The sequence below is a fragment of the Streptomyces mayteni genome (assembly GCF_054783955.1).
This window is the reverse complement of sequence record NZ_BAAGPR010000014.1, coordinates 1-57671: the sequence shown is the minus strand read 5'-3', so window position 1 is coordinate 57671 and position 57671 is coordinate 1. Positions and strand designations below refer to the sequence as shown.

Genomic DNA, 57671 nt, shown 5'->3' with positions numbered 1-57671 from the left:
AGTGCCTCAGGGCCGAGCCACCCTCCCTGGTCCGCGAACCAGGCCGGGAGCGTGAAGTGGTGCAGTGTCACGAACGACCGGAGGCCGCGCTCGCGCAGCGCCTCGAGCACGCGGCGGTAGTGGGCCAGCGCCGCGGCGCTGAACTCACCGGGCGCCGGCTCGATGCGCGCCCACTCCACCGAGAGCCGGTGCGCGGTGTGCCCGAGCGACGCCAGCAGGTCGAAGTCCTCGCGGTACCGGTGCAGATGGTCGATGCCGTCGCCGGACGAGACGTGTATCCCGGAGGCCGGCTCATGCTCGAAGCGCCACCAGTCCGAGTTGACGTTGCCGCCCTCCACCTGGTGCGCCGACGTCGCGGCTCCCCAGAGGAAGTCGGGAGGGAAGAGGGGATTCACGGTCCTCCTTCGTCGGCGTTCCGGACTCGACGCCCTGGACGGGCACGTCGCGGCACCTCGACCAGCCAATGGCAGTCAATGACTGGTTTTACGATAGCCTATGGTGCCGCCGTTCGAGGAGTCCTCGGCATGCCATGTGTGACCCCAGCATGCGATCTCTCCACGATCACCCCATCAACCCTGGAGCTAGCATGTCCCGCATGGCAGCTCGCAGACCGTACGCGAAGGGCGAAGCCAAACGCGCCGAGATCGTCGACGTCGCGCTCGAGCTGTTCAGCCGGAAGGGTTACGACCGCACCTCCTTCCGCGAGGTCGCTCGTCTCGCCGGCCTGAGCCAGGCCGGCCTCCTCCATTACTTCCGCACCAAGGAGGAGCTCTTCGTCGAGGTGCTGCGTCGTCGCGACGAACGCAACACCCGCTTCTACGACCAGACGGTCGAACGCGATGTCACCATCGAGGGTCTGATCGAGATCATCAAGCACAACGCCGTGGAACCGGGCCTGGTACGGCTGTATGTCGCGATGTCGGCCGAGAGCACGGACGCGGCGAGCGCGGCACGACAGTTCTTCGTCAACCGCTACGAGATGCTCCGCGCGAACATCGCGGCGGACATCCGCCGCAAGCAGGCAGCGGGCGAGTTCTCGGACACGCTGGATCCAGAGGCCGCGGCCAGCCTGGTCATGGCCGCCGCCGACGGGCTCCAGTTGCAGTGGCTGCTCGCTCCGGAGCAGGTGGACATGGGGGCCATGTTCGAGCAGTTGACCGCCCTCCTGCGTGGCGCACGGCCGGGGCCCGTTGCCGCGGGCCCCGGCCGGCGGCAGACCGGACCGGCGTCCGGCTGATCCGGACGAACCGCCTCCCGGGGCTCTGCTCTCGGTGTGGATCTCAGGCGAAGGTCTTCGCGTCGATCACGAACCGGTACCGCACGTCCGAGGACAGGACACGCTCGTAAGCGTCGTTGATCTGCGATGCCGCGATCAGCTCCGTCTCGGGCAGGATGCCGTGCTCGGCGCAGAAGTCGAGCATCTCCTGTGTCTCGGGGATACCGCCGTTGGCGGAACCGGCGATGCCGCGCCGGGACGCGATGAGCGACATGGCGTCGACCGAGATCGGCTCGGTCCATAGCCGCTGTCGCGCTCATCACACTCGCTGGCATGGCGGGATTCGCCGTCAATCCCGCGGTCATTGCCCTGGCCGTCCGCTTCGCGGAGAGGGCGCCGACCCTCGCCGCCGCGCTCAGTAACTCGTTCTTCAACCTCGGCATCGCCACCGGCTCATGGGTCGCGGGGATCGCCCTCGATCGAATCGTCTCTCGGTTTCGAGGGCCCGCCTCTCACCGGAGCGGTATTCGCCGCTTGGACCCTGGTCCCCGTACTCACTCTGGTGCTCCAGGAGCGCCGGGATCGCGGCCACGGTTCCCGGGCCGAAAGCCCCGCCCCGACGAAGACCACACGATCTACCCTGGAGGAGATATGAGCGGGAAAGACCACATTCGCGAATTCCTGATCGCCCGGCGTGCCAGTATCACGCCGGAGCAGGCGGGGCTGCGCACCGGAGACACGGAGCGGCGGGTGCCGGGCTGCGTCGCGAGGAGGTCGCGGGGCTGGCCGATGTCAGCCCCGACTACTACACCAAGCTCAAGCGCGGCAGGGCGAAACTACGCAACGCGTCCGACAGCGTACTCAACGCGATCGCCCGCGCGCTGCAACTCGACGATATCGAGCGGGAGCACCTGTTCTTCCTCGCCCGCGGCACCTCGACGCCCCGGCAACCGCAACCGGTGCGGACCCGCCTACGGGGATCGGTACGGCGTGTGCTCGACAGCATGACCGTGCCCGCGCTCGTCTACAACACCCGCCAGGACGTCATCGCCGCGAACCTGCTGGGCAGGGCCATGTTCGCGCCGCTCCACGACTGCGAGCCACCCAACCTCGCCCGCTTCACCTGGATCTGCCAAGGAAGCCCAGGGCTTCAGCCCTGGGAGGAATTGGCTCATTGGAGCGGAGCCGCGCAGCGGCGGAGTGCTCTTCGTTATGCCTGGACGGCAAGTTGACCTCTGATCCTCGGTCGTATTAGCGTGATCTGCGTGAAGATCGTCGCGCAGGTGAAGTTGGTGCCGGAGTCCGCGTATGACGCGGATGCCCTGACCGCGACTCTGCGTGCCTGCAACCGGGCCGCGAACCGGGCGTCTGAGGTGGCGTTCGCCAAGGACCTGAAGCGGCGGAACCTGTTGCAGAAGGATGTGTACTTCGCGCTCAAGGCCGACTACGACCTGGGGGCCCAGCCCGCTGTGCGGGTGGTGAAGAAGGTGTGCGACGCCTACGCCACACTGACGGCGAACATCAAGGCCGGGAATCTCGGCCCCAAAGGATCCAAGCGCCGCCACCGGGCCCAGTCGAAGCCGATCGTCTTCCGTGCCGACGCCGCCCAGCCCTTCGACGACCGCATCCTGACGTGGAACCTGGACACCCGTACGGTGTCGATCTGGACCGTGGCCGGGCGTATCAAGGGCATCCCGTTCGTCTGCTCCGACGAGGCGATGAAGCTGCTGGCCTCCCGCAAGGGAGAATCCGATCTGGTGCTGCGGGACGGCGTGTTCTTCCTCGTCGCCACCATCGACATCCCCGAGCCCGAGCCCTATGAGCCGGGCGGGTTCCTCGGCGTGGACCTCGGGATCGTCAACGTCGCTACCACCAGCGACGGCGAGATCATGGCCGGGCGCCGCCTGAACCGTTACCGGCAGCGGCACCGCGACCTTCGCGCCAAGCTGCAGAAGAAACGCACCAAAAGCGCGAAGCGCGCGCTCAAGCGCGTGCGCCGTCGCGAGGCGCGGCACGCCACCAACACCAACCACGTCATCGCCAAGAAGCTCGTAGCCACCGCTGAACGCACCTCGCGCGGGATCGCCCTGGAAGACCTTTCGGGGATCCGGCAGAGGGTCACGGCCAGGAAAGACCAGCGGGCACGACTGCACTCGTGGGCCTTCGCCCAACTCGGCGCGTTCGTCGAGTACAAAGCACGGCGGGCAGGTGTCCCGGTCGTCCACGTGGACCCCCGTAACACCTCCCGCCAGTGCTCGAAGTGCTGGCACACCCACCGCTCGAACCGAGTGGACCAAGCACGGTTCGCGTGCCGCTCCTGCGGAGTCGTACTGCACGCGGACCGCAACGGCTCCCGCAACATCGCCCACCGAGGCGAAGCTGTGTGGCAGCGGGGCGCGGTCAATCGCCCCAGTACGGCCTAGTCGTACCGGACGCAGGGGACCACGCGGCAGCCAGTCACGCTCCACTTGCAATCAACGCCCTTCCGACCGAGCCAACAAGCTCGGTCCTTTTGGGCCGAGAAGTTGACGTTCCTCGACTCCCGGGCGCGGGACTTCTACGCCGACTGGCCGCTCGCCTGCAGCCTGACCGCCGCGATGCTGCGGTTCGAGGCCGGTCGCGATCCCCTGAGCGCAGACCTGACGGCGCTCATCGGTGAGCTGTCGACCCGCAGCCCGCAGTTCCGCCGGGACTGGGCCGAGCAGGACGTGCACGAACACCGCACCGGGCAGAAGACCTACCGGCATCCGGAGGTCGGCGACCTCCACGTCTCCTACGACGTCCTGGAGCTGCCCGGTGAGCCCGGCCTGTCCATCACGACCTACAGCGCGGAAGAGGGCGACCCCACTGCGGAGAAGTTCAGGCTCCTGGCGAGCTGGGCCGCCAGCCAGGAGTCCGACACCGCTCGCGTCCCCCGCTCGGTGGAGTAGCCCGGTGCCGAACGCCACCGGGCGCTCTCCTCAGCCCTTGATCGCCCCCTCGGACAGCCCCTGGACAAGGCGTCGTTGCACGAACAGGTAGACGAGCACGATGGGGAGACTCGTCAGGACGACGTGAGCGAAGACGAGGTCCCAGCGGAAAGCGACGACCTCCGACGAGGCCGAGGCGAACCGGAAGAGACCCAGCGGAAGCGTCGCGCTCTCCTCACCTCGCAGCAGGAACAGCGCGAAGAGGAACTCGTTCCAGATCGTGATGATCAGGATGACGCCGCCGACCAGGAGGACGGGCAGCAGCGACGGGATGATCAGGAGCCGGAAGATCTGCGGTTTCGAGGCCCCGTCGATCGCCGCCGCTTCCTCGATCTCCATGGGCATCGTCCGCACGAACCCGGTGGCGAGAAAGACCACGACCCCCAGCCGGGTTCCCACCATGACGAGGAAGTAGCCGAGCCGGGTCCCGTCGATCCCCAGTACCTGAAGCTCGTAGATGGTGGGCAGGACCGCCGCCGGCAGAAGAACCGAGAGCACGCAGAGGTTGTAGGCGACCTTCATCGAGACACGCTGTGACCGTGCGAAGGCCCAGGCGGCCATCGACCCGAACAGCAGCACGCATGCGAGGGTCGGCACCGCGATCGCGAGGCTGTTGAGCAGCGCCGTGGGGTAGTTGCCCTCCTCGAAGACGACAGCGAAGTTGTCCCACCGCCATTCCCTCGGCAGATCGAGGTCGAGCCTGCTCGCTTCGCTGTAGGGCTTCACCGAGTTGACCAGAAGCAGCCACATCGGGACCAGCACCCAGGGCAGCGCGACGGCCCCAAGGACCACGACGCGCAGCAGTTCCGAGCGCCGCATCGGCGGCCGGCGCCGTCGAGCGATCGTTCCGTGTGCGGTCATGCTTCCACCTCCCGTCGACGCAGGAACGCGATCAGTGGCACGCCCAGCACGACCACCAGGATCGTGACGGTGAGGCTGATCGAACTGGCCATGCCGAAGAACCCGCCGTTGTACTGCCGGTACATGGCGATGTTGAGGACCGACGTCGCGTCTCCCGGCCCGCCACGGGTCGTCGCCTGGACGATGTCGAACGCGTTGAGCGCGCCGAGGAAGCTCACGACGACGCTGAACGTGAACGCCGGCGCGAGCAGCGGGAACTTCACGGACCAGAAGGCCCGCCACGCGTTCGCGCCGTCGATCTTCGCCGCCTCGACGAGCGACCGCGGTATGGCGTTGAGCCCCGCGATGTACACCAGGGTCACGATGCCGCTCCACTTCCAGACGTCGATGAACGCGACGGCGACGAGCGCGGACGTCCCGTCGCCCAGCCAGGCGTGGTCGAAGTCCGGCGCCAGGAGCCCGATCGCCTGGTTCAGCGGGCCCCGGGGCTCGAGGATGGCGCTCCAGATGTAGCCCGCCGCGAGCGGGGAGATCAGCACCGGGAGGAAGTAGAGGGCCCGGAAGAGGGAGTTGACCCGGTTCGAGCGCTGCATGAGCAGGGCGAGCCCGAGGCTGATGACGTTCTGCATGAGCATCGCGATGACCGCGTAGGTGACGGTGACGCGGATCGCGATCGGCAGGACCCCGGAGTCGATGAGGTTCACGAAGTTGTCGACGCCGTTGACGGAGATCCTCGAGGAGAACCCGGTCCACTGGGTGAACGCGAAATAGACGTTGAGGAGGAAAGGAAGCAGGAAGAAGGCCACCGTCAGGACGAGCGTCGGCACGACGAACGGCCACCAGCGCGCCTGCGTACTCCGCCGGACCGGCTTCGCCGAGTGCCGCTCGGCGCGGCTCCGAGTCCCGCGCCTCGCGGTTTCGGTATCCGTGGTGTTCGGCATGGCCGCGACCGCCTATTCCCAGCCGGGCAGGCCTGCGGCCCGCGCGGCCTGCTCGAACACCGTCTGCGAGCGGCTCGCGGCCGACTCCGGGGTTTCGCTGCCGCTGAGCAGGCCGGTCATGTAGTTCGCGAACTCCGAGTTGAAGCCGGAGAGGTTGCTGTTGAACGCCAACGCCGTGCTGTCCTCATAGGCCGCCCGCAGCTCCTCGCGCACCCCCGTGTACCCGCCGGCGGGCGGCTCGGCGCCTTCCAGCACCGGGAACGTGCCCGACTCGTCAACGAAGTCCTGATATCCCTCGTCGGTGGCCCACTGGATGAACGCGAGCGCCGTGCTCTCGCGCTCCGCGTCGCCGGTCCTCGGGACGTACCAGGTGCCGGCCACGTTGGGCGCCCAGGCCGAGACGGCGCCCTCCGCGGCGGGATAGGCGAAGCCGATCGTCTCCGCCGTGAGCGCGTCGTCGCCGCCGAGCTGTTCGGTGAACATGTCCAGCAGACCTGACGGAAGGGCCACCATCGCGGCCTCCCCCGCGCTGACCGCCGCGATCGAGTCCTCGAACTTGGCGGTCGTCGCGTCGGAGTTGAAGCAACCGGACTCCTGAAGGTCCCGGTACGCCTCAAGGCCGGCGATGAACGGGCTCCCCTCGGCGTCGAAGGTCGTCTCCCGGTCGAGCACCCGCTGCGCCCAGTCCTCGGACTGTTGCGCGGACCCCATGTACATGAGCCCGCCCAGGATCTGGGTCGGCCAGGTCGACCCGCCACTCTCGAAGATCGGCGCGATGTCCGGCGCCTCCGCCCGCAGGGTGTCGCAGATGGCGGCCAGGTCGTCATAGGTCTCGGGGATGTCGAGCCCGTACTGGGCGAACACCTCCCGGTTGTAGAACAGGCCGAAGAGCGAGGGCGAGTCGGTGATCGCGGCGTACACCTTCCCGTTGAAGGTGCCAGCGCTCCGGAGGATCTCCCGCTCTCGTTCGACATAGGGCATGGCGGAGAGGTCGTAGAGGTTCTGCTCGGGGTTCAGCTGCCAGAATCCGGACGTCGCGTGGTATTCGAGGAGGTCGGGTCGTTCGCCGGAGGCCCATCGGGTCTGGACACCGGACTCGAACTGGTCCGAGGGCATCTCGACGATCTCGAACTCGACGCCCGTCTCCGCCGTGAAGCGTTCGTAGACGTTCATGACCGCGTCGGGATCGGACGGGTTGACCCACACGGTGAGCTGCTCGGCCTGGACCTCGGCCGTGCCGTCCGCCGGGACGCCGCCACCGGAGCCGCCTCCTCCGGGGGTGCTGCACGCGGGTAGGACGGCCAGGACGGCGATGCCCACGCCGATCGACACTGATCGCTTCATAGAGGACTCCCTCGGCTTTCTGAACAGCGGGATCGACATCGAGACCGCGATCGCCGGATGCGATGGGCGGCGAGCCTACAAAACCAGTCATTGACAGGCAAGGGTCTCGACGTCCAGGGTGCATCGGGACATCTCCGCCAGCTCCAAGCCCCCGCGGTGCTCGTCACCGGACCAAGGAGAGAGCGCCATGACGAACGTGACACCGCCGGCCGCGTCGTTCCCCGAGGGGTTCGTCTTCGGCACGGCCACCAGCGCCTTCCAGATCGAGGGCGCGTGGAACGAGGACGGGAAGGGCCCCTCGATCTGGGACACCTTCGGACACACCCCCGGCAGGGTGCACCGCGACATCCCCGGCGACATCGCCGTCGACCACTACCACCGGCACCGGGAGGACATCGCGCTGATGCGCGACCTCGGCGTCGACTCCTACCGCTTCTCCCTCAGCTGGCCGCGGATCCTCCCGACCGGCACCGGGCAGGTCAACCGCGCCGGCCTCGACTTCTACCACCGGCTCGTCGACGACCTCCTCGAAGCCGGCATCAGCCCCAACGTCACCCTCTACCACTGGGACCTGCCGCAGGCGTTGGAGGACCGCGGCGGTTGGGCCAACCGGGACGTCGCCCTCTGGTTCCGCGACTACGCCGCGCTGGTGTTCCAGGAGTTCGCCGGCCTGGTGCCACGCTGGGCGACACTCAACGAACCGATCGCCATCTGGGTCGGCTACGGCATGGGGCTTTTCGCCCCCGGACACCAGGACCCCCGACTCGGCAAGCAGGCGATGCACCACGCGCTCCTCGCCCACGGCGAGGCCGTGCGCGCCTTCCGCGCCCAGGCCGATCCGGGCGCCGAGATCGGCATCGTCGTCGACATCTGGAAGCGGCATCCCGCGACCGCCGACCCCGCCGACGCCGCCATCGCCGCACGCGACGAGGACGACTCCTTCCGCTTCTTCCTCGACCCCCTCCTCACCGGCCGCCACAGCCAGCGCAACACCGAACGACTCACGCGCGACGGCACCATGCCCGAGATCCGTGCCGGAGACCTCGAACTCATCGCCTCCCCCGTCGACTTCCTCGGCCTCAACGTCTACTCCCGCGTCGTCGTCAGCGCCAAGGACGACAACGTCCCCTGGTGGGAGACCAGCGAGCACCACCCCGGCGGCAACTTCCTCGACAACGGCACGGAGTTCTACCCCAAGGCCGTCTACGACGCGATCCGCATGGTGCACGACGAGTACGGCTGGCGCGGGCCGGTCTACATCACCGAGAACGGCATGACCGACGCCGAAGACGCCGACCCCCTCCACGACCCCGAACGCATCCGCTACGTCCACGGCTTCCTCGAATGGATCGCCAAGGCCATCGCCGAAGGCGCCGACGTACGCGGCTACTACCTCTGGTCACTCCTCGACAACTACGAATGGACCGCCGGCTTCAGCAAACGCTTCGGCCTCGTACACGTCGACCCCAACACCCTCGCCCGCACGCCCAAGGCCTCGTTCGACTGGTACCGCGACGTCATCGCCCGACGGACGCCGACGGGGGCGCCGTAGGGCACGATCTCGGCGCGGTGGGTCACGAGGTGCCGTAGCGCTCGGCGAGGTCCGCTCGCAGGGCGGCGTCGAACTCGGCGATGCGGGCGCTGAGCCCCTCGACGAGTTCGGGGTGGCGCTGGGAGAGGTCGTAGTTCTCCCCCGGGTCGAGGGCGAGATCGAACAACTGCGGAAGCTCCTCCGTGGGTGAGAACGCGCGGCCCGTGAAGCAGGGCCCCGGTGCCCGGCGCACATGCAGCTTCCAGTCGCCGCGGCGCACGGCGTTGCAGTTGCCCACCAACGGCGTTCGCTGGTCGTCGTAGGAGAAGATGTCGCCGCGGTCCACCCGCCGGCCGGTCGTGAGGGCCGGCAGAATGCTGCGCCCGTCGATGGGGCGGTGCGGATCGGGCTCGTCCTGCCCGACGGCGCCAGCCAGGACCACGAGGTCATGACCGCGATCCGAGCGGTGAAGTCCGGCGCCCTCGACGGCAGGACGACCGCACTCCTCTCCCGGGCCGCACAGCGCCTCATCGAACAGGGCGCACAGGCCGTGATCGCCGGCTGCACCGAGATTCCGCTCGGTCTCCCCGCGAACGCACTGCGGGTCCCCCTCATCGACCCGGCTCTGCTACGTCGGCGTCGCACACGACGTGCGACTGGACGGACAAGAGCTCGTCCACGACGGGCGCTTCCCCCGCTCGCCGTGCCGTCCGCCGAGGCGAGCCGTGAGCCGGCACCGGTAGTCGTCCGGGACCGATACCTAGCCGGTGATGATCTCCTGTTGGATTTCGGGGGTCGGCGCGTACTCGCCGCGCAGGACGAGGCGTAGGTATCTCGCCGCCCTGGGAACGTACTCGTCGTCCGCGGTGATCGCGATGTCGAGAGCGCCCAGCGCGTCCTTCGCGTACTCGGCCGGGAGGTACGTGAGCGCGTTCACGGCCTGGAGTCGCGTGCGGGCGTCGGTGCTCGTGGTGAGGGTGTCCGACAGGTAGCGGATCGCGTTGTCCGGGTGGTCGAGGCGGGCGAGGAGTTCCGCTGCCGGGATCTTCACGCGCGGGGTCTCGTCGGGGTCGGCGAGGGTCCGTTCCAGCGCTTCGGGGACGTGCCTGCGTCTCAGGTCGCGGGCGGCGGGGGTGTGGAGCATGAGCAGGCCCTGGACGCCCCAGTACCTGATCACCTCGTTGGCCTCGGTGAGGGCGTGCAGGAAGGTGGCGATGTGTGCCTTCTCGCGGCGGATGGCGAGATCGGCGAGCCGCTTGACGCGGCGGATCGGGAAGGAGCCGGGGACCCGGGAGGCGGCGTGCCCCTCGGCCGCCGAGCCCTCCGGGATGAATCCGTTGTCGTGGATCGCCAGGAGGTGCTCGTCCAACGCCCGGGACAGCCGCTCGCGCACGGCCGCGTACCGCGGGTCGTCGGCGAGGTCGCGCACCTCGTCGGGGTCGGTGTGCAGGTCGTACAGTTCCTCGGCGGGTTTCTCGCCCCACCAGCGTTCCTGGACCTCTGTCAGCGTGCCGGCCAGGTGTGCCCGTTCCCAGTCCAGGTAGCCGGGCTGCTGGAACATGTAGGCGACGTGCTGGTTGGGGATGCGGTGCGGGGCGTAGTTGCGGACGTACCGGTAGCGGGTGTCCCGGACGGTGCGGACGAAGTCGTAGCGATCGTCCATCCGGTCGCGGGAGCCGAAGGCGTACCGGGGACGGCGGTGGGCCTTCAGGAGCGAGGTGCCCTCCAGGTACGCGGGCACGTCGACTCCGGCCAGGTCGAGGACGGTTGGCGCGTAGTCGAGCGAGGTGACCGGGGAGTCGACCACAGAGCCGGGCGGGGCCGGCGCCAGATGCCGCCAGCGTTCCGGGAACCTCACGACGAGAGCGGTGCGAAGGCCGCTGTCGTAGGCGTACCGCTTGGAGCGTGGGAGGACGCCGCCGTTGTCCGAGTAGTGGAAGACGATGGTGTCCTCGGCGAGTCCTGAGGATTCCAGGGTGGCCAGCAGTGAGGCGAGTTGGCCGTCGAGCCGGGTGATGTTGTCGAAGTAGTGGGCGCGGTCGGCGCGGATGTTCGCCGTGTCCGGGAGGTAGGCGGGCACGGTGACGTCGGCCGGGTCGTGCACGCCGCTCGGCTCGGTGGTCCACAGCGACGACTCGTGCGTGACCATCAGGTTGACGACGGAGAAGAACGGCTGGCCGGGGGCGCGCCCGGTCCAGGAGGCGGTGGGGCCGTTCGCGTCCCACAGTTCGGCGAGGTCGAACTCGGCGTTGTAGTCGGTCTTGTTGTTGTTCGACGTGTAGTAGCCGGCCTCCCTGAGGTGGGTCGGGAAGCCCGTCAGCCAGTCGGGGAGCCGGCCCGAGGCGCGCATGTGGTGGGCCGGGCCGAAGGTCGCGGGGGACATGCCGGTGATGAGGGAGAAGCGGGTGGGCGCGCACACCGGGTAGGTGGAGAAGGAGTTCTCGTAGCGGACGCCCTCCGCCGCGAGCGCGTCGATGGTCGGGGTGACGGCCTGTTCGTCGCCGTACGCGCCGAGGAAGGGGTTGTTGTCCTCGCTGACCAGCCACAGGATGTTGGGCCGCTCGGCGTCGGTCGCCCGCGCGGCCGGGGCGACGCCCATGCCGACGGCGACGGCACCCGCGGCGGAGGCGGTGAGAAGACTTCTGCGGGACGGATGCGTGTTCACGGGATCGGAACCTCTCGTTCAGGCTCACGCAGCGTCCAGGCTCACGCGGCGACGCGGAAGCCGATGTTGCCCGCGGAGCTGTCGGGGGTGTTGGAGGACCGGGCCGCGACCCGGTAGCGCTTGCAGTAGGAGTCGTGGCACAGGTACGAGCCGCCCCGCATGGCACGGGCCAGCCCCTCCGGCGGGCCTGTGGGATCCGCGCGTGGGCCGGTGAGGTGGAAGTCGCGGCTGAACCAGTCCGCCGTCCACTCCCACACGTTGCCCACCGTGTTGTAGAGGCCGAAGCCGTTCGGGCGGAACGCTTTCACGGGCGCCGTGGAACGGTGGCCGTCCTCGGCGGTGTTGACGGTGGGGAAGGTGCCGCGCCAGATGTTGCACAGATGCCGGCCGTCCGGGGCGAGTTCGTCGCCCCACGGATAGCGCTTCCGCTCCAGGCCGCCGCGGGCCGCGTACTCCCACTCGGCCTCCGTCGGCAACCTGGTCCCCGACCAGGCGCAGAAGGCGACCGCGTCGTTCCAGGAGACGTGCACGACGGGGTGGTTCTGGCACGAGTCGATCGAGGAACCAGGACCCTCCGGGTACCGCCAGGTGGCCCGCTGAACGCCCCGCCACCAGGGAGTTCCCGGCACCCGCGGGGACGCGGCGCGCACCTCCCGGGGCAGGAAGCCCTCGAAGACATAGGAGAACCCGAAACGCTCAGCGTCGGTGACGTACCCGGTGGCCTTCACGAAGGTCGCGAACTGCGCGTTGGTGACGGTGGTCGGCGCGATCCGGAACGGGCTCAAGCCGACCTCGCGGACCGGGCCTTCGCCGTCCCCCGGGTGGCCGATCCCATCGTCGGCGCCCATCAGGAAGCGGCCACCGGGCAGGGACAGGAGCCGCTTGGCGACACGACTGTCGGCGACCGCCCGCAGGGTGGCGGCGGTAGGTGCGAGCGTCACCGGCTCGCGCCCGGGCGCACAGCGGGACATCGGCTCCTGGTGCCTCATCAGGAGCGTCTCGTGGGCAGGGGGGGTGTGTGACATCGCGAGATCCTTCACGGTGCGCGGCGGGGTGCCGTCGGCAGGCACGACGCCGTGGCGGCTGAAGAGGGCACGGCAGGAGGCCCTGGACGACGGGGCTCCGGGACGACGAGTGGTCCCCGGGCGCGGGCGTCAGCCTCGTGGCGCGGGGCGACAGAGAGCACTCGCCAGCCGTCCGAAGTCGACGTGCGGGCGAGCGGTGAGGATCTGGTTCGGCACCACGCCGGTACCGTACGCGGGGTGCCTGGCCCGGGCAATGGCCCCAGGGCGGTGTCTCGCATGGCGGACCCCGCAGACAGAATCTCGCGCGTCGCTGCCCCTGGTCCAGCGGCCGCCGGCCACGGGCTCCCTCCTAGCCGCCCTGGATATCGGCGACCTTGCTGTCGCAGAGGAACGCGATCTCGAGGTCGGCGAAGGCACGCTCCTGCATGGCCTCATAAACGCGCAGGGGTCCCATGGCACACAATGGTGACCGTGCGGGCGAACCGGCTGAGGAAGGTAGCCACCTCCATGGTGGTGTCGCCGCCGAACGAAGCGTCGCCGGACGCCCCGCAGGACCTCGGTGGCCACCTGCTCCTGCTCCTGCCCATGAGTCCGGCCATCTCCACCTCAACTGAGCCGTGTTGGCATCCGCCCTGCCCATGCCCCGTACGGAAGCCCGGTGCGCCTCGGACCTGGGCCTGCCAGAAGCCAGATCACCCATCGAACTCGTCATCGATTTGAATCTTCTTGATCCACGGATCGAGACAAGACGTTTCACCCCCATCAGCGACAACCCCTTCCCCCCTCCGGAGGCCATTCACGATGGAAAACAACCTCTAGCCAGGAACCCTCCCTCGCCGGAACCGGTCGGCCGACTCAACCACGCCGACTACCCTGTGCACCCGCATCAGCCCCTGTCGCCTTACCCAAGTGAACACATCACCCCGCCGCCGGCGCCCCTGGCGGCCCGTGTGCCAGAACACTGAGCACGATTCACCCCCGCCTTCGCGGGACCACTGCCACGGTGGCTACGCGCCAAGCAGTCGGTTCTTTGCAGGGCTCGAAGTCCTGGTCGGTGAGGACACCTTGGTCGCGGAGAGCGGCCAGCTTGGTGAGTTCATCGGCGATCGAGGGAGCGGCAGTGGGTGGGGTGGGGTGGGCGGTGGGCTGTGGTGCGTGCTGGGCGGTGATGGCCTGCTGGATAGCGTCGCGGACCTGCTCGAAGGCGGCCTGTCGCTTTGCCTGAAAGGTCACCGAGTACTCGTCGAGGAGCGCGTCACGGCGGCTCTTGCCTGAGCGTGCGCGGAAGTCGCTGCCGCCGCTGATGGTGAGCTGGATGAACCCGGCGATGAAGCTGGCGTTCTTCCACTGCACTGCGGTGACGCTGGTGATGGGGATCACGGCTACAGTGGCACCGCATGGCCACAAGAGTGGAGGACCCTGCGGTGCCCCTGATCGGTCGGTGGCGGATCGTCGAGATGGACGTGTGGGACCGCGATGCCATTGACCTCGTCGGTCCAGGCTTCATCGAGTTCGCCGATGACGGGACCGGCCAGTTCGGCTTCATCGCCGTTCGTGGCTGGATGGACTGCCGGACTGCCGAACGCGACGGCCGGAACCGCGTGGAGTTCAGCTGGGAAGGCGAGGACGAAGGCGACCAGGTCGTCGGGCGCGGCTGGGCCGTCCTCATCGATGACACGACGCTCAAGGGGCACTTCTTCTTCCACATGGGAGATGACTCAGCTTTTCGGGCGGAGCCCTTCGCCCGCGCCGATCAGCGGAGATGAGCGATGAGCGAGTACCAGTACTACGAGTTCCTCGCCGTCGACCGGCCGCTCAACGATCGCCAGCGGGACGAGGTGCGTTCGCTGTCCACCCGCGCGCGGATCACCGCCACCAGCTTCGTCAACGAGTACGAGTGGGGCAACTTCCGGGGCGATCCGAACCGGATGATGGAGCGGTACTACGACGCGCACCTATATGTGACCAACTGGGGCACGCGCCGGGTCATGTTCCGCCTGCCGCGCCGTCTTCTCGACATCAATGTCGCCGAGGACTACTGCGTGGTCGACCAGGCGGTCGCCTGGACCGCGGGCGATTTCCTCCTGCTCGATCTGACCAGCGAGGACGAGTCCGGGGAGTGGGACGAGACGGCTGAGACGACGCTGTCGGCCGTGGTCGGGGTCCGTACCGAGCTCGCGGCAGGCGATCTCCGACCGCTCTATCTTGCCTGGCTGGCCGGATACGGCGTCTGGGTGCGGGACGAGGACGCGTTCGACCTTGACGTGGACGACGACCTTGAGCCGCCCGTGCCGCCTGGACTGGCCACGCTCACTGCGGCGCAGCGATCGCTGGCCGACTTCCTGCGGCTCGACGACTGCCTGCTCTCGATCGCGGCACAGGCAAGCCCGCCGCTCGACGAGACCTCTGATGATCCCGGCCAACTCGCCGCCTGGGTGACTGGTCTTCCTCTCGCGGAGAAGAACCGCCTCCTCCTGAGGGTCGTCGAGGATGACGCCGTGGCCGTGCGGATGGAGATGCTCCATCGATACCGCGACGAACATGCCACGAGCGTCCCCGTCCCATCGCGCCGGACCGTGGGAGAGCTCCTCAACGCCACAGCCCAACGGCGGGCCGGCCGTGAGCACCAGGCGGCTGCCGAGCGCGCCGCCGAGGAAGCCCGCCGCGAGAAGGCACGTGCCTTCGCCCGGGAACGTCGGTTGAACGAGTTGGCCGGTGACGAGGACGCCGCGTGGTCGCGCATAGACGAGATGATCGCCACCCGGAAGCCCGGCGAGTACGACACCGCCGTCGCGCTGCTCACCGATCTGAAGGCACTTGCCGAACGCGACGGCCATCATGGCTCCTTCATCCGGCGCAGCACGGCCTTACGACAAACGCACGCCCGAAAACCCAGCCTTATCGCACGCCTCAACCGGGCAGGGGTCTGAACCGTCGTACCCGGGGAGACCGGCGATGGTCCAGACCCAACGCATGGGCTGCCATCGAGCGCACCGCGCAGACGCGCTGGGCCGCGATCGTCACGAGATCTGAGGCGTCCGCGAACCACCGCATGGGGTTGTCGGTTCCACGGCAGAGCGGGCGTGCCCCCGCGACTCCTGTGACAGAGAGCCGTTCGGCGCGCGGACGCGGCTACCTCGCGACCGGCCCCACGTCCGTCCTTCCGCAACTCGCCACGACTGCCGCCTGACCCGCCAAGGTCTCAACCACATCGCACAGTCGACGCGATGCCATGCGGGCGCACGACGCGACGAACCACTCCCGTCCACAAAGACCGCGCCCACCTCACCCAGCCACCTGCTCCAGCGAGCAAATGATCGCCAAGCACCCCGATCCCGGAGACACTCAGGAGGACCGCAGGCGGACAAAAAGAGACGAAACTTCTCCCGCACGGCGTACACGCCACTTTGTCCGCACCGGCTGGGACCGCGCGCCGACACTCCCGCCCTCCGCCCCAGGCTCGTCGCCACCACGTCCACGCAGCGCACGGCAACTAGTCCCAGCTATCCGGGATCTGGTCTCGAACCTCGTGCCGGGGCCGCGCTGCCCGAGAGGCATCGCCCAGAAGGCTGAAGACCGCAGGCGAGGACTCCTTCCGAGGGCCAGGCCAGCCTCAGCGGGCCGCAAAAACGCCCCCGATTCGACCCGGCGCCCGGAATCGCCCCCAAAGAACCCCTCTGACCTGCGGAAACACAGGGGCGACGGACGAGTCGGCCTGTACGCCGGGTTCTGTCTCCCGTGGGCCTCGCGGCCCGCGGGGAGGCGGTCATCCATCTGGGGCCGGTGTCGCCACCGGCCTCAAGCGGTCTACCCGCGGACTCGGGCGGGCAGCCCTCGGTCGTCCGCGCAGGAGCACGCCGTGCTCCCTCTTGACCTTGCTCCGGGTGGGGTTTACCGAGCCGCCCAGGTCACCCTGGGCGCTGGTGGTCTCTTACACCACCGTTTCACCCTTACCGGGTGCCGCTCGCGCGGCCCAGGCGGTTTGCTTTCTGTGGCACTTTCCCGTGGGTCGCCCCAGGTAGGCGTTACCTACCACCCTGCCCTGTGGAGCCCGGACGTTCCTCGACGAGATCCGTTGGGATCCCGCCGCGACCGCCCGGCCGGCTCGTCCGCCGTGCCGGCCATCCTACCCGCGCCGCCGGGTACGCTGGGCCGATGCTCGTGCTGCTGCCGCCCTCCGAGGGCAAGGCCGGGGACGGCGCGGGGGCGCCGCTGGATCCGGGTTCGCTGTCGTTGCCGGCGCTCGCCGAGGCGCGGGACGCGGTGCTGACGGAGTTGGTCGAGCTGTGCGCGGGCGACGAGGTGAAGGCGCGCGAGGTGCTGGGCCTCACCGAGCGGCAGCGGGCCGAGGTGGGGCGCAACGCGGCGCTGCGGAGCGCGCCTGCGCGGCCGGCCGGTGAGCTCTACACGGGGGTGTTGTACGACGCGCTCGGCCTGGCCTCGTTGGACGCGGCGGCCAGGCGGCGGGCGCGCGCCTCGCTGCTGGTGTTCTCGGGGCTGTGGGGCGCGGTGCGGATCACCGACCGGATCCCCGCCTACCGCTGCTCGGGCGGGGTGCGGCTGCCGGGGATCGGGGCGCTCGCCGCGCACTGGCGCGAGCCGCTGGCGGCGGCGCTGCCCGCCGAGGCGGGCGGCGGTCCGGTGCTCGACCTGCGGTCGTCCGCGTACGCGGCGATGTGGCGGCCGACCGGCGAGTTGGCGGCGCGCACGGTGACGGTGCGGGTGTTGCAGTCGCGGATCGTGGACGGCGTCGAACGGCGGTCCGTAGTCAGTCACTTCAACAAGGCCACCAAGGGTCGGCTGCTGCGCGACCTGTTGACGGCCGGGGCGCTGCCGCGGGCCCCCCGCCGGCTGGCGGAGGCGCTGCGCGACCTCGGCTACCTGGTGGAGCCCCAGGGGCCCGGCCGTCTCGACGTGGTGGTCGACGAGTTGTAGCCGGCGGGCCCCGGCCGGCGTCAACGGTCGCTGAGGCTCCGCCGGAACGCGGCGCACCGCCCGTACTCGGGCAGCAGCCCCCGCCGTTCCGCCTCCGCGAGCGAGGGGGCGGCGGCGTCCTTCGGGGAGAGCAGCGGTTCGACGTCGTCGGGCCAGGCGATGCCGAGCCCGGGGTCGAGCGGGTGGATGCCGTGTTCGCGGCGCGGCGCGTAGCCCTCGGAGCACAGGTAGACGACGGTGGCGTCGTCGGTGAGGGCGAGGAAGGCGTGGCCGAGCCCCTCGGAGAGGAAGACCGCGTCCCTGGTCAGGTCGTCGAGCCTGACCGCCTCCCAGTGTCCGAAGGTCGGGGAGCCGGTCCTGACGTCGACGACGACGTCGAGCACGGCGCCGCGCACGCAGGTGACGTACTTGGCCTGGCCGGGCGGCACGTCGGCGAAGTGGACGCCGCGCAGCGTGCCGCGGCGGGAGACCGAGCAGTTGGCCTGGGCCAGGCCGAGGTCGTGGCCGGTCGCCCCGCGGAAGTCGGGGCCCCTGAACCACTCGTGGAACGAGCCGCGGTCGTCGGGGAAGACCCGTGGTCGGGTCGCCCAGGCGCCCTCGATGGTCAGCGGTCGCATGGTTCTCGTCCTCCTCGGCTCGCGGGTGGTCCTGGCCTCGTCGTGGTTCCGAGCAGGGCGGGGAAGGCGGCGGCGAGCGCCTCCCGCCAGGGGCGGATCGCCTCGATCCGGGCGGCGCGCCAGCGGGCGTGTCCGAGCACGCTGTAGGCGGGCCGCGGCGCCGGGCGGGCGTGGGCGGCGCTGGTGGTGGGCCTGACCCGGTCGGGCGCGGCGCCGAGCAGCCGGAAGATCTCCCTGGCGAAGTCGTACCAGGTGGTCTCGCCCGCGCTGGTGCCGTGGTAGACGCCGGCGGGCGCCGTGCCGGCGAGGGCGGCGTCCCCGAGCCGGGTCAGGCGGTCGGCGAGGTCCACGGTCCAGGTGGGCTGGCCGCGCTGGTCGTCGACCACGTCGAGGGTCTCCCTCGACGCCTCGAGGCCGATCATGGTCCGGACGAAGTTGCCGCCGCCCGCCCCGTAGAGCCAGGCCGTGCGGACCACGAACCCGGTGTCCGGCAGCGTCTCCAGGACGGCGAGCTCGCCGGCGAGCTTGGTGCGGCCGTAGGCGCCGCGCGGCGCGGGCGGGGCGTCCTCGGCGTAGGGGGCGGTGGCGTCGCCCGCGAACACGTAGTCGGTCGAGGGGTGGAGCAGCACCGCTCCGTGCGCGCGGCACGCCTCGGCGAGGTGGCGCGGGCCCTCGGCGTTGATCCGCGCGGCCGCCGGCTCGTGGCGTTCGGCGTCGTCCACCGCGGTCCAGGCGGCGCAGTTGACGACGACGGCCGGCCGGTGCCGGCGCAGCGCGGCGTGGACCGCGGCGCGGTCGGTGATGTCGAGGGCCCGCCGGTCGAGCCCGGTGGCGTCGCGTCCCTCGGCGGCGAGGCGGGCGACGACGTCCCGCCCGAGCATGCCGCCGGCTCCGGTGATCAGCCAGCCGCCTGTCATGTCGCCCTCGCCTCCGCGACCTCGAGGATGGCCTCGGCGGCGCGCGGCGCCCCCGGGTGGCGCGCGTACGCCTCCCGCAGCCTGGTGGCGGCGGCGCGGTAGCGGGGTTCGCGCAGCACCTCGGTGACGGCGGCGCGGAGCGGGCCAGGCTCCGGTTTCCAGGTGCGCAGGAAGACGCCGGCGCCCGACCAGCGGACCCGGTTGTTGGACTCCAGCCGGTTGTCGCTGACGCCGGCCGTCACCAGCGGCACCCCGTGGGCGAGCGCCAGTTGGACGCTGTCGTATCCGCCGTTGGTCACCACCAGGTCGGTCGCCGGCAGCAGTTCGGTGGGCGGCAGGAGCCGGGCCAGCAGCAGGTTGGCCGGCCGCCGGTCGGCTGGCAGCACGTCCTCGGGGTCGTGGTCCCCGGTGGCCGCCACCACCAGCACGTCCTCGTCGGCGAGCGCGGTGGCGGCGGGGACGACCAGCTGCGCCGGGTCGGCGGTGGGGGCGCCCTGGGTCACCAGCACCACCGGGACGCCGGCCGCGCGCGCCCGCTCGACGTCCGGCCACCAGGGTGGCGGCGTCCAGCCGGCCGGTGGTTCCGGCGGCGTCGGGCCGACGAACTCGACGACCGGCGGCAGGTCGTCGCGCGGGTACTCGAACTCCGGGACGGTGAGCACCAGATAGCGGTCGGCGAACTGGACCACCCAGTCCGTGAAGAACCGGTCGGGCCTCGGCATCCCGAGGTCGGCGGCCGCCCGGCGCAGGGCGCGTTGCACGTCCCGGAACAGGGCGTGCCGCACAAGACAGCGCAGGCCCAGGTCGCGGAGCCGGCCGAGCGGCGAGGTCGCGGGGAGCAGGCCGGCGCCCGGCTGCGGGGCGCCCCGCCCGGAGACGGGCAGCGGGCCGCCCACGTACAGCACGGTCCTGACGCCTCGCCGTCCGGCCACCACCGGGGCGGCCAGCACGCTGTGGTCCGAGAACACGATCTCCGGCCGGAAGGCGTCGAAGGCCGGCTCGATATCGGCCACATGGCCCGGCAGGGATTCGACGAACAGGGGAAGGACGACCTTCTTGAACCCTGGTATTCCGGGTTTTCGGTCGTCGAGGGTCCGCAGGGCCGCGGACTCCTCGTCGAAGTCGAGGTGCGGGGCGACGGGTCGGAAGGCGGCGCCGGTCGCCACAATCTGCTTCTCGAACTTCCGGCCACACCGCCAAAGGACCTCGTGCCCTTTGGCGACCAGTTCTCTGGCGATCGGGAGCGCGGGGGCGACATGGCTGGTGATGGGCATGGCCACCAGGAGGATCCGGGTCATTGACGGGGCCCTTCCAACGTTTTCGGGTTACGGTTTCGGGGCGCTTCGTACGCGCTCGATGCTAGCGATCGGAGTGCGCGCGCAAATCCCCTAGCTTTTCGTTGGCGCCCCTACTCGCCGTGCAGGGGCCGGCTAGGGGTTGCTCCCGCCGGCCCGGTCGGCAGGATGGAAATGCGGCGCCGTTTTCCCGCCAGACCCGGCGCCGGAGCGGCGACCAGCGACGCGGCTGGTCTCCGCGGGCCCACGCCATCGAGGGGGGGAGCGCTCCAGGACCGACGACTCGGGGCGCGGCACGGGCCGTTGGCCCGCGCCTGCCGGCTGTCCTCGCCCGACGCGTGCGTCGCTCCCGTCTCCCGTGACCCGACCGCCCCGCGGACGACCGCCGTCGTCTCGTCCGCCTGTGGGGACGACCACCCCGGAACGCAGAGGAAGGTGAATCGTATGACGGTGGACACGGATATTCCCCAACTACCGTTCTCCCGATCCAACGTACTGGAAATCGCTCCCGAGTATCGGATTCTCCGGGAGCGCGGACCACTGGTCAGAGTCCGCACGCCCGCGGGGGATTTCGCCTGGCTGGCAACGCGTTATCACACGGCCAAGCAGTTGTTCGCCGACGACCGTCTCGGGCGTTCGCACCCGGATCCGGAGAACGCGCCGCGTATTCGTGACTCCATGATGTTCGGCGGCCCGGAGGGTGATTTCGACACCGAGCCAGAGCTGCACCGGCTGCACCGCCGGGTGTTGGCCCCGGCGTTCTCCGCGCGGCGCATGCGGCTGATCGCCGACCACGTCACGGAACTCGCCACGAACACCCTCGACCGAATGGCCGAGCTCACGCCGCCGGTCGATCTCCACGAACACCTGTCGTTTCCGCTGCCCATCGTGGTGATCTGCGAGTTGCTCGGTGTTCCGGTGAGCGACCGGGATCGGATCCGCGAATGGTCGTGGCGGTTCTCCAGCCTCGTCGACCAGGCGGGCGCCGTCCAGTCGGCGATGGAGATGCACCACTACATGCGGGGCCTGGTCACCGAGAAGCGGAAGAACGCGGGCGACGACCTGCTCACCGATCTGGTCGCCGCGGCGACCGGCCACGACCTGCTCACCGACGACGAGATCGCGGACATCGGCGTCCATCTGCTGTTCGGCGGGCACGAGACGACCGTCTCCAGGATCGACTACGGCACGCTCCTGCTGCTGCGGAACCCGACGCAGCGCAAGGTGCTCCAGGCGGATCCCTCGCTGGTCGAGGTGGCCGTCGAGGAGATCCTGCGGGTGAGCATCCCGGTGGAGGACCTGTTCCCGCGCTACGCCAGGGCCGACATCGAGGTGGCGGGGGTCACGATCCGGGCCGGCGAGGCCGTGCTCCTCTCGCCGAGCGTCGCCAACATGGACGAGAGCGTGTTCCCCGCTCCCGACCGCTTCGACATCTTCCGCAAGTCGGAGTTCCCGCACGTCGGTTTCGGCCACGGCCTGCACTTCTGTGTCGGGTCCGCGCTGGCCAGAACGGAGCTGCGGACCGTGTTCCGGCTGCTGTTCGAGCACTTCCCCACGCTCGAACTCGCCGTGCCCTTCGAGGAGTTGCGCTGCAACGAGGACCACTGGACCGGCGGCCTCGTGAGCCTGCCGGTGACCTGGTGACGTCCCCGCCCTCCCACGTCCCGTCGTCGTGACGCCCGACGTCCCACCGCGGACGTCCGCCGGTGGTCGGCACCCGAACGCGACCCGATTTCCCTCAGGTGGAGGTATGAGTCTTTCGCAGGAGAACGCGCCCCCCGTCGACTCGGTCGCCGTGGTGGGCATGGGCTGTCGCCTTCCCGGCGGCGCCGTCGACGTGGAGGCGTTCTGGGACCTGTTGGTGTCCGGGCGTTCCGGCGTGGTGGAGGTGCCGGCGGACCGCTGGGGCCTGGACGGCTTCTTCGACCCCGACCCGGAGGCCGCCGGGCGCAGCTACTCCCGGCACGGCGGATTCGTGCGGGGGGTACGGGAGTTCGACGCCGCTCTGTTCGGCGTGCCGGCCGAGGAGGCGGTGGGCGTCGACCCGCAGCACCGGTTCGTGCTCGAGGTGGCCTGGGAGGCGTTGGAGCACGCGGGCATCGCCCCCGACTCGCTGCGCGGCTCGCGCACCGGCGTGTTCGTCGGCATGGGCGGCAGCGACTTCGAACGGCTGCGGATCGCCTCCGGGGGCGCGTCGGCCGTCGACGCCTACTTCGCCACCGGCTCCGCGCAGAACATGGCGGCCAACCGGCTGTCGTTCGTGCTGGGGTTGGAGGGCCCGAGCCTGGTGGTGGACACGGCCTGCTCCTCTTCGCTGGTCGCGGTCCATCTGGCCTGCCAGGCGCTGCGGTCGGGCGAGTGCGACACCGCGCTGGTGGCCGGCGTGAACCTGATGCTCTCCCCCGGGACGACCGTCGCGCTCTCGCAGGGCCGGTTCCTCTCCCCCGACGGCCGCTGCAAGACGTTCGACGCGGCGGCCGACGGCTATGTGCGCGGCGAGGGCTGCGGCGTGGTCGTGCTGCGCCGGGTCGACGCCGCCCGGGAGGCCGGGCAGCGGATCTGGTCGGTGATCCGGGGCACCGCCACCAACCAGGACGGCCGCAGCAACGGGCTGACGGCGCCGCGCGGCAGCGCCCAGGAGGACGTGATCCGGCGGGCGTTGGCGGTCGGCGGGGTGCGCCCGGCCGACGTCGGCTACGTCGAGACGCACGGCACCGGGACCGCGCTCGGCGACCCGATCGAGGTCAGGGCGCTCGCCGGCGTCCTCGGGGTCGGCCGCGCCGAGGCCGGCACCGGGCCCGTCGCGCTCGGCTCGGTGAAGACCAACATCGGCCACCTGGAGGCGGGAGCGGGCATCGCGGGGCTGATCAAGGCCGTGCTGACCGTGGAGCGGGGCGTCGTGCCGCCGCACCCGCACCTCACCAGGCCCAATCCGTACATCCCCTGGGACGAGCTGCCGGTGACGGTGCCGACCGAGCCCACGCCGTGGCCCGGGGCGCGCCGGGTCGCCGGCGTCTCCTCCTTCGGCTTCGGCGGCACCAACGCCCACGTGGTGCTGGAGTCCCCACCCCCGCACCGGACGTCGGCCGAACCGGAGCCGGAGCCGGAGCCGGCGCGTCCGTCCTGGCCGGTGCTACTCAAGGTGAGCGGCCGCGGATCGGCCGCGGTGGAGGCGGGCGCGGGACGGCTGGCCGACTGGACCCGGGAGGCCGCGGTCGACCTCGGCCAGCTGGCCTGGGCCGCCGGCACCGGCCGCGCCGACCTCCCCGACCGGGCCGCCGTGGTCGCCGGGACCCTGGCCGAGGCCGAGGAGCAACTCCGGGTGGTGGCCGAAGGGTTCACCGCGCCCGGCGTCGTCCGGGGCCGGCGGGGCACGGGCGGCGCGCCGCGCGTCGGCTTCGTCGTCCCCGGCCAGGGTCCACGGCTCGCCGGCGCGCTCGCCGGGTTGTACGGCACGGTGCCCGAGGTGACCGAGGTCGTCGACGAGGTCGCCAAGTCGGTCGGCCCGGTGACCGGGTTGCCGCTCTCGGTGCTGCTCGACGACAGCGACGAGTCGGCCGCGGCCCTCGCGGACACGGCGGTGGTGCAGCCGGCGCTCTTCACCGTCGCCGTGGCGCTCGGCCGCTGGTGGCGGTCGATCGGCGTGCGGCCCGCCATGGTGCTCGGGCACAGCGCCGGTGCCTACGCCGCCGCGGTACTGGCCGGGGTGTTCTCGCTGGAGGACGGCATCCGGCTGATCTGCGCCAGGGCCCGGCTGATGGGCGATCTGCCGCCGGTCGGCGCGATGGCCGCCGTGTTCTGCGCGGCCGAGGAGCTGGCCGACGTCGAGGTGATCCGCAGCGGCGAGGTGGTGATCGCCTCCTACAACGGGCCCCGGGAGACCGTGGTTTCCGGGCCGACCAGGGCCGTGCTCGCGCTGCTCGACGAGATGGCGGAGCGCGAGGTGCGCAGCGTGCGGCTGCGGGTCTCGTACGCCTCGCACGGGCCGCTGATGGAGCCCGTGCTCGGGCCGCTCGGCGCCGCCTTCGAACAGGTGACGCTCCAGCGGCCGACGACCGAGTTCGTCTCCGACTCCACCGGCGAGCTCGCCGGTCCTGAGGTCGCCACCGTCGACTACTGGGTGCGGCACACGCGCCGTCCGGTGCGGTTCTCCCAGGCCATGCGGACGATGCTCGACCGCCGGATCGGCGTGGTGATCGAACTCGGCCCCGGCGGGCTGCTCCCACTGTTCCTCAGCGTGGCCGGGGAGCGGGCGCCGGTGTGCGCGCCCTCGGTGGTGATCGAGGGCGGCGTGCCGCGCGGGCTGCTGGAGTCGGCGGGCCGGGTGTGGGCGGCCGGCGTGGACATCGACTGGGCCAGGGTCAACGGGCCCCGGCCGGCCGGTCCTTCGCCGCTGCTGCCCGGCTATCCGTTCCAGCGGCAGGCGTACTGGCCCGAGTTGGCCGACGCGGTGACGGCCGGGCGGCCGGCGGCCGGGCCCGCCCCCGAGCCGGCCGGCACGCCGCCGCCCGCGCCCGACCGTCCCGCGCTCCAGGAACGCGGCAGACGGGACGAGCGGGACGACGCACGGCGGGTCGCCGCCCTGGTGGCCTACCTGCGCGGCGGGCTCGCGGACGTGATGGAGCTGGGCGAGGGCGACGAACTCGACGCCGACTCCGGCCTGTTCGACCTGGGCCTGACCTCGGCCATGGTCGTGAAGCTGCGGGCGCGCTTCGAGCGCGACCTCGGCCGGCGGGTGCCCACCACGGCCGTGTTCGAGCATCCGACGATCAAGCGGCTCGCCCGCTACCTGGCCGACATGGGCGCGGCCCCCGCGGAAGCGCCGGAGACGAGCACCGCGCCGGGCGTGGCGGCCGAGCCCACGCCGGCCCCGCCCGCCGACACCGCCGAGGCCACGGACGCCGCAGAGCCGATCGCGATCATCGGCATGGCCTGCCGGTTCCCCGGCGGCGCCAACGACCTCGACGGGTACTGGCGGGTGCTGCGGGAGGGCCTGGACACCACCTCGACCGTGCCGGCCGGCCGCTGGGACGGCTACCGCGACGCCACCTCGGGCCCCGCGCTCGACGGCTTCCGCGGCGGCTTCCTCGACGTGCCGGTCGACGCGTTCGACGCCGAGGCGTTCGGCATCACCCCGCGCGAGGCCCGCGGCATGGACCCGCAGCAGCGGCTGATGCTGGAGGTGGCCTGGGAGGCGCTGGAGGACGCCGGGTACCGGGCGACGGACCTCGAAGGCTCGACGGCCTCGGTGTTCGTCGGCATGACCACCCTCGACTACCTGCAACTGCTCTCCGCCGACCCGACGTCGGAGGCCGACGCCTACCACGCGACCGGCAACACGTTCAGCGTCGCGGCCGGCCGCCTCTCCTACTTCCTCGGCGCCCAGGGCCCGAGCATGGCGGTCGACACCGCCTGCTCCTCGTCGCTCGTCACCACCCACCTCGCCATCCGCAGCCTGCGTGCCGGCGAGTCCGACCTGTCGATCGTGGCCGGCGTGAACCTGATGCTCTCGCCGACCACCACCGCCAGCCTGGCCAACCTCGGCGCGCTCTCCTCCGACGGCCGGTGCAGGACCTTCGACGCGGCCGCCGACGGCTACGCGCGCGGCGAGGGGGCGGGCGTGGTGATCCTGAAGCGGCTGCGGGACGCGGAGGCCGACGGCGACCACGTCTGGGCCGTGCTGCGCGGCTCGGCCGTCAACCAGGACGGCCGCAGCGCCGGCCTCACGGTCCCCAACGGGCAGGCGCAGCAGCGCGTGATCCGCGAGGCGCTGCGCGACGCGCGGACCGAGGCCGGCTCGGTGAGCTACGTCGAGGCGCACGGCACCGGGACCGCGCTCGGCGACCCGATCGAGATCGACGCGCTGATGGAGGTGATGCGCCCGAGCGACGGCGCCCGGGCGGCGGCGCTGCGCGTCGGCTCGGTGAAGACCAACCTGGGGCACCTGGAGGCGGCGGCCGGCGTGGCCGGGCTGATCAAGGTCGCGCTGGCGCTGCACCACGGCGAGATCCCGGCGCACCTGCACCTCGACGAGCCGAGCCCGCACATCGCGTGGGACGAGCTGCCGCTGGAGATCCCCACCGAGTCGGCGGCCTGGCACAGCGAGGGGCCCAGGATCGCCGGGCTGAGCGCTTTCGGCTTCGGCGGCACCAACGCCCATGTGGTGCTCACGGAGGCACCACGCGCCGCGGAGACGACGGCGGAGCCGGCCGCCGACCGGCCCTCGCTGCTGGTGCTCTCGGCCCGGTCGCGCCCCGCCGCGACCGCGCTCGCCGAGCGCTACCGCGAACTGCTCGCCCCTGGACGGCCGGCGGGCGAGGCGGTCGGCTGGCCCACCGTCGCGTTTCACGCCGCGACCCGCCGGACGCACCTGCCGGAGCGGATCGCGGTCACGGCGTCCTCGGCGGCTGAGGCCGCCGAGCTGCTGGCCGTCGCCGCGCGCGGCGAGGAGCGGCGCGGCGTCTCGGCCGGCCGGGTGGTGCCGGAGGACCGGCGGCGGCTCGTCCTCGCGTTCAGCGGGCAGGGCAGCCAGTGGGCCGGCATGGGCGTCGACCTGCTCGACGAGCCCACCGCCGGCGCGGTGCTCCGGCGCTGCGACGAGCTGGTCCGCGAGCTCGCCGGCTGGTCGCTGCTCGACGAACTCCGGGCGCCCGCCGGGTCGTCCAGGCTCGACGACACGGTGATCGCGCAGCCCGGGATCTTCGCGGTCCAGGCGGCGCTCACCGACCTGTGGCGGAGCTGGGGCGTCGTCCCCGACGTGCTCGTCGGCCACAGCGTCGGCGAGGTCGCGGCCGCCTACGCGGCGGGCGCGCTCGATCTGGCGGGGGCCGTCGAGGTCGTGGTGCGCCGGGGCGAGGTGATGGCCTCGACCCGCGGCTCAGGCGCCATGGTCGCGATGGGCCTGTCGGAGGCGGCGGCCGCCGAGCTGATCGAGCCCTACGCCGACGCGCTGTCCCTGGCGGCGGTCAACGGCCCCGAGAGCGTGGTGGTGGCCGGCGACCCGGCGGCGCTCGCCGAACTCGAACCGGTGGTGCGCGGCCGGCGCGCCCACTGGGCGCGGATCCAGGCGGAGTACGCCTTCCACAGCCCGCGGATGCTGCCGGCCAGATCGGAGCTGCTGCGGGCGCTCGACGGGCTCACCCCGGCGCCGTCCACCACTCCGGTCTGCTCCACGGTCACCGGCGAACCGGCCGGCCCCGGCGCCTTCGACGCCGGCTACTGGGCCGAGAACCTGGTACGCCCCGTCCGGTTCGCCGACGCCCTGCGGGCGGCCGCCGTCCCCGGGGCGCACCACGTCGTCCTGGAGGTCGGGCCGCACGCCGTGCTCGGCTCGGCCGCCCTCCAGACCCTGGGCGACCGCGACGCCGCGGTGACCGCCGTGGCCTCGCAGCGGGCGCGGCGCGACGGCCGAGCCACCCTGCTCGCGGCCGCCGGCCGACTGCACGTGCTGGGCTACGAACTCGACCACCGCGCGCTGCATGCGGCGGAGAGCGCGGGGCCGCCGGCCGGCGGCCGGCGGGTGGCGCTGCCCGGCTACCCGTGGCAGCGCCGGAGCTACTGGCTGCCCCGGCCTCCCGCGCCGGTGGCCGCGCCGGGACCGGCCGGGGTCGTCGACGTCGAGGACGAACTCGCCGACGCCGGCTACGCGTTCCGGTGGCAGGCGGCCGCGGGCCAGGACGCCGGGGCGGTGGCGAGCGCGGCGGGCGACTGGCTGCTGGTCGCCGACCGGGGCGGCGTCGCCCAGCGGATCGCGGCACGGCTGACGGCCGGCGGCGGGCGCTGCGTGGTGGTCGCCCCGGAGAAGCTGGATCCCACGGCCCCGGACACCGCGAGGGAGTTGCTGTCCGGCACCGACGCCCTCCGCGGCATCGTCCACTGCGGGGCGCTCGACGCCGACCGGCCGACCGCGCCCGGCCCGGAGACCGAGGCGGCGCTGGCGCTCTCCTGCGGGCCGCTGCTGACCGCAGCCCGGGTGCTGCGCGGCGCCGGTTCCACCCCCCGCGTCTGGGTGGTGACCAGGGGCGCGACGGGCGCCGGTGGCGGCGCGGTGGCGCCGCTCCAGAGCCCGGTCTGGGGGCTCGGCCGGGTGGTCGCCCTGGAACAGCCGGAGCTCTGGGGCGGTCTGATCGACCTGGACCCGGCCGGGGACGACCGGGCGGCGGAGGCCGACGCGGTGGTGGCCGAGGTGCTCGGCTCGCCCGGCGCCGAGGGCGAGGACCAGATCGCCCACCGGGCCGGCGGCCGGCTGGTCGCCCGCCTCGGCCGCGCCGAACGGCTCGCGCCCGCCGCGTCCTCGCCGGTCGGCGGGTCCGCCACCTATCTGATCACCGGCGGCCGGGGCGCGCTCGGGCTGCGGGTGGCCGAGTGGCTTGTCGGCCGCGGCGCCCGCCACCTGGTGCTGACGGGTCGCCGCCCGCTCCCCGAGGACGGGAACGACCCGGTGGTCGCGGCCGTCAGGAGGCTGCGGGAGGCCGGCGCCACCGTGCACACCCCGGCGGTCGACGTGGCCGACCCGGAGGGGATGGCGGCGCTCTTCGCCCCGGAGGCGCCCTGGCCCGCGATCCGCGGCGTGGTGCACGCCGCCGGCACCTTCAACCCGTGTGCCACCGCCGAGTTGGACTGGGACCGGTTCCGCGCCATGACCCGCGCCAAGGTCGACGGCACCCTGGTGCTCGACGCCCTCACCCGCGACGTCGACCTGGACTTCCTCGTGATGTTCGGCTCGGCCTCCGCCGTCTGGGGCTCGGCGCTCGCCGGTCACTACGCGGCCGCCAACGGCTTCCTCGACGCCATGGCGCACCACCGCGCCGCCCAGGGCCTCCCCGGGCTCGCCGTGGACTGGGGCTGGTGGGCGGGCAGCGACCTGGTCGCCGGCGAACACCTGGACCACTTCGAGGCGATGGGCCTGCACGTGCTGCCCGACCGGGTCGGCTTCGCCGCCCTGGAGCGGCTGCTCGGCTCCGAGGTGCGCCAGCTCACGGTGGCGCCGGTCGACTGGGCGCGGTTCCGGCCCGTCCTGGAGGCCAGGCGGCGCCGGCCGCTGCTCGAACTGCTCGGCGGCACACGGGAGTCGGCCACCGCGGACGAGGCGCTGCTGCGCCGGCTGCGCGAGGCCGGCGGCGCCGCCAGAACGCGGCTGTTGGAGGAACGGCTGCGCGTCGAGGTGTCGGCGGTCCTCGGCCTGGACGACGAACAGCCGCGCCTTGACCGGGAGTCCGGCTTCTCGGACGCCGGCATGGACTCCGTGATGAGCGTGGAGCTGAAGAACCGGCTCGACCGGATCCTCGGCCTCGCCCTGCCGGCCACCGCCGCGTTCGAGCACCCCAGCATCGCCGCGCTGGCGGAGCACCTGCTCACGGTGCTGCCGCTGGCCGGCGACGCCGACCCGCCGCCCCCCGAGGAGGCCGGTGTCGAAGGCGACGACGGCATCGAAGGCGTCGAAGGCGACCTGGCGGCCGAGCTCGACGGCCTGTCGGAGGCCGAACTCCTCGAACTGCTCGGCCAGGAGCTCGAGCAGCCCCCGTCATCCACCGATAGTCCCCTGGAGGCGTCATGACGCATCTGGCCGCGCCCGACGCGGATCAACGCTCGAACGTGCTGCGCCGCGCGCTGGTCGAGCTGAAGGCCGCCCGCGCCGAGGCCGCCGAGGCCCGGCGGCTGGTGAACGAGCCCGTCGCCGTGGTGGGCATGGGGTGCCGGTTCCCCGGCGGCGCCAGCGGTGTCGAGGCGTTCTGGGAGCTGCTGGCGTCCGGGCGTTCCGGCGTGGCCGAGGTGCCGGCGGACCGCTGGGACCTGAACGACTTCTTCGACCCCGACCCGGACGCCGTGGGGCGCACCTACGCGCGGCACGGCGGATTCGTCGAGGGGATCAGGGAGTTCGACGCCGGCCTGTTCGGCATCCCGCCCCGGGAGGCGGTGGGCGTCGACCCGCAGCACCGGTTCGTCCTCGAGGTGGCCTGGGAGGCGTTGGAGCACGCGGGCATCGCCCCCGACTCGCTGCGCGGCTCCCGCACCGGCGTGTTCGTCGGCATGGGCGGCAGCGACTTCGAGCGCCTCAAGCTCTCGACCGGCGACGTGTCGACGGTGGACGGCTACTCGGCGACCGGCGGGGCCCTCAACATGGCGGCCAACCGGCTGTCGTTCGTGCTGGGGTTGGAGGGCCCGAGCCTGGTGGTGGACACCGCGTGCTCCTCGTCGCTGGTCGCCCTGCACCTGGCCTGCCAGGCGCTGCGGTCGGGCGAGTGCGACACCGCCCTGGTGGCCGGCGTGAACACGCTGCTCTCACCGGGCACCACGGTGGCCCTGTCCAAGGGCCGGATGCTCTCCCCCGAGGGCCGGTGCAAGACGTTCGACGCGACGGCCGACGGCTATGTGCGCGGCGAGGGCTGCGGCGTGGTCGTGCTGCGCCGCGTGGACACGGCGCGGGAGGCCGGGCAGCGGATCTGGTCGGTGATCCGGGGCACCGCCACCAACCAGGACGGCCGCAGCTCGGGCCTCACCGTGCCCCGGGCGGCGGCCCAACAGGACGTGATCCGGCGGGCGTTGGCGGTCGGCGGGGTGCGCCCGGCCGACGTCGGCTACGTCGAGGCACACGGCACCGGCACCGCGCTCGGCGACCCGATCGAGGTCAGGGCACTCGCCGGCGTCCTCGGGGTCGGCCGCGCCGAGGCCGGCACCGGGCCCGTCGCGCTCGGCTCGGTGAAGACCAACATCGGCCACCTGGAGGCGGCGGCCGGCATCGCGGGGCTGATCAAGACGGTGCTGGTGCTCGACCGGGGGGTGATCCCGCCGCACCTCAACATCACCCGCCCCAGCCCGTACATTCCCTGGGACGAGCTGCCGGTGACGGTGCCGACCGAGCCCACGCCGTGGCCCGGGGCGCGCCGGGTCGCCGGCGTCTCCTCCTTCGGCTTCGGCGGCACCAACGCCCACGTGGTGCTGGAGTCCCCACCGCCGCACGGGACTTCGGCCGGGCCGGCGGGCCCCGCCGGCCCGGTCCTGGTCAAGGTGACCGGGCACGGCGCCGAGGCGCTGCGGGCCGGCGCGGCGCGGCTGGCCGCCTTCGCCGGCGAATCGCCCTGCGAGGTCGCGGAGTTGGCCTGGGCCGCCGGCGCCGGCCGCGCCGACCTCCCCGACCGGGCCGCCGTGGTCGCCGAGACCCTGGCCGAGGCCGAGGAGCGACTCCGCGCCGTCGCCGAGGGATCCACCGCGCCCGGCGTCGTCACGGGCCGCCGGCGCTCCGAGGGCCCGCCCCGGCTGGCGCTTGTGGTCCCGGCGGACGCGGAGCCGCCGGCCGGCCTGCTGGCGGAGCTCCGGCGGCGGTCCCCCGAGGTGGCCGAGGTCGTCGACGAGATCGTCGAGGCGGTCGGCCCGGAGTCGGGAGCCGCGCTGACGGCGCTGCTCGACGGCGGCGCGGCCGGCCAGCAGCCGGCGCCGGCCCTCGTCCGCTACACCGTCGCCGTGGCGCTCGGCCGCTGGTGGCGGTCGATCGGCGTGCGCCACGACGTGGTGCTCGGGCGCGGCGAAGGCGCGCACGCCGCGGCGACCCTGGCCGGGGTCTGGACGCCGGCCGAGGGCGCCCGGCTGGTGGCCGCCCTCGCCGCCGGCGAGCCGCCGGCGGCGGTGCTCGACGCGATCGCGCTCCGGGCGCCGGCCAGCGAGTTGCTGCTCGACACCGACCTCGCGGACGCCGACGGCACCGGGCCCGCCACCGCGGCGTACTGGCTCGGCCGATCCGCCGAGCCGGCGACGCCGTCCGACACGGTGCGCGCCGTGGCGGAGCGCAAGGTGCAGGCGGTGGTCGAGCTCGGGCCCGCCGACCTCGGGCCGGGATTCGTGGCGGCGGCCGAGGAGCCGGACGTGGTGGCCGTCGCCTCGCCCGCGAGTGGCGCTCCGCTGCCCGGCCTGCTCCTGGCGGCCGCCCGGATCTGGGCGGCCGGCGCGCCCCTCGACTGGACCCGGGTCAACGGCCCCCGGCCGGCCGGGCCTTCGCCGCTGCTGCCCACCTACCCCTTCCGGCGCGTCACCCACTGGCCGGGCGCCGACCCGCGGACCTCCCTGGCCCGCGCGCCGGGCGCCGGGGAGGGCGTGGGCCTGCGGCCCCGGGTGCTGAGCACGGCGACGGGCGCGACCGTCGGCGAGACCGAGATCTCGCTGCGCCAGGTGCCGTTCCTCGCCGAACACCGGGTGCACGGCCGGCTCGTGGTGCCGGGGGTGATCTTCCTCGAGCTGGTGCTCAGGTGCGCGGAGCGGGCCTTCGGCGGTCCGGCGCGCGCCCAGGAACTCGCGGTCTCCCGGCCGTTGGTGCTCGGCGACGACGACACCGCCACCGTGCAGGTCGTCATCGACCCGCCGGCGGCCGGGCGCGCCCGCGCCCGGCTCTACAGCGGGGACCACGAGACGGGCTGGCGGCTGCACTTCGAGACGGTGCTCCACGACGGCGCCGAGCCGGCGGAGCCGCCGGCCGACGCGGTCCCCGGGCCGGTGTTCGCCGCCGAGTCGGCGCGCTGCGAACAGCCCATCGGCGAGGCGGAGTTCTACCGGCGGGCCTGGCATCCGATGTTCCGGCTCGGCCCGAGCTTCCGGCTGGTGCGGAGCGCCCGCACCGGGCCGCGCGCCGCGGTGGGCGCCCTGGCCCAGCCGGCCGCGGACGCCGCGGGCGTCGCCGCCGGGGTCCGCCCCGAGCTGCTGCTGCTCGACGCCTGCATCCAGCTGGTCGCCGTGGCCGCGCTCGCCGACGAGGGCCTGGCGGAGCGCCAGGTCCACCTCGGCACCGGATACCAGCGGATGTCGGTCGGCGACGTGCGCGCCACGGCCGAGCTGGAGTGCGTCGCCGTGCTCCGGGAGTCGGCGGACGGCTCGATCCTCGGCGACCTCCGGCTGACCGACCCCGAGGGGCGGCTGGTGGGCGAGATCTGGGGCGCCTCCTTCCGCCCGGTCACCGAGCCGATGCTCCAGCGCATGGTCGCCGCCCCGGCCCCGGCCGCCGACGCGGCCGACCCCGGGGACGCCCCCTCGGGCCCCGACCTCGCCGCGCTGCGGGCCGCCCCGGAGCCGGAGCGCACGCGGCTGGTCGTGGCGGACCTCGCCAGCGGCCTGGCCCGGGTGCTCGGCACCGAACCCGCGGCGGTCGACACCAGGGCACCGGTGGAGACCCTGGCCGACTCGCTGATGATCGCCGAACTCCGCACCGACATCGAGCGCCGGCTCGCCGTGACCGTGCCCATGGAGGCGTTCTTCGACGACGCGTCCCTGACCACGCTGGCCCGCCACGTCACCGACGAGTGGACGGCCGACGCCCCGCCCGCGCCCGTCGCGGAACCCGCGGTGGTCGCGCCGGCGGCGCCCGCGAAGCGAGGGGCCAAGCCCTCGCGCGTCACGTTCATGTCCGTCCCCGAGATGACCGCGCTCGCCGAACTCGACGCCGCGATCGCGGTCGAGGGCGACCCCGTGCCCTGGGAGCGCACCTCGGGCGCCACGCTGCTCACCGGGGCCACCGGATTCGTCGGCGGCTTCCTGCTCGCCGAGCTGCTGAACCGGCGGCGGGGGGACGTGCACTGCCTGGTCAGGGCGGGCGACCAGGCGCACGCCATGCGGCGGCTCACCGCCAACCTCCGCTCCTACGGCGTCGATCCCGAGCCGCACCTGTCCCGCATCGTGCCGGTGGTCGGCGACCTCGCCAAGCCGCTGTTCGGCCTCGACGAGCGGAGCTTCGCCGCCCTGCACGACGGGATCGGCGACATCGTCCACTGCGGCGGCATGGTCAAGTGGACCTACCCCTACGCGGGGTTGCAGGGCGCCAACGTCGCCGGCACCCGCGAGGTGCTGCGGCTCGCGACGCTCGGCACGCCCCGCCCGGTGCACTTCATCTCCACCGTCGGGGTCTTCTCCTCGAAGGACTTCGCCGCCGACGTGGTGTACGAGACCGACGACATGCACACCAGCGGCTCGCTGGTGGTGGGCTACGCCCAGACCAAGTGGGTGTCGGAACGCATGGTCAGGTTCGCGCACGAGCGCGGGCTGCCGGTCACCATCCACCGGATCAACACCGGCGGGCACAGCGTCACCGGCGCCTTCAACCGGCTCGACCACCTGACGCTCATCCTCAAGGGCTGCGTCCAGGCCGGCATCGCCCCGCACCGGGTGGCGGTGATGCCGGTGCAGCCGGCGCCGATCGACTACGTGGCCGGCGCGGTCGTGGAGGTGGCCAAGCGCCCCGAGCTCGCCGGCGGCACCTTCCACCTGGTCAACGAGCGGGCCATGACCTGGAGGGAACTCTTCGACGCCGTCGAGGAGTTCGGGTACCCGCTGGAGCGGGTCTCCTTCGAGGACTGGCGCGAGCAGGTCACCGGCCGCAACCCCGGCACGCTCGCGCTGCTCGGTCTCGCGCCGTTCCTCCACGACAGCCTCGACCACACCAGGCTGCCGTTCTCCGACTCCGCGCTCACCCGGCGGGCGCTGGCGGACGCCGGCGTCGACTGCCCGCCCCTCGACAACGCCCTGGTGCACACGTTCCTGCGGGGCTTCGTCGACGCCGGCTACCTCGAACCGCCGGCCCGCCCCTGACCCGCCACCCGGCCCCCGCCCCCGCCCCCGCCCCCGAAACTCCAGAAGCCCAGAAGCCCAGAAGGGAGTGACACATGACCACCATCTCGATCGACCTCGCCGATCTCGAGTACCGGCTCAACCCCTGGCCGACCTACCAGGTGCTGCGGGACCGCGCGCCCGTCCACCACGTGCCTGAGGGCACCGCGGACGGCGAGGACTTCTACGTGATCAGCCGCTACGAGGACGTGTCGAACACGCTGCGCGACAAGAAGACGTTCTCCAACCAGGTGATCACGGACGAGCGCTTCAACGTGCCGGTGCTGGTCAACCGGGACGCGCCCGAGCACACCAGGCTGCGGAAGAACGCCAACCGGGCGTTCAACGCCAAGCTGGTCCGCAACCTCGGCAGCTGGGTGCAGACCGTCATCGACGAGGTGCTCGCCGAGGCGCTGGCCGGGGACCGGGTGGAGTGGGTCGAGGCGTTCACCACCACCCTGCCGCTGCGCGTGGTCAGCGACATGCTGGGCGTCCCGCGCGACCGGAAGGACGACTTCCGCCGCTGGACCCAGGCCGTGATGGACATGTTCGCGGTGGCCGCCGGCGTCGACCCCGACGAGGTGCCCGGGTTCCTCGAGGACCTGCTGGAGTTCGGCAACTACATGGGCGAACTCGCGCAGGAGCGCAAGGGGAAGCCCAACCGCGGCGACATCCTGGGGGCGTTGGTCGAGGAACACGAGGCCGGCCAGCTCTCGCAGGACGAACTCACCATCATGGCCTGGTCCTTCATCGCCGCCGGCTACGAGACGACGATGAACCTGCTCGGCGGCGGCCTCCAGATGATGCTGAGCGACCCGACGCTCGCCGAGCGGCTGACCAGCCGTCCTGAGCGGACCGAGGACTTCATCGAGGAGTACCTGCGGCTCTACAGCCCGATCCAGTGGACGCTGCGCAGGACCACCGAGGACACCGAGCTGCACGACGTCCTGATCCCGAAGGGCGCCCTGGTGCACGTCGTGATCGGCGCGGCCAACCGCGATCCGCGCCGGTTCGCCGAGCCCGACGGGTTCGACATCGACCGCGCCAACAAGCTCGACCACCTGGCGTTCGGCGCCGGGCCGCACTTCTGCCCTGGCTCGGCGCTCGCCAGGCTGCTGGCCGGACTGGCGTTCCGCGCCTACTACCCCAACCTGCACCGGCTGTCGTTCGACCCCGAGGACCCGCCCCGGCTGCGCACCAGGCAGGGCGCGTACGGCCTGGCCCGGATGAGCCTCCTGGTGTCGCACTGACTGTCGCCCGACCGGAAGACGGGAAGAACAGGACCCCCCATGACCACGACCGTCCCCACCCTGACCCTGCTCAGTCGCCTCCGTGAGCACGCGGAACGGAACCCCTCGGCCGAGGCGTGTGTCTTCGTCACCGACGACGGCGACCGCGAACTGGCCTTGAACTACCAGGAGTTGGACCACGCGATCCGAGCCGTCGCGACCGGTCTGCGCCGTCGGCTCGCCCCGGGTGACCGGGCCCTGCTGCTGTTGCCGCAGGGCGCCGACTTCGTCCGCGGCTTCCTCGGCTGCATGCGGGCCGGCGTGGTCCCCGTGCCGGCCTATCCGCCGCTGCCGGTGCAGTCGCGCCAGCGGGTGGAGACGCTGCGGGCCATCGTCGCCGACTGCGCGCCGAGCGCGGTGATCAGCTCGGCGTCCGCCGAGGACGTCGAGGCGATCCGCGGCGTGGTGCCCGGCCTGCTCGACACCTGGTGGACGAGCCCCGAGGAGCTGCTCGGCACCCCGCCGGAGGCCGAGGCCGAGTTCCCCGCCGGCCCCGACGACCTCGCCTTCCTCCAGTACACCTCGGGGTCCACCTCGGCGCCCAAGGGCGTGATGGTCTCGCACGCCGCGCTCGCCCACAACGTGGAGATGATCAGGACGTCGTTCGGGCTGAACGAGCCGCCCAGGATGGCCAGCTGGCTGCCGCTCTTCCACGACATGGGGCTGATCGGCAACGTCCTGCACCCGCTGTGGGCGGGCGGGAGCACGCTGCTGATGACGCCGATGACGTTCCTCAAGCGGCCCGCCAGATGGCTCCAGGCGATCTCCAGGCACCGGGCCAACGCCACCGGCGGCCCGAACTTCGGCTACGACCTGTGCACCCGCCGGGTCAGGGACAGCGAGTGCGCGGATCTCGACCTCAGCAGCTGGCGGGTGGCGTACAACGGCGCCGAGCCGGTGCGGGCCGCCACCCTGGACGCGTTCGCCGAGCGGTTCGCCCCCTTCGGCTTCGACCGCAGGTCCTGGTGGCCGTGCTACGGGCTGGCCGAGGGCACGCTGCTGGTCACCGGCAGCGCCCCCTCGGCGGAGCCCGACCGGCTCACCGTGGACCGCGACGCCTTCCAACAGGGCCTGGTGGTACCGGCCGAGGAGGGCACCGTGCTGGTCGGCAGCGGGTCGACCCGGATGGAGCGGACCGTGCTGATCGTCGACCCCGACACCCGCCGCCCGGCCGGAGACGGCCAGGTCGGCGAGATCTGGATCGGCGGCCCGCACCTGCCCGTCGGCTACTGGGGGAACCCCGCCGCCACCGAGGAGACCTTCGCCGCCCGGCCGGTCGACGGCCCACCGGAGCCGTTCATGCGCTCCGGCGACCTCGGCTTCCTGGACGGCGGCGAGCTGTATGTGACGGGCCGCCACAAGGATCTGCTCATCGTCGGCGGCCGCAACCACTACCCGCAGGACATCGAGGCGACCGTCGAGGAGTCGCACGACGCCGTCCGCAAGGGCTGCGTGGCGGCCTTCGCGATCGACGACGGCGACCGGGAGCGGGTGGTGGTCGTCGCCGGCGCCGGACAGGGCGCCGTCGGCGCCGGCGCCGGGGCGGCCGAGAAGCGGGCGGCGATCGTGCGGGCCGCGACCGTCGCGGTCGCCGCCGAGCACGGCATCACCCTGGACGACGTGGTGGTCGTCGGCCCGAACGCGGTGCCGAAGACGTCGAGCGGCAAGCTGCGGCGGAGCGCCTGCCGCGGCGCCTATCTGAACGGCGAGTACGGCGACCACACCACAGGAGCGAAAGCGGAAGGGACGGAGGACGACTGATGGAAGCGGCACTCACCCCCTGGCAGGTCCAGGACTGGCTCACGGCCCGGGTCGCCGAGATGCTGCGCGTCGACGCGGCGCAGGTCTCCTCGGAGGCCATGTTCCGCGACCTCGGGCTCTCCTCGGTGCAGTTGATCGAGATGACGGCCGACCTGGAGGACTGGAGCGGGCACACGCTGCCCGCCACCTTCGTCTTCGACTGCCCGACGATCGAGGACGCCGTCGCGCACCTCACCGGCCGGGAAGCCGCCGAGCCGGCGGCCGAGACGGACCTGGTGACGGCGCCCGCCGGCCGGGAAGGCGAGGGCGGTTGACATGGCCCTCGGCAGCATCGAGACCGGGACCACGGGCCGCGGCGCCCAGATCGTCTCGCTCGGCCACTACCTGCCGGACACCGTGGTCACCACCGAGGAGGTCGCGGGACGGCTCGGCATCGACCCCGAGTGGGTGGTGGCCAGAACCGGCATCAGGGAGCGCCGGCGGGCCGCCCCGGACGAGACAGTCGCCGACCTGGCGACGGCCGCCGCCACGGACGCGCTGGCCGCGCTCGCCGCCGACCCCCGGTATCCGAGCGCCGGCTCGCTGATCGACACGGTGATCGTGGCGACCTCCACGCCGGAGTCCACCATGCCGAGCGTGGCGGCCCGGGTGGCTGCCCGCGCCGGGCTCGGCCACCCCGCCGCCTTCGACCTCAACGCGGCCTGCGCGGGCTTCTGTTACGGCCTGGCGACCGCCGACGCCCTGGTCCGCTCCGGCACCAGTGGCGGGGTCCTGGTGATCGGCGCGGACAAGTCGACCGCCTGGCTGGACTGGTACGACCGCGACACGGCCATCCTGTTCGGGGACGGCGCGGGCGCCGCCGTGGTGCTCCCGCACGAGCGCCGGGCCATCGGCCCGGTGGTGTGGGGCAGCGTGGGAGAGGAGTCCCACCTGATCACGATCGGCGCCAACAGCCGGGTGCTGCGGCAGGAGGGAAGGACGGTGTACCGCTGGGCGACCGGCCTCGGCCGCACGGTGGCCGAGGCCTGCGACCGCGCGGGGGTGACCCCGGAGAAGCTGGCGGCGTTCGTGCCGCACCAGGCCAACCTGCGGATCATCAACGCGCTGGCGAAGCAGCTCGGCTTCGCGGACGAGGCGGTCGCCACCGACGTCGTCGGCTCCGGGAACACCATCGCGGCCACCATCCCGCTCGCCCTCTCCCGGCTGCGGCAGGGGCGCGGCCTGGCCGCCGGGGGCGACGTGCTGCTCTTCGGCTACGGCGCGGGCCTCTCCTACGCCGGGCAGGTCGTCACGCTGCCACCGCTGCCGACGGCGCCGAAGGCTCCGGCCGTCGGCGGGACGGCGGCCCGCACGCGGGGTGAGTTCCTTGGCACCCGGTAGCGGCGAGCGGCTGCTCGTGACCGGCGGGGCAGGCTTCATCGGCTCCGCCCTCGTCAGGATGCTGCTCGCCGAGCCGGGCGGGGTGGGCGAGGTGACCGTCCTCGACAAGCTCACCTACGCCGGGAACCTCGCGAACCTCGAACCGGTCGCGGCCGACCCGCGGTTGCGGTTCGTGCGCGGCGACATCTGCGACGCCGGACTGGTGGCCGAGGTGATGCGGGGCCAGGACCGGGTGGTGCACCTGGCCGCCGAGTCGCACGTGGACCGCTCGATCGCCGCCGCCTCGCGCTTCGTCACCACCAACGTCGTCGGCACCCAGACGCTGCTCGACGCGGCGCTGCGGGCCGGCGTCGGGACCTTCCTGCACGTCTCGACGGACGAGGTGTACGGCTCGCTCGACGCGGGCTCGTGGCCGGAGACCGATCCGGTGTCGCCCAACTCCCCCTACTCCGCGAGCAAGGCGGCGTCCGACCTGATGTGCCTGGCCTACGCCAGGACCCACGGCCTCGACGTGCGGGTCACCCGCTGCTCGAACAACTACGGCCCCTACCAGTTCCCCGAGAAGGTCGTCCCGCTGTTCGTCACCAACCTGCTGCGGGGCCGCCGGGTGCCGCTCTACGGCGACGGCGGGAACGTCAGGGACTGGCTGCACGTCGAGGACCACTGCCGGGGGCTGCTGCTCGCCCTCGAACACGGCCGCCCTGGCGAGGTGTACAACCTGGGCGGCGGCGCCGAGCTCTCCAACCTGGAACTCACCGGGCGGCTGCTCGAACTGCTGGGCGCCGGGCCCGAGATGATCGACCGGGTCGACGACCGCAAGGGCCACGACCGCCGTTACTCGGTCGACTGGCGCAAGGCGGCCACGGAGCTCGGCTACCGCCCGCGCCACTCGTTCGCGGCCGGCCTGGCCGACACCGTCGCCTGGTACCGGGAGCACCGCGACTGGTGGGAGCCGTCCGCCGTCGAGGTCACGGCTGCCACGGCTGCCACGGCGGAGGTGTCGCGGTGATGCGTGGAATCATCCTGGCGGGCGGCTCGGGCACCCGGCTGCGCCCGCTGACCCAGGTGCTGTCCAAGCAGCTGCTGCCGGTGTTCGACAAGCCGCTGATCTACTACCCGCTCTCGGTGCTGATGCTGGCCGGGGTCCGGGAGATCCTGGTGATCAGCCACCCGGGCCACCTCGACCAGTACCGGTCGCTGCTCGGGAACGGCGCCGATCTCGGCATCCGGCTGGACTACGCCGAGCAGGACCGGCCGCGCGGCATCGCGGACGCGCTGCTGATCGGCCGCGAGTTCGTCGGCGACGAGCAGGTCGCGCTGATGCTCGGCGACAACGTGTTCCACGGTCACGACCTGGCCCCGCTGCTGCGCGAGCAGGTGGCGAAGCTGTCGGGCGCCACGCTCTTCGGCTACGCGGTGGCCGATCCCCAGCGCTACGGCGTCGCCGTGCTCGACGACGAGGGGCGGCTGCTCGACGTCGAGGAGAAGCCGCGGCACCCGCGCTCCAACCTGGCGGTCACCGGCCTCTACCTCTACGACAACGAGGCGTTGGACCACGCGGCGCGGCTGACCCCGTCGGCGCGCGGCGAGTTGGAGATCAGCGACGTCAACCGCCGGTTCGTGGCGGAGGGCAGGGCGCAGCTGGTCAATCTGGGCCGGGGCACCATGTGGCTGGACGCCGGCACCCACGAGAGCCTGATGGAGGCCGCCAACTACGTGCGGGTGGTGCAGCAGCGCCAGGGCACGAGGATCGCCTGCATCGAGGAGGTGGCCTACCGGATGGGCACGCTGGACCGGGCCGGTCTCGACGCGGCGATCCGGCGGCTGGGCGTGGCGTCCGACTACGGCCGCTATCTGCGACAGGTACTCGACGAGCGCTGAGGAGACCGGGCGCACCGAGGAGACCGAGGAGGAGAGAGATGGGGTCCATGCGGGTCAGCGTCGACCGGGAGAGGTGCGTCGGCTCCGGGCAGTGCGCGCAGACGTCGCAGGAGGTGTTCGACCAGAGCGAGGAGGACGGCCTGGTCATGCTGCTCGCCGAGCGCCCGCCGGACGCGCACCGGGAGACGGTGCGACAGGCGGCGGCGCAGTGCCCGGTGCTGGCCATCTCGCTCGCGGAGTGAGGGGCGAAGGCCACGGAGATCGGGGCGCGCGGTCGCCGAACGACCGCCGGGTGGCCCGGGGTTGCCCCGGGCCACCCGTTCGCGTGTCGGGGTGGCGGGCGCCGGGTGGCGCGCGTCAGGTGGTGGGGACGGCGGCCGCCGAGGCGCGCAGGTAGCCGAGCAGGTCGTCGACGAGGCCGTCGGGGTCGGCGTTCCCCTTGCCGCCCGGCACCAGGTGCCCGATCACGGCGAGGTCGACGGCGCCGTGGACGACGGCCTGGAGCAGCGCGGTCACCCGCTCGATGTCGCCGGGCGGTAGCTGCGCGGCCCGCTGGGCGGCCTCGACGATGCCGAGCAGGGTGTTCCGGCTGAGGTCGGCGGCGACGGCCAGTTCCTGGAACTCGGCGGTCCAGGCGCCGAACACCACCCGGAAGCGGGCCGGATAGGCCAGGGCCCAGCCCGCGTACTCGCGGAGGGCGGCGCGGAGCACCGCCTCGGCCGGGACGCCGCCCTGCCGGAGGGCGGCCAACGCGTTGCCGAGGTTGGTGAGTTCGCGGGCGGCGACGGCGGCGAGCAGCGCTTCCTTGTTGGCGAAGTGCTTGTACGGCGCGTTGTGCGAGACGCCCACGCGGTGGCCCACCTCGCGCAGGGTCACCGCGTCGCGCCCACCCGCGTCGAGCAGGTCGGCGGCCGCGGCGATCAGCAGTTCGCGAGTAGGGGAGACCACATGTCGACTATAGCGCGCGGCAGTTGGGAGGACGATGGGTTGACGGTGTCCACCTCGACTGTTAGGTTGACATCGTCAACCCAGGTGGTGGGCCGCAGCGGTCGGACCGCCGTTCCGAAGGTCGCCGTGCGGTCGTCGACCCGACCCCACGGAAGCTTCTTCCCTCTTCTTCTTCCCTCTTCATTCTTCACTCTGACGAACGATCAGGTGGCATCTCTATGTTCTCATGGCTGGGGCGCTGTGCCTATGTGCGGAGGCGGGCGTTACTCGTCGCGGCGGCCCTGTTCGTGGTGCTGGCCGGCGTCTGGGGCAGCGGGGTCTTCAACGCGATGGGCAGCGGCGGCTACACCGCCCCCGACGCGGAGGCCGAGCGGGCCAACGTGCTGCTGGAGGAACACTTCGGCCACCAGCCGGGGGACGTGGACGCCGTCGCGGTGTACTCGGACCCGACCGGCGAACTGACCGTCGACGACCCCGGGTTCGAGCGGGCCGTGACGGAGGCGCTGGGCCGGCTGCCGGACTCCGAGGTCCTGTCGGCCACCAGCTTCTGGAGCCCCGGGCTCCCCGCCGAGGAGCGCGCAAGGTACGTCGCCGAGGACCGCCACGCGACGTTCGCCACCATCACCCTCCGCGGCGAGGACGGCCCGGAACGCCTGGAGTCCTACGGCGAGATCCAGGACGAGGTGCGCGCCAGCGGCCTCGACACCCATCTCGGCGGCGGCTTCACCAGCGAGTACCAGCTCCAGCGGCTCGCCACCGAGAACCTGGCCACCGCCCAGCTGATCTCGCTGCCGATCCTGCTCGTCCTGCTGCTGATCATCTTCCGCGGCCTGATGGCCGCCGCCCTCCCCCTCGCGCTCGGCATCCTCGCCATCCTCGGCTCGATGGTGCTGCTGCGGCTGCTCACCTACGTCACCGACATCTCGATCTTCGCCCTGGAGATCTCCATCCTGCTGGGGCTCGGACTCGCCATCGACTACGGGCTCTTCATGGTCAGCCGGTTCCGCGAGGAGCTGGAGCGGCGGGGCGGCGACGTGCCCGCGGCGCTGGCGGCGACCATGAACACGGCGGGGCGCACGGTCGCGTTCTCCGGCCTCACCGTCGTCATCGGGCTCTGCGGGCTGCTGTTCTTCCCGCAACCGGTCTCCCGCTCCTTCGGGTTCGGCGGCATCACGGTGGTGCTCTTCGACATCGTGGCGGCGCTGGTGGTGCTCCCGGCGGCGCTCGCGGTGCTCGGCCCCCGGATCAACGCGCTGAGCCTCCCGTGGCCGCGTCGCAGGCCGGGCGCCGTCACCCGGGAGGAGCGGGCCTGGGCAAGGCTCGCCGCCGCCGTCACCCGGCGGCCGGTGCCGTGGCTGACCGGCGGCCTGCTGGCGCTGCTGGTCGCGGCCGCCCCGCTGCTCTCGCTCGAACCGGGCATGACCAACCACCGCTATCTGCCGGTCACCAACGAGGGCCAGGTGGTCGCCTCGATGCTGACCGAGGAGTTCCCCCCCGACGGCCCGGCCGGCACCCGGGTGGACATCGCGGTCTCAGGACCGGTCGGCCAGGACGCCGTCGACGGCTACCTGCGGACCCTGGGCGGGCTCGACGGCGCGACCGGGGTCGGGGTGCACCGCGCCGACCCCGAACTCACCTGGGTGACGGTCGCCCACCGCGGCGAGGCGGACGACGCGGACAACCTCCGACTGGTGCGCGACATCAGGGCACTCGACCCGCCGGCCGGCGCCACCGAGATCCTGGTCGGCGGCCTCGGCGGGCCCGCGGTCAGCCTGGACAACACCGAGGCGACCACCGAGTCGCTGCCCTGGGCACTCGCCTTCGTCGGCCTCTCCACGCTGCTCCTGCTGTTCCTCGCCTTCCGGTCGGTGCTGGTGCCGATCAAGGCGGTCGTGGTCGCCTTCCTCTCGCTCGCGGCCTCCCTCGGGATCATCGTCTGGGGGTTCCAGGAGGGCGGGCTCGCGGGCCTGCTCGACTTCCACCAGGTCGGCACGACCGACGTGTGGACGCTCGGGCTGATCATCACGATCGCCTTCGGCCTGGTCACCGACTACGAGATGTTCCTGGTCAGCCGGATCAACGAGGAGTACCGGGCCACCGGCGACAACCACCGCGCCGTCACCGTGGGCCTGCGGAGCACGGGTTCGGTCATCACCAGGGCCGCGCTGCTGATGATCGTGGTGCTCGCCGCGATGGGGTTCAGCGCGACGTCGCTGTTCCTGATGACCCTCGGGATCGGGCTGACGCTGTCCGTGGTGCTCGACGCCACCGTGGTGCGCTCCATCATCGTGCCCGCCGCGATGCAGCTGCTCGGACGCGCCAACTGGTGGCCGGGCCGGCCGGAACGCCGGGACGAGCCGGCCGGACCCGCCGAGGCGCCGGGCCCCACCCGGCCGGCCGAGGCGGAGAGCGAGCCGATCGGCCATGCCTGACAACCGCACGTCCGACGACACCGTAGTAGAGCGGCAGGAGACCGGAGTGGCACAGGTGGAACAGCTCGACCACGGCGGCGTCACGCTGCCGGCGAGGCGGCGCACGGCGGCGCTCGCCGTGCTCCTGGCCGGCATGCTGATGGACCTGCTGGACACCGGCATCGTCAACGTGGCGCTGCCGCCCATCCAGCAGGACCTCGACGCCAGCAGCGCCGCGCTCCAGTGGCTGATCGCCGGCTACTCGCTGCCGTTCGCGATCGGCCTGATCACCGGCGGCCGGCTCGGCGACCTCTACGGCCGCAAGCGGGTCTTCATGACCGGCATGACGCTCTTCGTGGTGACCTCGCTGCTGTGCACGGTGGCGCAGACCGGCGGCCAGCTCGTCGCCTTCCGGGTGGCGCAGGGCCTGGCGGCCGCGCTGATGGTGCCGCAGGTGATCGCCACCATCCAGGTGATGTACGCGCCGCACGAGCGGGCCAGGCCGATCACCGCGGCCGGCGCGATGTACGCGGTGAGCGGGGTGTGCGGCCCCGTGGTGGGCGCGCTGCTGACCGAGAGCGACGTCGCCGGCCTCGGCTGGCGGCTGATCTTCCTGGTCAACGTGCCGGTGGGCCTCGTGGCCCTGTTCGCCGCCCACCGCCTGCTGCCCGAGTCCCGCTCCACCACCGCGAACCGGCTCGACGTCACCGGCATGATCCTGGTCGCCATCGGCCTGCTGCTCCTGCTCTACCCGCTGGCGATCGGCCACGAGGAGGGCTGGCCGGCCTGGACGTTCCTCAGCATGGTGCTCTCGGTGCCGGCCCTCGCGCTCTTCGTGGCCCACCAGCGGCGCCGGGCGACGTCCCCGCTGCTGCCGATGGAGCTGTTCAGGCACCGCTCGTTCACCGGCGGCATGGTGATCCTGCTGCTCGGCTTCGGCGCGGTGTTCGGCTTCTTCCTGACCTTCACGGTCTACCTGCAGAACGGCCTCGGCTACAGCATCATGCGGGCCGGCGTGGCCGGGATCTGGTGGGGCCTGACGGCCGCGGTGTTCGCCGGGCTCGCCATCAACGTGCTGGCCAGGCGGTTCGGGCGGCGGATCGTGCAGGTCGGGCTCGTGGTGACGACCCTCGGGCTGGCCGCCATGATGCTGCTCATCCGGCAGGAGGGCCCGGACGCCGGCGCGTTGATGCTGGCGTTGCCGCTGCTGCTCGGCGGTGCCGGCATGGGCTTCTCGATCTCGATCGTGATGGACTTCGCGCTCTCCGACGTTCCGGTGACCGAGGCCGGGTCAGCCTCGGGGGTGTTGAACGCGCTCCAACAGACCGGCGCGGCGATCGGGGTTTCCGGAATCGGCGCCCTGTTCTTCGGTCTGCTGCCGGCGGAACCGACCGCGGCGGAGTGGGCGGAGGATTCGAGCCACGCCTTCGAGTTCACTCTGTTGTTGCCCATCGGCATGATGATCGCGGCATTCGCGGCGAGTTTCCTGCTGCCACGGCAGGCGGCCCACCATCAGGCGCCGTCGGACTCGGCCGACTCGGCCGACGCGCCTGCCAATCTCGGCTGAATTCCCCCCGATTCAGCCCTGCGGGGCGAGCCCCGCCGCCTGGTCAAGGCGGCGGGGCTCGCCGTGTCGCGCGTGTGAACTTCCCTTTCCCAAGGGAAACAAAGGTAAAAGTTCAGGCGCCTCCGAGGCCCATCAAATTCAAAGATGCTTGCGATATCACGGATGGGCATACAAACTGGAGGCCGGCACCCGTGAGCAGTTCTCCCGACACGTGCACTTGACCATCGCACGTGCCGGCCCCGGCGAAACAGCACCGGCCAGACGCGACAGACCAGGACCACGGAGGGCGGACACCCCGCATCCCGCGACTCACCGGCGAAGAGACGTCCATCAAGGGGGATACATGCTGTTAGTCGATCGTGAACAAGATGTGGAAATCCTGCACAAGGCATACTCTGCGTGTTTGAACGGCTGGGGTCAACTCGTCGTCGTCAGCGGGGGCGTGGCGTGCGGCAAGACAGCGTTGGCCCGAACATTCGTCGAATACGCCGTGCGCGAGGGAGCGGTACTGCTCTCCGCGACCGGTTCGCAGGCCGAACGGTCCCTTCCCTTCGGCATCCTGAAACAGCTGTTCCAGGACGTCGAGCCGTTCACCGAATCGAACATATCCGTCGAGTCGCTCGGTTCCGCGGCCGATTCCCCGAACATCGACAGCCACAGTGCCGGAGTGCTCGACGAGCTCTGCGGCGACCTGGTCCAACTGACCAGGGCCCGGCCCGTGGTGATCACCGTCGACGACATCCAGTTCGCCGACAAGCCGTCGCTGCGCGCGTTGCTCTACCTCCAGCGCCGGCTCAGAACCTCCCGGGTGCTGCTGGTGCTCACCGAGTGGACGTTACCCAACCCCACCTACGACCTCTTCCGTTCGGAGATCCTCCGTCCGCTGCAGACCGACCATCTCCAGCTGGCACCGCTCTCCCACGCCGGGGTCCACCAGCTGCTCGACGAGGCACTCGGCCCGGAGATGGCGGAGCTGCTCGCGGCCGACTGCCACGCGCTCAGCGGCGGCAACCCGCTGCTGGTGAAGGCCCTGATCGACGACCAGCGCGCGATCCGGCACCGGAACGCGATCCCGCTCGCCGACGGCGCCATCGCCGTCGGACAGCAGTTCACCAGGGCCGTGACCGCCTGCCTCCGCCGGTGGGGCCGCTCGCCCTTCGACGTCGCGTGCGGCCTCGGGATCCTGGCGGACACCGACGCCGAGGCCACCCTGCTCGGCGAACTCCTCGGCATCGAACCGGTGGACGTCCGGCACGCGATCGACGTGCTGGAGGCCGCCGGCCTGGTGACCGGCGGCCGGCTGCGACACCCCGCGCTGCGGGCGGCCGTGCTCGACAGCCTCGACCCCGCGGAACGGGCCGCCCTGCACCTGCGGGCGGCCGAGTCGTTCCACGCCAGGGAGGCCGGCGTCGCCCGGGTCGCCGCCCAACTGGTGGCCGCCGACCGGCTCGGCGCCCGGGTCACCGGCCGCTGGGCGGTGGACGCGCTGCGGCAGGTCGCGCAGGACGACCTGCTGAACAACCGGTTCGACTCCGCGACCGAATGGCTCGATCTCGCCGCGCGCGGCAGCGGCGGCGTCGAGCGGGCCGAGGTGCTGAGCCTGCTGTTACGCGTGGAGTGGGCCCGCCGGCCGGCCGCGGCCGGCCGGCACCTGCCGGCGCTGGAGGCCGCCCGCGCGGCCGGCGACCTCTCCCAGGACGACGTGCTCTACCTGGCCAGGTACCTGCTGTGGTACGGCCGCCTCGACGAGCTGCGCGACGTGCTGACCGCCGTGGCCGCCTCCCCGTCGAGCGACCCGGCGGTCCCCGGCGGCCTCGGGCTGACCGTGGAGTGGCTCAGCTTCCTCTGCCCACCGGCCGGCCGTGACCTCTCGCGTCACCTGGCGCCGCGGCCGACGGTGTCGGGCACCGCCTGGTCGAGGGCCGTGGACATGCTCGACCATCTGCGGTCGGGCGGCTCGCGGGAGGCGATCACCGCCGCGGCGGAGGAGGTGCTCTCCGACTCCCCGCTCCGCCAGGAGACCATCGAACTGCAACTCACCGCCCTGCTCGCCCTCCTCTACGTCGAGGAGGACCAGCGGGCCGAGCAGCTGTGCGAGACGCTGCTCGCCGATCCGATCAGCCAGCACGCCCCCGTCTGGCGGGCCACGGTCGGCGCGGTCCACGCGCTGGTCATGGCCAGGCGCGGCGAGCTGTCGGACGCCGCCCGGCAGGCCAGGGCGGCCTACCACCTGTTCACCGCCCAGGGTTGGGGGGTGGCCATCGGGATCCCGCTGTCCGTGCAGGTGGCCGTGGCGACCAGGACCGGCCGGTACGACGAGGCCTCGGCCCTGCTCCACCTGCCGGTTCCCGACGCGATGTTCCGGACCCAGTTCGGGCTGCTCTACCTGTACGAGCGCGGCCTGTTCTACCTGGCCACCAACCGGGTGCACTCGGCGCTCGCCGACTTCACGCGGTGCGGCGCGCTGATGAGCGGCTGGGAGCTCCACCTCCAGACGCTGGTCCCCTGGCGGCTCGGCGCCGCGCGCACGCACCTGGCCATGGGCAATCCGGACAGCGCCCGCGCCCTGGTCAAGGAGCAGCTCGCCGACGCGTCGACGCTCGGCCCCCGCACCAGGGCGATGTACCTGCGGGTCCTCGCCGCCGCCTCCGCGCCCGACCAACGGGTGGATCCGCTGCGGGAGTCGGTCGGCCTGCTGGAGTCGAGCGGCGACCAGTGCGAGCTCTCGGGCTCGCTGCGCGACCTCAGCCAGGCGTTGGAGGCGCGGGGCGAGTTCCCCCAGGCCCGTGCCGTCGGCGTCCGCGCGGCGCGGCTCGACCGGGGACGCGGCGAGGGGCCGGCGGCCGTCGAGCCGCCCGCGGCCGACGCGTTCGGCCTCATCGGTCCGGCGAACCGTCACATCCCCTCCGTGCGGTGGAAGGTCGGTGAACTGAGCGAGGCGGAACACCGCGTCGCCGTGCTGGCCGCCCTCGGCCTGACCAACCGGGAGATCAGCGCCAAGCTGTACATCACGGTGAGCACCGTGGAACAGCATCTGACCAGGGTCTACCGAAAACTCAACGTGAATCGGCGCACGGATCTGCCGGCCGATCTCGACCGCTACGCGCCCACGGAACTCGCGACGGCTTCGGCCGCCCAGCACTGCGTCAGGCGACCGCACGGGCGATGAACCGGTTCGGCGCTCCCCTGCTTCCGGCACACCACTGACGGTGCGCGGATTCCGCCCGGCGGCGGAATCCGCGCGCCTTCCCCCTACCCGCCCCTATTGAATTCCCGTGCTGCCCTAGGGGCTTGCGACCCCGGTGCGGCGCTGTCTACCGTTTCCCCTCGTACGGTCCTTCCCCGACCGCGTCTCGTGAGGAACGAGGGCTGATGACCCGGATTCTCTTTGCGACCATTCCCATAACCGGCCATGTTCGCCCGGGACTCCCGGTCGCCCGGGAGCTCGTGAAATCCGGCCACCAGGTCGCCTGGTACACCGGCCGGACATTCGAGCCGCTGGTCAGCCGAATCGGCGCGAAATTCTTCCCCAGTGGCCGGGGAATCGAAGGCGACGTCCTCCAGGAGATGACCGGCAACCGAAGCGGCATCGGCGGATTCAAGAGAATAATCCGGGAACTCTTCGTCGAACCGGTGCCGGAATACGCGCGGGAACTGACGGACGTCATCGACACGTTCCGCCCCGACGTGATCGTCGCCGACCACTGTTTCCTGGCCGGCCCGATGGTCGCCAGCCAGCGCGGCATCGGCAGCGTGGTGTACGTCGTCGGCCCGCTCGCCGTCACCAGCGTGGACACCGCGCCCTCCGGCACCGGCCTCGCCCCCTCCTCCTCGCCGCTCGGCCGGCTGCGCAACCGCGGCCTCCAGTGGCTGGTCGCCCACGTGCTCTTCCGGGACGCGCAGCGGGCCCTGCTGCGGGCGGCGGCCGCCATCGACTTCCCGGCGCCCGACGCCTTCCTCACCGACTGGACCGTGATGATCGCCGACCGCTATCTGGTGGCCGCCGTCCCGGAGTTCGAGTACCCGCGCAGCGACCTGCCGGCGGCCGTCGAGTTCATCGGCCCGATGCTGCCGGCCGGCGTCGACGACTGGTCACCGCCCGACTGGTGGCCGGAGCTGCGGGCCGCGCGCGAGGCCGGGCGGCCGGTCGTGCTGGTCACCCAGGGCACCGCCGCGACCGACCCCAGGCAACTCGTGCTGCCGACCGTCACGGCGCTCGCCGACACCGACGCCCTGGTGGTGGCCACCACGCTCGGCGCCCTCCCGGGCGACGCGCCCCGCCCGGCCAACCTGCGGGTCGAGTCGTTCGTGCCCTACACCGAACTGCTCCCGCTGACCGACGTGATGGTGACCAACGGCGGCTACGGAGGCGTGCAGATGTCCCTGGCCTACGGCGTCCCGCTGGTGACCGCGGGCCGCAGCGAGGACAAGATGGAGGTCGGCCGGCGGGTGGCCTGCTCGGGCGCCGGCATCTCGCTGAGCACCTCGACCCCGCGCCCGGAGAGGATCCGCGCGGCCGTCACCCGGGTGCTCACCGAGCCCGGGTTCCGGGAGCACGCCAAACGCCTCCAGGCCGCCTACACGCGCTATCCGGGCGCGCCACGCGCCGCCGCGGCCGTCCTCGAGACGGCAAGCGCCCCGGCCCCGTCGCCCCACCGCGAGGAGGGCTGACCGCGATGCGCACCGTCGAGGACCTCGCGACGATCACCTGGGACGCCGTCGTCGTCGGAACCGGCATGGGCGGCGGCACGATCGGCCACGAGCTGGCCAGGCTCGGCCGGCGCGTGCTGTTCCTGGAGAAGGGCCTCTCGGGGCTCGGCCCGACCCCGCCGATCACCGGCGGCTACCCCGAGCAGACCTTCGACCTCGCCGAGGTGACGGACGCCGAGCACGCCGACCACCTGGCCCGCGGCGGCCGGAACAGCGAGTGGTACGAGGACACCACCCCCGGCGCGGCACCGAAGCCGTTCCGGCCCATCGTCGGCTCCGGCCTCGGCGGCTCGTCCGCGCTCTACGGCATGGTCACCGAGCGGTTCTTCCGCGAGGACTTCGCCCCGCGCGGCAACTTCACGGACGTCGGCGACTCCACGGTGCCCGACTCCTGGCCCATCAAGTACGACGAGTTGGTGCCCTGGTACCAGCGGGCCGAGCGCCTCTACCGGGTCCGCGGCACCGCCGACCCGCTCCGCCCGGAGGACGACACCGACTCGCTGCTCCCGCCAGGACCCGTCACCGCCCCGAACGCCGCGCTCGCCGACCACCTCGGCGCCCGCGGCCTGCACCCCTACGGACTGCACGTCGCCTGCGAGTACCTGGACGCCTGCGAGGGCTGCCAGTCGTTCCTCTGCGCCTCGGGCTGCAAGAACCACGCCGGCAACATCTGCGTCGAGCCCGCCGTGCGGACGCACGGCGCCGAACTGCTGGACCGCACCACGGCGGTGCGCGTCGAGGCGACCAGGACCCGGGTCACCGGCGTCGTCGCGGTGCGTGACGGCGTGACGCACACCTTCCGCGGCCGCGTCGTCATCGTGGCGGCGAGCGCGCTGCGGACGCCGGTGCTGCTGCTCGACTCGGCCTCCAGGTACTGGCCGGACGGCCTGGCCAACGACCGGGACCTGGTCGGCCGCAACCTGATGCGGCACTTCGTGGACGTGTACCTGTTCCGGGTCGGCGCCGGCACCCCCGTGCGCGGCCAGCTGAAGGAGCTGAGCGTCAACGACCTCTACCAGGTGGACGGCGAGAAGTTCGGCACCTTCCAGTCGATGGGCCACGTCCCGCCCTACGCGTTCCTGATGAACTCCACCCGCCGCAACCGGCGGCTGCTCGGCCTGGCCCGCCCGCTCGCCGACCGCCGCTGGAAGCCGTCGCTCCAGGACCGGTTCCTCACGATGGCCGCCATCATGGAGGACCTGCCCTACGCCGACAACCGGATCCTGCCGGGTCCTGGCGGCCCCGGCCGGAAGGGGCCCGTGCTCCGGCTCCGGTACACGGTCGGCCCGGCGGACCGGCGGCGGCACCGGCTGTTCACCCGGCTGCTCAGGTCCCGCCTCGGCCGCTACCCCGGCTCGCCGCTGCCCCCGATCCACCTGTCGGGGGCCGACATGAACAGCGCCCTCGGCCACCAGTGCGGCACCTGCCGCTTCGGCGACGACCCCGCCACCAGCGTGCTCGACCCCGAGAACCGCGCCTGGGGGCTCGACAACCTCTACGTCGTCGACACCTCGATGATGCCGTCGAGCGGCGGCATCAACCCGAGCCTCACCGTCGCCGCCAACGCGCTCCGCGTCGGCAACCTGATCCACGACCGCCTCTAGGGTCTGTGAGGAACCGTGAACGACCCCGCCGCCACCGTGCGCCTCGGCGTCCTGGGCGCCGCCCGGATCGTGCGCCGGGCCCTGGTGCTGCCCGCCCGCCGGCTGCCCGGCGTCTCGGTCACGGCGCTCGCCGCCCGCGACCCGCGCCGCGCCCGCGAACACGCCCGCCGCCTCGGCATCCCGCGCGTGCACGACAGCTACGAGGCGCTGCTCGCCGACCCCGACCTCGACGCCGTCTACGTGCCGCTCCCCAACTCCCTGCACGCGCCCTGGAGCATCAGGGCCCTGCGGGCCGGCAAGCACGTGCTGTGCGAGAAGCCGATCGCCGGCAACGAGGCGGAGGCGCGGGCGATCGCGGACGCGGCCGCCGAGGCGGGGCGCGTCGTCTGCGAGGCGATGCACCCCCTCTACCACCCGCTGACCGACCGGGTCAGGGCGCTCGTCGCCGGGGGCGCGATCGGCGAGGTCCGGCACGTCGAGGCGCGGATCAGCTTCCCGATCCCGTCCACCGGCGACATCCGCTGGAGCTACGAACTCGGTGGCGGCGCCGTCATGGACCTCGGCGTGTACGCGGTGACGCTGCTGCGCGCGCTGGCCGGCGCCGAGCCGGTCGAGGTGACCGGGGTCGAGGCGAGGACCCGCACCCGGGACGTGGACCGCCGGGTCGACGTCCGGCTCCGCTTCCCCGGCGGCGCGACCGGCCGGATCGTGACCTCGATGTGGGGCTGGCCGCTCCTGGACAGCCGCTGCCGCGCCGAGGGTTCGGCCGGCCGGCTGACGGTCCTCAACCCCCTGGGGCCGCACCTGTTCCACCGGATCGGCGTCGAGGCGGGCGGCCGGCGCACCCGCGAACGGGTGGCCGGCCACCCCGACACCTACACCTGCCAACTCCGGGCCTTCGCGGCCGCGATCACCCGCGGCGAACCCGTCCGCACCGGGCCCGAGCACTTCCTGGCCTCGATGCGCGTCGTCGACGCGATCTACCGCGGCGCCGGCCTGCCCGTCCGCGGCGCCGTCAGCCGGCCGTGACGCCGGCCAGGTGGCCGGTGTCGTTGAAGCGGCGGACCGAGGCGTTGCCGTCCGGGTAGTAGGCGACCTCGGAGAGCGCGGCCGGCGACAGCTCGAGCCGGAACATCGCGATCGGCGGCGCCTCCAGGGCCAGCCGCAGCAGCGACTTGATCGGGGTGACGTGGCTGACCACCAGCACCCGGCGGCCGGCGTGCCGCGCGATGATCCGGTCCCTGGCGACGGCGCTGCGCCGCGCCACGGCGGTGAAGCTCTCGCCGCCGCCGGTGGGCCCGGCGTCCGGGTCGCGCAGCCAGGCGGCCACGTCGGCCGGGTGGCGCTCCTGGATCTCGGCGAAGGTGAGGCCCTCCCAGGCGCCGAAGTCCGTCTCGCGGATGCCGTCCTCGGTGCGGACCGGCAGGCCGAGCGCCCCGGCCACGATGTCGGCGGTCCCACGGCAGCGGGCCAGCGGCGAGCTGACGACGGCCTCGACGCCGGCGTCGGCGAGCGCCCGGGCGGCGGCCTGCGCCTGCCGGCGGCCGATCTCGGACAGTTCGGGGTCGCCGCCGCCGCTGCCGGAGAACCGCTTCTCCGCGGTGAGGGCCGTCTCGCCGTGCCGCAGCAGCAGGAACGTGGTCGCCGTGCCGGTGGGCCGCGCCCAGCCGACGGCGGGGGCGGCGGCGGGCTCGGCCCGGCGCTGCGGGGCGCGGGGCGAAGTCCCGCCGGCGCCACCGTCGGTGTCCTGACGGCCGGACCCGCTCTCCCTTCGGACCGCGAAGCCGGCAGGCGCCGTCGCGCCGGACTTCGCCCGGTCCATCGCCTCGTTGGCGAGCCGGTCCGCGTGCTTGTTCCGCTCGCGCGGGATCCACTCGTAACGGACCGCGCCCGCCGGGAAGACGGTGCGGGCCTCGGCGGCCAGCGGACGCATGTCGGGGTGCTTGATCTGCCAGCGGCCCGACATCTGCTCCACGACCAGCTTGGAGTCCATCCTGACCAGCACCCGCGCCGCCGGGTCGAGTTCACGCGCGGCCCGCAGCCCGGCGATCAACCCCCGGTACTCGGCGACGTTGTTGGTGGCGCGGCCGATGAACTCCGCGGCCTCGGCCAGGACTTCACCGGTGGCCGCGTCGCTGACCACCGCGCCGTAGCCCGCGGGGCCCGGGTTGCCACGGGAACCGCCGTCGGCCGTGATCAGGAACTGGCGCCCCCGGGCTCCCCCGCTCCCGCTCACAGCCCGGACTCGGGGGTGCGCACCAGGATCCGGCCGCAGTTCTCGCACCGCACCACGGTGTCGGGCGCCGCCGCCCGCACCTCGTTCACCTCGGTGATGTTGAGTTCGAGCCGGCAGCCCTCGCAGCGCCGCTGGTAGAGGCGCGCGGCGCCGATGCCGCCCTGCTGCTCGCGCAGCCGGTCGTAGAGCTTGAGCAGGTCGGCCGGCACCTGCGCGACGGTCTCGGACCGCTCCTTGCGGACGGCGGCCACCTCGGCGTCGATGTCCTGGGTGGCGGCGTCCCGGCGCTGGACCACCTCGGCGGCCGTGGCCTGCGACGCGTCGAGCCGCGCGGCCAGTTCCTTCGCCCGGGCGGTGGCGGCCTCGTGCCGCTCCATGATCTCCAGGACGATGGTCTCCAGGTCGTCCTGCCGCCTGGCCAGCGAGGCCAACTCGCTCTGTAGGTTGGACAGGTCCCTGGGGTTGGACACCATGCCGGAGTCGAGCCGCTGTTGGTCGCGGGCGGCGCGCTGCCGCACCTGGTCGACGTCCTGCTCGGCCTTGGTCTGGTCGCGGGCGGTGTCGCTCTCCTCCGTCTGCGCGGCCACCAACAGGTCGCGCTGCTGGGTGAGATCGGCCTCCAGGGTGCGGATCTCGGCGTGCTCAGGCAGGTTCTCGCGCCGGTGCGCGAGCTGGGTCAGCCGAACATCCAGTGCCTGGACGTCAAGCAGCCGGATCTGGTCGGCGGGCGCGGCGTTCAGTTGGGGGCTCCTTCACTGCTGCGGAGGGAGGGGTGGTGGGTGATCCACGGGTCGGTGACCCGGTGGGACACGTGGGTGCGCAGACCCCACCCCTCACGTTCGGAGACGATGTCGAGCTGGGCAGCGGCCAGCGCGCACCAGGGCCACTCGGTGGCCCAGTGGGCGGCGTCGACCAGGGCGAGGTCGCCGGCGTGTTCGCGGGCCTCGGACACGGGGTGGTGGCGCAGGTCCGCGGTGACGTAGGCGTCCACGCCGGCGGCCCGCACCCGCTCGAACAGGCCGTCGCCCGAGCCGCCGCAGACGGCGACGGTGCGGATCGGCAGGTCGGGCGGTCCCGCGGACCGAACGCCCTGGGCGGTCACCGGCAGGCGGGCGGCGACCAGCGCGGTGAACTCGTCGAGCGGCAGCGGGCGGTCGAGCTCGCAGAGCCGGCCGAGGCCGCGCCGCCCCTCGGGGTCGGTGGGGTCGGGGACGAGCGGTCCCGTGACCCGCAGGTCGAGCGCGCCGGCGAGGGCGTCGGAGACGCCGGGGTCGGCGCGGTCGGCGTTGGTGTGGGCCACGTGCAGCGCCACCCCGTTGCTGATCAGGGTGTGCACGACCCGGCCCTTGAAGGTGTCGGCCGAGACGGTGGTGGTGCCGCGCAGGTAGAGCGGGTGGTGGGTGACCAGCAGGTCGGCGCCGATCGCCACCGCCTCGTCGACGACGCCCCGCACCGGGTCGACGGCGAACAGCACCCGGCGCACCTCGGCGTCGGGGTCGCCGCAGACCGGGCCCACGGCGTCCCACTCCTCGGCCCGCTCGCGGGGCCAGAGGGTGTCGAGCGCGGAGATGACGTCGGAGAGTACGGGCACGCGCCCAGGCTACCGCCACCCGAAGGACGGGGCTCCGCGCTTCCCACCACAGCCCGAACCACGCACACGCGACCCCGGTTGATCATGAGAATCCGGTAACCGTCACCCTTATGCGTGAAGCAGCTCAAGCCGAGTTGTTCGGCTGGCAGTACGAACCTAGCGTCCTGGCTGGAGGTGAGCGTCCCCGTGTACCAGAGGTCTCCCATCGCCGGAGTTCGCGATGATCGCTGTGATCGCTGTGATCGCTGTGATCGACACCGGGTCCGCCCGCTGTGGGCGCGAAAGGCAGGAGAGTCATGACGGCCGAGGTCACGGAGCCGGCGCGCGTGCCGGGACCATCCGCGTTCCGTCCGGCGCCGCTGACCGTCGCGGCGGGCGGCGGCTACGCCGCGCGGCTGGTCTCGGTGGACGGGGCGGAGGCCTGGTGCCCCGAGCGCTGGACGCTGGACGGCCCCGAGCCCTACGCGGTCCGGCTGCCCGGCACCCAGCCCGAGGACCCGGCGAGCGAGCTGATGCCGCTGGCCGACGGGCGGGTGCTGATCGGCCGCCGCGCCGACGGCCGCCACCACTTCTCGCTCCTCTACCCCTCGGGCCCGGAGACCGGCGAACTGCCGCTCGGCGCCGTGGAGTCCGAGGTGCTGACGCTGCTGCCGCCGGCGCCCGACGGGGCCCGGGTGTACGCGCTGGCCAGGCACGAGGACACGACGGCGCTGTGGCTGGTGTGCGGGGGCGCGTTCGGCCCCGAGCTGGTGACGGTGCTGGCCGGGCGCTGCTCGGGCGGCGCCTGGCTCGACGCCTCGGGCCGGCTGCTCGCGCTGGACCGCACGGACCAGGAGGGCCGCACCCGCACGGTCACCGTGGACGTGGAACACGGCGGCGAGCCCGCGGAGTTGCTGCGGATCGCGGAGGACAGCAACGACCGGCTGCTGCTCGCCGACCCGGACAGCGGGCTGCTGCTGGTGCGTTCCGACGCGCCGGGCACCGACCGGATCGGTTGGGGCGTGCTCGGCAGCCAGTTGCCGGTGCGGTTCCCCGAGGCGCTGCACCCGGAGAACGTGACGGTGACGCCGTTCGCGCTCCAGCCAGGACAGGTGCTGATGCCCGAGGCGTGCGCGGTGGCGCTGCGGATGACGACCGCGAGCGCGGACTGGGTGGCGGTGTGGCAGCCGCGGCAGCGGGAGCTGCGGCATCTGGCCGCTCCCGACGGCTGGCTGCCGGGCGCCGGGCGCTGGACGACGGACGGCTGGCTGCTGCTGCCGTACAGCACGCCCGCGGTGCCGTGCGGCCTGGAGCGGGCCTCCGTGCCGGAGCCGGCGGCCCCGGCAGGGCAGGAGCAGCCCACGAAGCCCGCCACCCCGGCCCCGGCCCCGGCCCCGGCCCCGTCGGTGGCGGTG

41 protein-coding genes, 1 other RNA gene and 3 pseudogenes (1 of these 45 running past the window's edge) are annotated in these 57671 nt (G+C 72.6%); 27 read left to right on the top strand and 18 right to left on the bottom strand.

All coding sequences use genetic code 11. The features are described 5' to 3' along the window. On the bottom strand, positions 1-395 hold the start of the coding sequence (locus ACYVPE_RS09440) for a glycoside hydrolase family 1 protein (RefSeq protein WP_461033001.1). Its footprint begins 829 nt before the window's first position; the window shows 395 of its 1224 coding nt (coding positions 1-395); it begins with the start codon at positions 393-395; its stop codon lies beyond the left edge, outside the window. A 200-nt stretch (positions 396-595) separates the two neighbouring features. On the opposite strand from ACYVPE_RS09440, the gene ACYVPE_RS09435 reads away from it, so the two are divergent. Next, the gene (locus ACYVPE_RS09435; protein WP_461033000.1) at positions 596-1237 is read left to right on the top strand and encodes a TetR/AcrR family transcriptional regulator; all 642 of its coding nucleotides are present in this window, start codon (positions 596-598) and stop codon (positions 1235-1237) included. A 43-nt stretch (positions 1238-1280) separates the two neighbouring features. Here ACYVPE_RS09435 and ACYVPE_RS09430 read toward each other — a convergent pair. After that, positions 1281-1511, bottom strand: a pseudogene (locus ACYVPE_RS09430) (alcohol dehydrogenase); the annotation flags it as partial. 160 nt (positions 1512-1671) lie between these two features. Between ACYVPE_RS09430 and ACYVPE_RS09425 the strand changes: the two are divergent. From ACYVPE_RS09425 to ACYVPE_RS09410, 4 genes and pseudogenes are all read left to right on the top strand, one after another. Next, positions 1672-2070: pseudogene (locus ACYVPE_RS09425) on the top strand (hypothetical protein); the annotation flags it as partial. Positions 2071-2208: 138 nt separating this feature from the next. After that, complete coding sequence (locus ACYVPE_RS09420) at positions 2209-2448, top strand: MmyB family transcriptional regulator (RefSeq protein ID WP_461033053.1); 240 nt, start codon at positions 2209-2211, stop codon at positions 2446-2448. A gap of 33 nt (positions 2449-2481) precedes the next feature. Then, a complete protein-coding gene (locus ACYVPE_RS09415) occupies positions 2482-3639 on the top strand; it encodes an RNA-guided endonuclease InsQ/TnpB family protein (RefSeq protein WP_461032999.1) in 1158 nt (385 codons plus the stop codon). A gap of 102 nt (positions 3640-3741) precedes the next feature. Further along, positions 3742-4146, top strand: a complete 405-nt coding sequence (locus tag ACYVPE_RS09410; RefSeq protein ID WP_461032998.1) for an MmyB family transcriptional regulator — start codon at positions 3742-3744, stop codon at positions 4144-4146. A gap of 30 nt (positions 4147-4176) precedes the next feature. Here ACYVPE_RS09410 and ACYVPE_RS09405 read toward each other — a convergent pair whose 3' ends face one another. The 3 genes from ACYVPE_RS09405 to ACYVPE_RS09395 all read right to left on the bottom strand — a co-directional run bounded on the left by ACYVPE_RS09405 (position 4177) and on the right by ACYVPE_RS09395 (position 7331). After that, positions 4177-5046: a carbohydrate ABC transporter permease gene (locus tag ACYVPE_RS09405; protein WP_461032997.1), complete on the bottom strand. Its 870-nt coding sequence runs from the start codon at positions 5044-5046 to the stop codon at positions 4177-4179. Next, positions 5043-5873 carry a carbohydrate ABC transporter permease gene (locus tag ACYVPE_RS09400; RefSeq protein WP_461032996.1) on the bottom strand — a complete coding sequence of 277 codons (831 nt, stop codon included), beginning with the start codon at positions 5871-5873 and terminating at the stop codon, positions 5043-5045. The genes ACYVPE_RS09405 and ACYVPE_RS09400 overlap by 4 nt, the downstream gene beginning before the upstream one ends. A gap of 126 nt (positions 5874-5999) precedes the next feature. Then, on the bottom strand, positions 6000-7331 hold the full coding sequence (locus tag ACYVPE_RS09395) for an ABC transporter substrate-binding protein (RefSeq protein WP_461032995.1): 1332 nt from the start codon (positions 7329-7331) through the stop codon (positions 6000-6002). A gap of 187 nt (positions 7332-7518) precedes the next feature. Between ACYVPE_RS09395 and ACYVPE_RS09390 the strand changes: the two genes are divergently transcribed. Beyond that, complete coding sequence (locus ACYVPE_RS09390; RefSeq protein ID WP_461032994.1) at positions 7519-8883, top strand: GH1 family beta-glucosidase; 1365 nt, start codon at positions 7519-7521, stop codon at positions 8881-8883. Positions 8884-8905: 22 nt separating this feature from the next. Here the strand turns inward: ACYVPE_RS09390 and ACYVPE_RS09385 are convergent, their stop codons facing one another. Continuing rightward, the gene (locus tag ACYVPE_RS09385; protein ID WP_461032993.1) at positions 8906-9304 is read right to left on the bottom strand and encodes a hypothetical protein; all 399 of its coding nucleotides are present in this window, start codon (positions 9302-9304) and stop codon (positions 8906-8908) included. A gap of 6 nt (positions 9305-9310) precedes the next feature. On the opposite strand from ACYVPE_RS09385, the gene ACYVPE_RS09380 reads away from it, so the two are divergent. Further along, the gene (locus ACYVPE_RS09380; protein WP_461032992.1) at positions 9311-9691 is read left to right on the top strand and encodes an aspartate/glutamate racemase family protein; all 381 of its coding nucleotides are present in this window, start codon (positions 9311-9313) and stop codon (positions 9689-9691) included. Here ACYVPE_RS09380 and ACYVPE_RS09375 read toward each other — a convergent pair. The 4 genes and pseudogenes from ACYVPE_RS09375 to ACYVPE_RS09360 form a co-directional block, all read right to left on the bottom strand. Then, positions 9623-11527 (bottom strand): sulfatase-like hydrolase/transferase, encoded by a 1905-nt coding sequence (locus ACYVPE_RS09375; RefSeq protein ID WP_461032991.1) that lies wholly within the window; start codon positions 11525-11527, stop codon positions 9623-9625. The genes ACYVPE_RS09380 and ACYVPE_RS09375 overlap by 69 nt on opposite strands. Positions 11528-11568: 41 nt before the next feature. Beyond that, a complete protein-coding gene (locus tag ACYVPE_RS09370; protein ID WP_461033052.1) occupies positions 11569-12516 on the bottom strand; it encodes a formylglycine-generating enzyme family protein in 948 nt (315 codons plus the stop codon). Between the two features lie 391 nt (positions 12517-12907). Further along, positions 12908-13076: pseudogene (locus ACYVPE_RS09365) on the bottom strand (NAD-binding protein); the annotation flags it as partial. 448 nt (positions 13077-13524) lie between these two features. Then, positions 13525-13932 (bottom strand): DUF4429 domain-containing protein, encoded by a 408-nt coding sequence (locus ACYVPE_RS09360; RefSeq protein ID WP_461032990.1) that lies wholly within the window; start codon positions 13930-13932, stop codon positions 13525-13527. A 17-nt stretch (positions 13933-13949) separates the two neighbouring features. Between ACYVPE_RS09360 and ACYVPE_RS09355 the strand changes: the two genes are divergently transcribed. Next, positions 13950-14318, top strand: coding sequence for a hypothetical protein (locus tag ACYVPE_RS09355; RefSeq protein WP_461032989.1), 369 nt, complete (start codon positions 13950-13952; stop codon positions 14316-14318). A gap of 3 nt (positions 14319-14321) precedes the next feature. Beyond that, a complete protein-coding gene (locus tag ACYVPE_RS09350; protein ID WP_461032988.1) occupies positions 14322-15482 on the top strand; it encodes a hypothetical protein in 1161 nt (386 codons plus the stop codon). Positions 15483-16254: 772 nt separating this feature from the next. Here the strand turns inward: ACYVPE_RS09350 and rnpB are convergent. Further along, positions 16255-16660, bottom strand: an RNA gene (gene rnpB / locus ACYVPE_RS09345) — RNase P RNA component class A. A gap of 47 nt (positions 16661-16707) precedes the next feature. On the opposite strand from rnpB, the gene yaaA reads away from it, so the two are divergent. Then, positions 16708-17487: a peroxide stress protein YaaA gene (gene yaaA / locus ACYVPE_RS09340; RefSeq protein WP_461032987.1), complete on the top strand. Its 780-nt coding sequence runs from the start codon at positions 16708-16710 to the stop codon at positions 17485-17487. A 20-nt stretch (positions 17488-17507) separates the two neighbouring features. Here yaaA and ACYVPE_RS09335 read toward each other — a convergent pair whose 3' ends face one another. The 3 genes from ACYVPE_RS09335 to ACYVPE_RS09325 are packed head-to-tail and all read right to left on the bottom strand — an operon-like array spanning position 17508 to position 20319. Beyond that, positions 17508-18104, bottom strand: a complete 597-nt coding sequence (locus ACYVPE_RS09335) for a dTDP-4-dehydrorhamnose 3,5-epimerase family protein (RefSeq protein WP_461032986.1) — start codon at positions 18102-18104, stop codon at positions 17508-17510. Next, positions 18092-19021, bottom strand: a complete 930-nt coding sequence (gene rfbD, locus ACYVPE_RS09330) for a dTDP-4-dehydrorhamnose reductase (protein WP_461032985.1) — start codon at positions 19019-19021, stop codon at positions 18092-18094. The genes ACYVPE_RS09335 and rfbD overlap by 13 nt, the downstream gene beginning before the upstream one ends. Continuing rightward, positions 19018-20319 (bottom strand): glycosyltransferase, encoded by a 1302-nt coding sequence (locus tag ACYVPE_RS09325; protein WP_461032984.1) that lies wholly within the window; start codon positions 20317-20319, stop codon positions 19018-19020. The genes rfbD and ACYVPE_RS09325 overlap by 4 nt, the downstream gene beginning before the upstream one ends. A gap of 675 nt (positions 20320-20994) precedes the next feature. Between ACYVPE_RS09325 and ACYVPE_RS09320 the strand changes: the two genes are divergently transcribed. From ACYVPE_RS09320 to ACYVPE_RS09275, 10 genes are all read left to right on the top strand, one after another. Further along, on the top strand, positions 20995-21960 hold the full coding sequence (locus ACYVPE_RS09320; protein ID WP_461032983.1) for a cytochrome P450: 966 nt from the start codon (positions 20995-20997) through the stop codon (positions 21958-21960). 106 nt (positions 21961-22066) lie between these two features. Further along, entirely contained in the window at positions 22067-29872 is a 7806-nt protein-coding gene (locus tag ACYVPE_RS09315; protein ID WP_461032982.1) for a type I polyketide synthase, read from the top strand. Continuing rightward, positions 29869-34881 carry a thioester reductase domain-containing protein gene (locus tag ACYVPE_RS09310; protein WP_461032981.1) on the top strand — a complete coding sequence of 1671 codons (5013 nt, stop codon included), beginning with the start codon at positions 29869-29871 and terminating at the stop codon, positions 34879-34881. The genes ACYVPE_RS09315 and ACYVPE_RS09310 overlap by 4 nt, the downstream gene beginning before the upstream one ends. A gap of 74 nt (positions 34882-34955) precedes the next feature. Next, positions 34956-36149: a cytochrome P450 gene (locus ACYVPE_RS09305; protein ID WP_461032980.1), complete on the top strand. Its 1194-nt coding sequence runs from the start codon at positions 34956-34958 to the stop codon at positions 36147-36149. A 39-nt stretch (positions 36150-36188) separates the two neighbouring features. Next, complete coding sequence (locus tag ACYVPE_RS09300; protein ID WP_461032979.1) at positions 36189-37949, top strand: fatty acyl-AMP ligase; 1761 nt, start codon at positions 36189-36191, stop codon at positions 37947-37949. After that, positions 37949-38263 (top strand): acyl carrier protein, encoded by a 315-nt coding sequence (locus ACYVPE_RS09295; protein ID WP_461032978.1) that lies wholly within the window; start codon positions 37949-37951, stop codon positions 38261-38263. Before ACYVPE_RS09300 ends, ACYVPE_RS09295 begins: the two co-directional genes overlap by 1 nt. Before the next feature lies 1 nt (position 38264). Then, positions 38265-39329 carry a beta-ketoacyl-ACP synthase 3 gene (locus ACYVPE_RS09290; protein WP_461032977.1) on the top strand — a complete coding sequence of 355 codons (1065 nt, stop codon included), beginning with the start codon at positions 38265-38267 and terminating at the stop codon, positions 39327-39329. Then, entirely contained in the window at positions 39316-40338 is a 1023-nt protein-coding gene (rfbB, locus tag ACYVPE_RS09285) for a dTDP-glucose 4,6-dehydratase (RefSeq protein ID WP_461032976.1), read from the top strand. The genes ACYVPE_RS09290 and rfbB overlap by 14 nt, the downstream gene beginning before the upstream one ends. Continuing rightward, positions 40338-41210 carry a glucose-1-phosphate thymidylyltransferase RfbA gene (gene rfbA, locus ACYVPE_RS09280; protein ID WP_461032975.1) on the top strand — a complete coding sequence of 291 codons (873 nt, stop codon included), beginning with the start codon at positions 40338-40340 and terminating at the stop codon, positions 41208-41210. The genes rfbB and rfbA overlap by 1 nt, the downstream gene beginning before the upstream one ends. Positions 41211-41248: 38 nt before the next feature. Continuing rightward, a complete protein-coding gene (locus tag ACYVPE_RS09275; protein ID WP_461032974.1) occupies positions 41249-41452 on the top strand; it encodes a ferredoxin in 204 nt (67 codons plus the stop codon). A 115-nt stretch (positions 41453-41567) separates the two neighbouring features. On the opposite strand, the gene ACYVPE_RS09270 is transcribed toward ACYVPE_RS09275, so the two are convergent. After that, entirely contained in the window at positions 41568-42158 is a 591-nt protein-coding gene (locus ACYVPE_RS09270; RefSeq protein ID WP_461032973.1) for a TetR/AcrR family transcriptional regulator, read from the bottom strand. 218 nt (positions 42159-42376) lie between these two features. Here ACYVPE_RS09270 and ACYVPE_RS09265 point away from each other — a divergent pair, with 218 nt between their 5' ends. The 6 genes from ACYVPE_RS09265 (at position 42377) to ACYVPE_RS09240 (ending at position 53479) form a co-directional block, all read left to right on the top strand. Continuing rightward, positions 42377-44590, top strand: a complete 2214-nt coding sequence (locus ACYVPE_RS09265) for an MMPL family transporter (protein WP_461032972.1) — start codon at positions 42377-42379, stop codon at positions 44588-44590. Then, the gene (locus ACYVPE_RS09260) at positions 44583-46136 is read left to right on the top strand and encodes an MFS transporter (protein ID WP_461032971.1); all 1554 of its coding nucleotides are present in this window, start codon (positions 44583-44585) and stop codon (positions 46134-46136) included. The genes ACYVPE_RS09265 and ACYVPE_RS09260 overlap by 8 nt, the downstream gene beginning before the upstream one ends. Positions 46137-46479: 343 nt before the next feature. Then, on the top strand, positions 46480-49305 hold the full coding sequence (locus ACYVPE_RS09255) for a helix-turn-helix transcriptional regulator (RefSeq protein ID WP_461032970.1): 2826 nt from the start codon (positions 46480-46482) through the stop codon (positions 49303-49305). 398 nt (positions 49306-49703) lie between these two features. Further along, the gene (locus tag ACYVPE_RS09250; protein WP_461032969.1) at positions 49704-50807 is read left to right on the top strand and encodes a glycosyltransferase; all 1104 of its coding nucleotides are present in this window, start codon (positions 49704-49706) and stop codon (positions 50805-50807) included. A gap of 5 nt (positions 50808-50812) precedes the next feature. After that, positions 50813-52450 carry a GMC oxidoreductase gene (locus tag ACYVPE_RS09245; RefSeq protein WP_461032968.1) on the top strand — a complete coding sequence of 546 codons (1638 nt, stop codon included), beginning with the start codon at positions 50813-50815 and terminating at the stop codon, positions 52448-52450. 15 nt (positions 52451-52465) lie between these two features. Next, positions 52466-53479, top strand: a complete 1014-nt coding sequence (locus tag ACYVPE_RS09240) for a Gfo/Idh/MocA family protein (protein ID WP_461032967.1) — start codon at positions 52466-52468, stop codon at positions 53477-53479. Here ACYVPE_RS09240 and ACYVPE_RS09235 read toward each other — a convergent pair. From ACYVPE_RS09235 to ACYVPE_RS09225, 3 genes are read right to left on the bottom strand one after another with little or no spacing between them, the layout of a single operon-like run. Beyond that, entirely contained in the window at positions 53466-54686 is a 1221-nt protein-coding gene (locus tag ACYVPE_RS09235; protein WP_461032966.1) for a bifunctional RNase H/acid phosphatase, read from the bottom strand. The genes ACYVPE_RS09240 and ACYVPE_RS09235 overlap by 14 nt on opposite strands. Beyond that, a complete protein-coding gene (locus ACYVPE_RS09230) occupies positions 54683-55426 on the bottom strand; it encodes a zinc ribbon domain-containing protein (protein ID WP_461033051.1) in 744 nt (247 codons plus the stop codon). Before ACYVPE_RS09230 ends, ACYVPE_RS09235 begins: the two co-directional genes overlap by 4 nt. Further along, complete coding sequence (locus ACYVPE_RS09225) at positions 55423-56277, bottom strand: Nif3-like dinuclear metal center hexameric protein (RefSeq protein WP_461032965.1); 855 nt, start codon at positions 56275-56277, stop codon at positions 55423-55425. Before ACYVPE_RS09225 ends, ACYVPE_RS09230 begins: the two co-directional genes overlap by 4 nt. 296 nt (positions 56278-56573) lie before the next feature. Here ACYVPE_RS09225 and ACYVPE_RS09220 point away from each other — a divergent pair. After that, the coding region (locus ACYVPE_RS09220) for a hypothetical protein (protein WP_461032964.1) at positions 56574-57671 on the top strand (1098 nt) is incomplete at its 3' end.

What these genes read in the sequence shown, in the direction of transcription:
- ACYVPE_RS09435 (WP_461033000.1), top strand. Translation starts at nt 596, where the DNA reads ATGGCAGCTCGCAGACCGTACGCGAAGGGCGAAGCCAAACGCGCCGAG.
- ACYVPE_RS09405 (WP_461032997.1), bottom strand. Translation starts at nt 5,046, where the DNA reads ATGACCGCACACGGAACGATCGCTCGACGGCGCCGGCCGCCGATGCGG.
- ACYVPE_RS09395 (WP_461032995.1), bottom strand. Translation starts at nt 7,331, where the DNA reads ATGAAGCGATCAGTGTCGATCGGCGTGGGCATCGCCGTCCTGGCCGTC.
- ACYVPE_RS09390 (WP_461032994.1), top strand. Translation starts at nt 7,519, where the DNA reads ATGACGAACGTGACACCGCCGGCCGCGTCGTTCCCCGAGGGGTTCGTC.
- ACYVPE_RS09380 (WP_461032992.1), top strand. Translation starts at nt 9,311, where the DNA reads ATGACCGCGATCCGAGCGGTGAAGTCCGGCGCCCTCGACGGCAGGACG.
- ACYVPE_RS09370 (WP_461033052.1), bottom strand. Translation starts at nt 12,516, where the DNA reads ATGAGGCACCAGGAGCCGATGTCCCGCTGTGCGCCCGGGCGCGAGCCG.
- ACYVPE_RS09355 (WP_461032989.1), top strand. Translation starts at nt 13,950, where the DNA reads ATGGCCACAAGAGTGGAGGACCCTGCGGTGCCCCTGATCGGTCGGTGG.
- ACYVPE_RS09350 (WP_461032988.1), top strand. Translation starts at nt 14,322, where the DNA reads ATGAGCGAGTACCAGTACTACGAGTTCCTCGCCGTCGACCGGCCGCTC.
- yaaA (WP_461032987.1), top strand. Translation starts at nt 16,708, where the DNA reads ATGCTCGTGCTGCTGCCGCCCTCCGAGGGCAAGGCCGGGGACGGCGCG.
- ACYVPE_RS09335 (WP_461032986.1), bottom strand. Translation starts at nt 18,104, where the DNA reads ATGCGACCGCTGACCATCGAGGGCGCCTGGGCGACCCGACCACGGGTC.
- rfbD (WP_461032985.1), bottom strand. Translation starts at nt 19,021, where the DNA reads ATGACAGGCGGCTGGCTGATCACCGGAGCCGGCGGCATGCTCGGGCGG.
- ACYVPE_RS09325 (WP_461032984.1), bottom strand. Translation starts at nt 20,319, where the DNA reads ATGACCCGGATCCTCCTGGTGGCCATGCCCATCACCAGCCATGTCGCC.
- ACYVPE_RS09320 (WP_461032983.1), top strand. Translation starts at nt 20,995, where the DNA reads ATGATGTTCGGCGGCCCGGAGGGTGATTTCGACACCGAGCCAGAGCTG.
- ACYVPE_RS09315 (WP_461032982.1), top strand. Translation starts at nt 22,067, where the DNA reads ATGAGTCTTTCGCAGGAGAACGCGCCCCCCGTCGACTCGGTCGCCGTG.
- ACYVPE_RS09310 (WP_461032981.1), top strand. Translation starts at nt 29,869, where the DNA reads ATGACGCATCTGGCCGCGCCCGACGCGGATCAACGCTCGAACGTGCTG.
- ACYVPE_RS09305 (WP_461032980.1), top strand. Translation starts at nt 34,956, where the DNA reads ATGACCACCATCTCGATCGACCTCGCCGATCTCGAGTACCGGCTCAAC.
- ACYVPE_RS09300 (WP_461032979.1), top strand. Translation starts at nt 36,189, where the DNA reads ATGACCACGACCGTCCCCACCCTGACCCTGCTCAGTCGCCTCCGTGAG.
- ACYVPE_RS09295 (WP_461032978.1), top strand. Translation starts at nt 37,949, where the DNA reads ATGGAAGCGGCACTCACCCCCTGGCAGGTCCAGGACTGGCTCACGGCC.
- ACYVPE_RS09290 (WP_461032977.1), top strand. Translation starts at nt 38,265, where the DNA reads ATGGCCCTCGGCAGCATCGAGACCGGGACCACGGGCCGCGGCGCCCAG.
- rfbA (WP_461032975.1), top strand. Translation starts at nt 40,338, where the DNA reads ATGCGTGGAATCATCCTGGCGGGCGGCTCGGGCACCCGGCTGCGCCCG.
- ACYVPE_RS09275 (WP_461032974.1), top strand. Translation starts at nt 41,249, where the DNA reads ATGGGGTCCATGCGGGTCAGCGTCGACCGGGAGAGGTGCGTCGGCTCC.
- ACYVPE_RS09265 (WP_461032972.1), top strand. Translation starts at nt 42,377, where the DNA reads ATGTTCTCATGGCTGGGGCGCTGTGCCTATGTGCGGAGGCGGGCGTTA.
- ACYVPE_RS09260 (WP_461032971.1), top strand. Translation starts at nt 44,583, where the DNA reads ATGCCTGACAACCGCACGTCCGACGACACCGTAGTAGAGCGGCAGGAG.
- ACYVPE_RS09255 (WP_461032970.1), top strand. Translation starts at nt 46,480, where the DNA reads ATGCTGTTAGTCGATCGTGAACAAGATGTGGAAATCCTGCACAAGGCA.
- ACYVPE_RS09250 (WP_461032969.1), top strand. Translation starts at nt 49,704, where the DNA reads ATGACCGGCAACCGAAGCGGCATCGGCGGATTCAAGAGAATAATCCGG.
- ACYVPE_RS09245 (WP_461032968.1), top strand. Translation starts at nt 50,813, where the DNA reads ATGCGCACCGTCGAGGACCTCGCGACGATCACCTGGGACGCCGTCGTC.